Annotated in this window: 32 protein-coding genes; 14 read left to right on the plus strand and 18 right to left on the minus strand. The window is 73.4% G+C overall.

Annotated features, from left to right (window positions below):
• Window positions 1–395 precede the first annotated feature (395 nt).
• Window positions 396–1,403: a stage II sporulation protein M gene (locus ACIQUT_RS19780; RefSeq protein ID WP_403564213.1), complete on the minus strand. Its 1,008-nt coding sequence runs from the start codon at window positions 1,401–1,403 to the stop codon at window positions 396–398.
• A 125-nt stretch (window positions 1,404–1,528) separates the two neighbouring features.
• Here ACIQUT_RS19780 and ACIQUT_RS19785 point away from each other — a divergent pair, with 125 nt between their 5' ends.
• Window positions 1,529–2,512 carry an RDD family protein gene (locus ACIQUT_RS19785; RefSeq protein WP_403564214.1) on the plus strand — a complete coding sequence of 328 codons (984 nt, stop codon included), beginning with the start codon at window positions 1,529–1,531 and terminating at the stop codon, window positions 2,510–2,512.
• Between the two features lie 31 nt (window positions 2,513–2,543).
• Window positions 2,544–2,852 carry a hypothetical protein gene (locus tag ACIQUT_RS19790; protein WP_403564215.1) on the plus strand — a complete coding sequence of 103 codons (309 nt, stop codon included), beginning with the start codon at window positions 2,544–2,546 and terminating at the stop codon, window positions 2,850–2,852.
• Window positions 2,853–2,874: 22 nt separating this feature from the next.
• On the opposite strand, the gene ACIQUT_RS19795 is transcribed toward ACIQUT_RS19790, so the two are convergent.
• Together ACIQUT_RS19795 and ahcY are read right to left on the minus strand one after the other, a co-directional pair.
• Complete coding sequence (locus ACIQUT_RS19795) at window positions 2,875–3,498, minus strand: hypothetical protein (RefSeq protein WP_403564216.1); 624 nt, start codon at window positions 3,496–3,498, stop codon at window positions 2,875–2,877.
• An 88-nt stretch (window positions 3,499–3,586) separates the two neighbouring features.
• The gene (gene ahcY, locus ACIQUT_RS19800) at window positions 3,587–5,023 is read right to left on the minus strand and encodes an adenosylhomocysteinase (RefSeq protein WP_403564217.1); all 1,437 of its coding nucleotides are present in this window, start codon (window positions 5,021–5,023) and stop codon (window positions 3,587–3,589) included.
• A gap of 321 nt (window positions 5,024–5,344) precedes the next feature.
• On the opposite strand from ahcY, the gene lepB reads away from it, so the two are divergent.
• Window positions 5,345–6,052 carry a signal peptidase I gene (lepB, locus tag ACIQUT_RS19805; RefSeq protein ID WP_403564218.1) on the plus strand — a complete coding sequence of 236 codons (708 nt, stop codon included), beginning with the start codon at window positions 5,345–5,347 and terminating at the stop codon, window positions 6,050–6,052.
• Between the two features lie 168 nt (window positions 6,053–6,220).
• On the opposite strand, the gene ACIQUT_RS19810 is transcribed toward lepB, so the two are convergent.
• The 6 genes from ACIQUT_RS19810 to ACIQUT_RS19835 all read right to left on the minus strand — a co-directional run bounded on the left by ACIQUT_RS19810 (window position 6,221) and on the right by ACIQUT_RS19835 (window position 12,069).
• Window positions 6,221–7,189, minus strand: coding sequence for a cation diffusion facilitator family transporter (locus ACIQUT_RS19810; RefSeq protein ID WP_403564219.1), 969 nt, complete (start codon window positions 7,187–7,189; stop codon window positions 6,221–6,223).
• Between the two features lie 106 nt (window positions 7,190–7,295).
• Complete coding sequence (gene manA, locus ACIQUT_RS19815; protein ID WP_403564220.1) at window positions 7,296–8,453, minus strand: mannose-6-phosphate isomerase, class I; 1,158 nt, start codon at window positions 8,451–8,453, stop codon at window positions 7,296–7,298.
• 43 nt (window positions 8,454–8,496) lie between these two features.
• Window positions 8,497–9,633: an SIS domain-containing protein gene (locus ACIQUT_RS19820; RefSeq protein WP_403564221.1), complete on the minus strand. Its 1,137-nt coding sequence runs from the start codon at window positions 9,631–9,633 to the stop codon at window positions 8,497–8,499.
• Window positions 9,634–9,729: 96 nt separating this feature from the next.
• Window positions 9,730–9,915, minus strand: a complete 186-nt coding sequence (locus tag ACIQUT_RS19825) for a Trm112 family protein (RefSeq protein ID WP_054222355.1) — start codon at window positions 9,913–9,915, stop codon at window positions 9,730–9,732.
• A 256-nt stretch (window positions 9,916–10,171) separates the two neighbouring features.
• Entirely contained in the window at window positions 10,172–11,542 is a 1,371-nt protein-coding gene (locus tag ACIQUT_RS19830; RefSeq protein ID WP_403564222.1) for a phosphomannomutase/phosphoglucomutase, read from the minus strand.
• 146 nt (window positions 11,543–11,688) lie between these two features.
• Window positions 11,689–12,069, minus strand: coding sequence for a DUF3499 domain-containing protein (locus ACIQUT_RS19835; RefSeq protein WP_403564223.1), 381 nt, complete (start codon window positions 12,067–12,069; stop codon window positions 11,689–11,691).
• 138 nt (window positions 12,070–12,207) lie between these two features.
• Here ACIQUT_RS19835 and ACIQUT_RS19840 point away from each other — a divergent pair, with 138 nt between their 5' ends.
• Window positions 12,208–12,687: a metallopeptidase family protein gene (locus ACIQUT_RS19840; protein WP_403564224.1), complete on the plus strand. Its 480-nt coding sequence runs from the start codon at window positions 12,208–12,210 to the stop codon at window positions 12,685–12,687.
• A gap of 90 nt (window positions 12,688–12,777) precedes the next feature.
• Here the strand turns inward: ACIQUT_RS19840 and ACIQUT_RS19845 are convergent, their stop codons facing one another.
• From ACIQUT_RS19845 to ACIQUT_RS19855, 3 genes are all read right to left on the minus strand, one after another.
• Window positions 12,778–14,256: a DUF5719 family protein gene (locus ACIQUT_RS19845; RefSeq protein ID WP_403564225.1), complete on the minus strand. Its 1,479-nt coding sequence runs from the start codon at window positions 14,254–14,256 to the stop codon at window positions 12,778–12,780.
• The gene (locus ACIQUT_RS19850) at window positions 14,253–18,065 is read right to left on the minus strand and encodes a glycosyltransferase family 2 protein (protein ID WP_403564226.1); all 3,813 of its coding nucleotides are present in this window, start codon (window positions 18,063–18,065) and stop codon (window positions 14,253–14,255) included. The genes ACIQUT_RS19845 and ACIQUT_RS19850 overlap by 4 nt, the downstream gene beginning before the upstream one ends.
• 196 nt (window positions 18,066–18,261) lie before the next feature.
• A complete protein-coding gene (locus ACIQUT_RS19855) occupies window positions 18,262–18,525 on the minus strand; it encodes a WhiB family transcriptional regulator (RefSeq protein WP_003983763.1) in 264 nt (87 codons plus the stop codon).
• A gap of 728 nt (window positions 18,526–19,253) precedes the next feature.
• Between ACIQUT_RS19855 and ACIQUT_RS19860 the strand changes: the two genes are divergently transcribed.
• The 3 genes from ACIQUT_RS19860 (at window position 19,254) to ACIQUT_RS19870 (ending at window position 22,199) form a co-directional block, all read left to right on the plus strand.
• A complete protein-coding gene (locus ACIQUT_RS19860; protein ID WP_403564227.1) occupies window positions 19,254–19,802 on the plus strand; it encodes a cysteine dioxygenase in 549 nt (182 codons plus the stop codon).
• A gap of 130 nt (window positions 19,803–19,932) precedes the next feature.
• Window positions 19,933–20,892, plus strand: coding sequence for a 2-phospho-L-lactate transferase (cofD, locus tag ACIQUT_RS19865; RefSeq protein ID WP_403564228.1), 960 nt, complete (start codon window positions 19,933–19,935; stop codon window positions 20,890–20,892).
• Window positions 20,889–22,199 (plus strand): coenzyme F420-0:L-glutamate ligase, encoded by a 1,311-nt coding sequence (locus tag ACIQUT_RS19870; protein ID WP_403564229.1) that lies wholly within the window; start codon window positions 20,889–20,891, stop codon window positions 22,197–22,199. Before cofD ends, ACIQUT_RS19870 begins: the two co-directional genes overlap by 4 nt.
• A 365-nt stretch (window positions 22,200–22,564) precedes the next feature.
• Here ACIQUT_RS19870 and ACIQUT_RS19875 read toward each other — a convergent pair whose 3' ends face one another.
• Window positions 22,565–23,596, minus strand: a complete 1,032-nt coding sequence (locus ACIQUT_RS19875; protein WP_403564230.1) for a DNA-3-methyladenine glycosylase family protein — start codon at window positions 23,594–23,596, stop codon at window positions 22,565–22,567.
• Window positions 23,597–24,102: 506 nt separating this feature from the next.
• The gene (locus ACIQUT_RS19880; RefSeq protein WP_403564231.1) at window positions 24,103–25,542 is read right to left on the minus strand and encodes a peptidoglycan recognition protein; all 1,440 of its coding nucleotides are present in this window, start codon (window positions 25,540–25,542) and stop codon (window positions 24,103–24,105) included.
• Between the two features lie 139 nt (window positions 25,543–25,681).
• Here ACIQUT_RS19880 and ACIQUT_RS19885 point away from each other — a divergent pair, with 139 nt between their 5' ends.
• From ACIQUT_RS19885 to ACIQUT_RS19900, 4 genes are all read left to right on the plus strand, one after another.
• Window positions 25,682–26,434, plus strand: a complete 753-nt coding sequence (locus tag ACIQUT_RS19885) for a TIGR03089 family protein (protein ID WP_403564232.1) — start codon at window positions 25,682–25,684, stop codon at window positions 26,432–26,434.
• Between the two features lie 220 nt (window positions 26,435–26,654).
• Window positions 26,655–27,878 (plus strand): LCP family protein, encoded by a 1,224-nt coding sequence (locus ACIQUT_RS19890; RefSeq protein ID WP_403564233.1) that lies wholly within the window; start codon window positions 26,655–26,657, stop codon window positions 27,876–27,878.
• Window positions 27,879–28,102: 224 nt separating this feature from the next.
• On the plus strand, window positions 28,103–29,911 hold the full coding sequence (locus ACIQUT_RS19895; protein ID WP_403564234.1) for an LCP family protein: 1,809 nt from the start codon (window positions 28,103–28,105) through the stop codon (window positions 29,909–29,911).
• 102 nt (window positions 29,912–30,013) lie between these two features.
• Window positions 30,014–31,702, plus strand: a complete 1,689-nt coding sequence (locus ACIQUT_RS19900; RefSeq protein ID WP_403564433.1) for an LCP family protein — start codon at window positions 30,014–30,016, stop codon at window positions 31,700–31,702.
• Between the two features lie 112 nt (window positions 31,703–31,814).
• Here ACIQUT_RS19900 and ACIQUT_RS19905 read toward each other — a convergent pair whose 3' ends face one another.
• A complete protein-coding gene (locus ACIQUT_RS19905; RefSeq protein WP_403564235.1) occupies window positions 31,815–32,855 on the minus strand; it encodes a glycosyltransferase family 2 protein in 1,041 nt (346 codons plus the stop codon).
• Window positions 32,856–33,262: 407 nt separating this feature from the next.
• On the opposite strand from ACIQUT_RS19905, the gene ACIQUT_RS19910 reads away from it, so the two are divergent.
• Complete coding sequence (locus tag ACIQUT_RS19910) at window positions 33,263–34,597, plus strand: LCP family protein (RefSeq protein WP_403564435.1); 1,335 nt, start codon at window positions 33,263–33,265, stop codon at window positions 34,595–34,597.
• Window positions 34,598–34,696: 99 nt separating this feature from the next.
• Here ACIQUT_RS19910 and ACIQUT_RS19915 read toward each other — a convergent pair whose 3' ends face one another.
• On the minus strand, window positions 34,697–35,245 hold the full coding sequence (locus tag ACIQUT_RS19915) for an acyl-CoA thioesterase (protein WP_403564236.1): 549 nt from the start codon (window positions 35,243–35,245) through the stop codon (window positions 34,697–34,699).
• A gap of 106 nt (window positions 35,246–35,351) precedes the next feature.
• On the opposite strand from ACIQUT_RS19915, the gene ACIQUT_RS19920 reads away from it, so the two are divergent.
• Window positions 35,352–36,710 (plus strand): LCP family protein, encoded by a 1,359-nt coding sequence (locus ACIQUT_RS19920; RefSeq protein WP_403564237.1) that lies wholly within the window; start codon window positions 35,352–35,354, stop codon window positions 36,708–36,710.
• A gap of 119 nt (window positions 36,711–36,829) precedes the next feature.
• Here the strand turns inward: ACIQUT_RS19920 and ACIQUT_RS19925 are convergent, their stop codons facing one another.
• Together ACIQUT_RS19925 and ACIQUT_RS19930 are read right to left on the minus strand one after the other, a co-directional pair.
• Window positions 36,830–37,909 carry a sugar phosphate nucleotidyltransferase gene (locus tag ACIQUT_RS19925; RefSeq protein ID WP_403564238.1) on the minus strand — a complete coding sequence of 360 codons (1,080 nt, stop codon included), beginning with the start codon at window positions 37,907–37,909 and terminating at the stop codon, window positions 36,830–36,832.
• Window positions 37,910–38,663: 754 nt separating this feature from the next.
• A complete protein-coding gene (locus tag ACIQUT_RS19930; protein WP_403564239.1) occupies window positions 38,664–39,821 on the minus strand; it encodes an acyl-CoA dehydrogenase in 1,158 nt (385 codons plus the stop codon).
• 225 nt (window positions 39,822–40,046) lie between these two features.
• Here ACIQUT_RS19930 and ACIQUT_RS19935 point away from each other — a divergent pair, with 225 nt between their 5' ends.
• Window positions 40,047–41,390, plus strand: coding sequence for a UDP-glucose dehydrogenase family protein (locus ACIQUT_RS19935; protein WP_403564240.1), 1,344 nt, complete (start codon window positions 40,047–40,049; stop codon window positions 41,388–41,390).
• The last annotated feature ends 129 nt before the right edge of the window (window positions 41,391–41,519 follow it).

Below are 41,519 nucleotides of genomic sequence, written 5' to 3' on the forward strand. Positions count from 1 at the left end.
TGATTTTTGGCACGCTGTTGAGTTCTCAAGGAACGGACGCTTCCTTTGTACTCACCCTCTCGGGCTTTCCTCCGGGCTTTCGTTCTTGCGTTTCCCACTCTATCAGAGTGTTTCGCGCTTCGCTTTCCGGGTTCTTCGCTTTCGCGTTTTCCCTTTCCGGCGATTCCGACTCTATCAGAAGTTTTCCACCGGATTTCCCGGCTTCGGATTCCTGGATGAGGAGTCGGTGTGCCCCACTTGAATTGGATTCCCTGGGGGCGAAGTCGATTCTAAACCGTCGCTGCCGAACTGTCCAGTTCGAGGCAACCGTTCGAATCTACCTCCCCGGTCCGACCGTGTCAACGGTCTTTCCGGGACGACGAGGAGACTAGCAGCTCAGCCGGCGTGTACGCACATCAGGCGGCGGTGGGGAGGGTGGCCGTGCGGTCGGCGGCCTCCACGTCGCCCGCCTCGCCGGCCCGTGCGGCCCGGCCGCCCAGCACGTACACGTACGCCAGGAACGCGGCCTCGGCGGCGATGCCGATGCCGATCCGTGCCCAGGTGGGAAGGCCGGACGGGGTCACGAAGCCCTCGATCAGGCCCGAGACGAACAGGACGACCGCGAGGCCGATCGCCATGCCGAGGGCGGCCCGGCCCTGTTCGGCGAGGGCGGTGCGGCGGGTGCGGGGCCCCGGGTCGATGACGGTCCAGCCGAGCCGCAGGCCCGTCCCCGCGGCCACGAACACCGCGGTCAGCTCCAGCAGGCCGTGCGGCAGGATCAGGCCGAGGAACACGTCCAGCCGGTCGGCGGAGGTCATCAGGCCGATGCCGACGCCGAGGTTCACCATGTTCAGGAAGAGGATCCAGAGCACGGGGATCCCCAGGAACGCGCCCAGCACCAGGCACATCGCGGCCGCCTGGGCGTTGTTCGTCCACACCTTGGCGGCGAAGGAGGCCGCCGGGTGGCTGGAGTAGTACGTCTCGTAGCCGCCCCCGGGCTGCGTGAGCGCCTTCAGCTCCTCCGGCGCGGCGATCGCCGCCTGCACCTCCGGGTGCGTCGCGATCCACCAGCCGATCAGCGCCCCGAGCAGGGTGGAGAGCACCGCCGTCGGTATCCACCAGCGGCGGCTTCGGTAGACGGCGGCCGGGAAGCCCTCCGTGAAGAAGCGGGCCGCGTCGCGCCAGCTCGCGCGCCGCGCACCCGTCACGGTGGCCCGGGCCCGGGCCACGAGCTGGGTGAGCCGGCCCGTGAGCATGGGGTCGGGGGTGCTGGACTGGATGAGGGAGAGGTGCGTGGCGGTCCGCTGGTAGAGCGAGACGAGCTCATCGGCTTCGGCGCCGGTCAGCCGCCGGCCGCGGCCCAGCAGCTGTTCGAGGCGGTCCCATTCCGCCCGGTGGGCCGTGACGAAGACGTCGAGATCCATGCGGTTGCCGCTCCCCCTGCCCCTGGCCCCTGCCGCCGGGCGTCCTTCGGCGCTACTTCTTCCGTGGTCAGCTTGGCAGACTGAGTGGCCAAGGGGTGGGTCCGGGCGCGGGAAGGTGTGCAGCAGTGAGTGATCTGGTGACGGGGGACGCGGTCGTCCTGGGGCTGAGGCCCGCACGGCTGCCGAGTCGGGCCCTGGCCTTCTTCCTCGACCTGGTCGTGTACGTCACCGGCTACATGGTGATCACGGTCGGGCTGGCCTACGCGACCGCGTCCCTGGACGAGGCCGCGCAGGCCGCGGTCGCGGTCGCGGGCTTCCTGCTGGTGCTGGTCGGCGTACCGATCGCGGTGGAGACGCTCAGCCACGGGCGGTCGCTCGGCAAGCTGGCCTGCGGGCTGCGGGTGGTCCGGGACGACGGCGGTCCGGTGCGGTTCCGGCACGCGCTGGTGCGCGGGGCCATGGGGGTCGTGGAGCTGCTGCTCAGCTTCGGGTCCGTGGCCTGCATCGCCTCGCTCGTGTCGGCGCGGGGGAGGCGGCTGGGAGACGTGTTCGGGGGGACCCTGGTCATACGGGAGCGGGTGCCGGGGGCGCCGGTGATGCCGGTTCCGGCGCCCCCGCCGTGGCTGGCCGGGCGGTTCACGGGGCTGGACCTGTCGGCGGTGCCGGAGGGGCTGTGGCTGGCGATACGCCAGTACCTGACCCGGATGAACCAGCTGGACCCGCAGGTGGGTGCCGCGATGGCGGCGAAGCTGGCGGACGACCTGGTGGCCCGTACGGGGGCGCCCGCGCCGGCCGGGGTGCCGGCGGCGGCGTTCCTGATGGCCGTGCTGCACGAGCGGCAGTCGCGGGACGCAGCCCGGGCGTTCGCCGCGGGGGCCGGCATGCCGGGCGCCCTTCCGGGCGGGGCCGTGGGGGCGGCCGGTGCGTACGGGCCGCCCGTGGCGGTGCCCGCGGCGGCCGCGTGGCACACGCCCGCGCCGGCGCCGGCCTTCGCTCCCGCGCCCACGACCATGCCCGCGCCCGCCCCCGTGCCCGCGCCGACCGCCGCGGCCGCGCCGCCGTCGGGTGGCGAGCCGGTGCGGAAGACGGGGTTCGCGCCGCCCGCGTAGGGCTGTCGGTGGGGCCGCCTACCCTGCCGCCATGTCAGTCAACATCGATCTTGCATTCGACGTCACCGGTGTCGCCGACGAGGCGCAGGCCTGGGCGGTCGTCCGGGCCCTGACGCAGCTGATGTACGAGGAATGCGTCGAGAACCAGGTCACCCTGGGCGTGGCCGTGGACGACGGCGGCGCGTACTTCGTCTCCGGGGAGTCGGACTTCCCGCTGTGCGTGTCGCGCTTCTACCTCTGGCAGCCCGAGTTCGAGAAGTCCTTCGCGGCGACGGTCGCCGAGGTCGCGCCGGATGCGAGGCCGGCGGTCCGGTGGGGCTTTCCGGACGAGGAGTACTGACCGGATCGGGGACCGCGGCCGGTCAGGCCTGCGGCGGGAACGCCGACGGCGGGGTCTCCAGGTGTTCGAGCTCGATGCCCGGGGCCGACAGGACCACGTCCCCGGCCAGGTGGACCGTGTGGACCTCGCCGGTGTCCAGAGCGGTGACCCGGTACTCGTCGACGACGAGGGGCCCGCTGTCCGTCGCGTGCTCCGTGCGCCCGACGAGGGCCCAGGCCTGGTCGACCGTACGGGGGGCCAGCACCGGGTCGGTGAGGGCGACGAGCCGGACCCGGGTGGCGGGTGCCCCGAGGGCGGGCCGCAGCAGGCGGGCGGTGGCGACGAGGAAGGCCGGCGAGGTGCCGGTGAAGGCGGCCGCGCGGACGTTGCCCTCGGTGGCCTCGGTGCCGGTGGGGTCGGAGCGGACCCAGGTGACGCCGTCGATGGCGGCGCCCCGGACCTGCCAGCTCGCGGCGTTGACTTCGAGGCGGATGGGGCGGCCGAGTTCGTCGACGGCCAGGTCGACGGAGCCCCGGTGGTCGCCGTCGGGGCCGGTCAGCTGGGAGACGTAGCGCCAGCCGGAGGGGCCGGGGGCGCAGTTGAAGTGCTCCTCGCCGAGGGGGGTGCCGTCGTGGGGGTCGTGGAGCGAGTAGCGGCCGCGGGGCATGGGGCGGATTCCTCGGGTAAGGGGCAGGCCCCCGGCGACGCGCGCCGGGGGCCTGCCTGGGTGTGGTGCTGCTACCGCGGGGGTGTGATCAGTAGCGGTAGTGGTCCGGCTTGTACGGGCCGTCGACGTCGACGCCGATGTACGAGGCCTGCTCCGGGCGGAGGGTGGTCAGCTTGACGCCGAGGGCGTCGAGGTGGAGGCGGGCGACCTTCTCGTCCAGGTGCTTGGGCAGCGTGTAGACGCCGATCGGGTACTCCTCGGGCTTGGTGAAGAGCTCGATCTGGGCCAGGGTCTGGTCCGCGAAGGAGTTCGACATCACGAACGAGGGGTGGCCGGTCGCGTTGCCCAGGTTGAGCAGGCGGCCCTCGGACAGCACGATCAGGACCTTGCCGTCGGCGAAGGTCCAGGTGTGGACCTGCGGCTTGACCTCGTCCTTGACGATGCCCTCGACCTTGGCCAGGCCGGCCATGTCGATCTCGTTGTCGAAGTGGCCGATGTTGCCCACGATGGCCTGGTGCTTCATCTTGGCCATGTCGGCGGCCATGATGATGTCCTTGTTGCCGGTCGTGGTGATGAAGATGTCGGCGGTCTCGACGACCTCGTCCAGGGTGGTGACCTGGTAGCCGTCCATCGCGGCCTGCAGGGCGCAGATCGGGTCGATCTCGGTGATGATGACGCGGGCGCCCTGGCCGCGCAGGGACTCGGCGCAGCCCTTGCCGACGTCGCCGTAGCCGAAGACGACGGCGGTCTTGCCGCCGATGAGGACGTCGGTGGCGCGGTTGATGCCGTCGATCAGGGAGTGGCGGCAGCCGTACTTGTTGTCGAACTTCGACTTGGTGACGGCGTCGTTCACGTTGATCGCCGGGAAGAGCAGGGTGCCTTCCTGCATCATCTCGTACAGGCGGTGGACGCCGGTGGTGGTCTCCTCGGTGACACCGCGGATGTCGGACGCCAGCTGCGTCCACTTCTGCGGGCTCTCGGCGAGCGTGCGGTTGAGGAGGGTCAGGATGTGGCCGTACTCCTCGGAGTCCGCCGTCGACGGGTCCGGAGCCTCTCCGGCCTTCTCGAACTCGACGCCCTTGTGGACGAGGAGGGTGGCGTCACCACCGTCGTCGAGGATCATGTTCGGGCCGCCGGTGGGGGTGTTCGGCCAGGTCAGCGCCTGCTCCGTGCACCACCAGTACTCCTCCAGCGTCTCGCCCTTCCAGGCGAAGACCGGGAGGCCCTGCGGGTTCTCCGGGGTGCCGTTCGGGCCGACGGCGATGGCGGCGGCCGCGTGGTCCTGGGTGGAGAAGATGTTGCAGGAGGCCCAGCGCACCTCGGCGCCCAGGGCGACCAGGGTCTCGATCAGGACGGCCGTCTGCACGGTCATGTGCAGCGAGCCGGTGATGCGGGCGCCGGCCAGCGGCTGCGCCTCCGCGTACTCGCGGCGGATCGACATCAGACCCGGCATCTCGTGCTCGGCCAGGGTGATCTCCTTGCGGCCGAAGGCGGCAAGGGAAAGGTCTGCGACCTTGAAGTCCACGGGTGCTGCTCCTCATGGTTCGAGAGGTGGGTACGGCTGAGCCGCGCATCGCCTGGGGCGGTGCACCGAGCACTCAGTCCGTCGGGGGCCCTCTCTCCCCTCGGCCGGTCGTGAGGACCGCCCGACCGCCATCAGCAGCGACGCCTGACACTGGTGTCGAATCTACACCGATCACCGGGCGGACCCCAGTGGATCGGGGAAAGAGATCAAGAAAAAGAGACCGGTCGGTCCGGTATTCGTGCCTGGGGGCGGCTGCGATGCGCGGATCCGGTCCGGTTCCGTACGCTTCCGGCCACCACACATATGCGGAAGGGCGGATTCATGGGGCGCGGGCCGGGGCGGGGACTGGGGATCTGGGCGAGAGCGCTGCTGGCGCTGGGGACGGTGATGGTCGCCGTGCCGGCGGTATGGGCGCTCGCGGTGAACCAGCAGGCGGTCCGGGGGTACTCGGTGCCCTCGGAGAGCATGTATCCGGCGTACCGGCCCGGGGACATCGCCTATTTCGCGCTGGGCGACGCCGCAGAACTGGGCGTCCGGCGCGGGGACGTGGTGCTCTTCGACGCTCCCGGGTGGCGGCTGGGAGGCCCGGGGATCAAGCGGGTGGTGGCGCTCGGGGGCGACCGGATCGCGTACCGCGCGGGGGACGCTGCGCTCCGGCTCAACGGGCAGCCGCTGGAGGAGCCGTACCTGAAGGACCGGCGGCTGCCGGCGGCCGTCTCCTTCGAGGTCACGGTGCCGGAGGGCCGGATGTTCGTGATGGGGGACAACCGCGGGAACTCGCTGGACTCCGCGTTCCGCACCGGCGACCCGGGCCACGGCTCCCTCCCGCTGTCGGCGGTGACCGGCAAGGCCGTGGAGCGGCCGACGGCGCTGATCGTGGCCGGCGGCGTCATGTTCGCCGGCTTCGCCGTCCTTCTGGTCGGCGGCGGTCTCGGGACCGGCGCGTGGGTGGTCCGGCGGCGGGCCCTGCGGTGCGGGGCGGCAGCGCCGGAGGCGGAGTCGCGGGTTCCGACGGCTCCGACGCCCTGACCCGGGCCAGCAGCCGGGGCGCTCCGCGGGAGGTGTCGGCCGGCGGTTGGCTGCGGGTCCGTTGCGGCTGGTCGCGCAGTTCCCCGCGCCCCTTTGGGGCGCTGCCGAACCGGAGAAGCCCCCGCAGCGTGTGCTGCGGGGGCTTCTCCGTGAGCAGTGGGGCCCGGGTCAGTGGGTGGCGGGGCCGCCCGGGGTGGCGGCCGGGTCGTTGCCCGCGGCCGCCGCCTCCTCGCTGTAGATGTCCGGCTCCAGGTAGATCACGCGGGCGATCGGGACCGCCTCGCGGATGCGGGCCTCTGCCGCGTCGATCGCCGCGGCGACGGTCGCCGCCGAGTCCTCGTGCCGGACGGCGATCTTGGCGGCGACGAGGAGCTCCTCGGGCCCCAGGTGCAGGGTCCGCATGTGGATGAGGCCGGTCACGGTCTCGTCGTCGACGACCGCGGCCTTGATCTTCTCGATCTCCTCCAGGCCCGCGGCCTCGCCGAGCAGCAGGGACTTGGTCTCCACGGCCAGGACGATCGCGATCAGGATGAGCAGGGCGCCGATGGCGAGGGTGCCGATGCCGTCCCAGACGCCGTCGCCGGTCAGCAGGGCGAGGCCGACGCCGAACAGGGCGAGCACGAGGCCGACCAGCGCGCCGAGGTCCTCCAGGAGGACGACCGGCAGCTCGGGGGCCTTGGCCCGCTTGACGAACTGGCGCCAGGTGAGGCCGCCGCGGATCTCGTTCGACTCCTTGATCGCCGTGCGGAAGGAGAAGCTCTCCGCGATGATCGCGAAGGCCAGGACGCCGATCGGCCAGTACCAGTCCTCGACCGGGTGCGGGTGCTTGATCTTCTCGTAGCCCTCGTAGAGGGCGAACATGCCGCCGACCGAGAACAGGATGATGGAGACCAGGAACGCGTAGATGTAGCGCTCGCGCCCGTACCCGAAGGGGTGTTGCGGAGTCGCCTCGCGCTGGGCCTTCTTCCCGCCGAGCAGCAGCAGGCCCTGGTTTCCGGAGTCCGCCAGCGAGTGGACGCTCTCCGCGAGCATCGACGACGAGCCGCTGAAGACGAAGGCCACGAACTTGGCTGCCGCGATGGCGAGGTTGGCGGCAAGTGCCGCCACGATCGCCCTGGTACCGCCCGACGCACTCATGGGTGCCTGATGTCCCTTCCTCGGTACGGCGGCCCTGGCCGGGGCGCCGCGCTACGGCCGCACATTCTTGCAGCCGCCGGCGCGGGCTCCGGTCCGGGCGGCGGCGTCAGAGGACGACGGTGGCGCGGTAGACGGTGCCCGTCCCGGACAGTTCGGCCTCCTCGCCGGCCGGCACGAACACCGACTCGCCGGGGGCGAGGGCCAGTTCACCGGCCTTCGGGCGGCCCGCCGCGCACAACAGGATCTGCGGGGCGCCGGAGGGCAGGGTGCGGGGTGCGGCGCCGGGGGCGAGGGTGAAGCGGGAGAGCCGGAACTCGTCGATGGGGGTCTCGTAGACCTCCTCGCCGTTGCCCTCGGGGCGCAGCAGTGCCGGGTCGCCGGGCTCGAAGCGGACGATCCGCAGCAGTTCGGGCACGTCGACGTGCTTGGGGGTGAGTCCGGCGCGGAGCACGTTGTCGGAGTTGGCGAGCAGTTCGACGCCGAGGCCGTCGAGGTAGGCGTGGGGGACGCCCGCGCCGAGGAACATGGCCTCGCCGGGCTGGAGTCGGACGTGGTTGAGCAGCATGGCGGCGATCACGCCCGGGTCGCCGGGGTGGTGGTGCACGAGGGTGGCGTACGGGGTGTACGGGCCACCGAGCCGTTCTGCGGCGGCCGCGGCCTCGGCGACGGAGTGGGCCATCTCGGCGCGGTCGGCGGTGAGTACGGCGGTGAGCATCTCGCGCAGGGCCGCCTCCTCGGGGTGGGCCCGCAGCAGGTCCACGTACGGCTTGAGGGAGTCGACCTCCAGGCCGGCGAGGAGCCGGGCGGCCTCCAGGGGCGGGCGGAAGCCGCACAGCCCCTCGAAGGGGGTGAGCGCGCAGAGCACCTCGGGCTTGTGGTTGGGGTCCTTGTAGTTGCGGTGGGCGGCGTCCATGGGGATGCCGCGGCGCTCCTCCTCGGCGTAGCCGGCGCGGGCCTGTTCCCGGTCGGGGTGGACCTGGAGGGAGAGCGGGGCGCCGGCGGCGAGGATCTTGAAGAGGAAGGGCAGGCGGGGGCCGAACTTGGCGACGGCGGCGGCGCCGAGCTCGCGCTCGGGGTCGGCGGCGATGACGTCCGCGAGGGTGGTTTCGCCGGCGCCGCGGTCGAGGCGGGAGGGCGCGCCGGGGTGGGCGCCCATCCACAGTTCGGCCTGGGGCTCTCCGGTGGGCTCGACGCCGAGGAGCCCGGGGATCGCGGTGGTCGATCCCCAGGCGTAGGGGCGGATCGTGTTCGTCAGGCGGTCCATCGTCGTCCGTCTTCCTGGATGTAGGGCAGGCACGGGACCGTGCTCAGCCGTGTCCCCGGGTGGCCGCCAGCGCGAGGTAGGCCGTGGCGAAGTCCGTGACGGCGAGGAGTTCCGCGAGCTGTTCGAGCTCGCCGCCCTCCTCGGGTTCGAGCTCGCTGATGGCCGTGTCGTGGCTGAGGGCGAGTTCACGCGCGGCCGGGGCGGCGGAGAGTCCGCCCGTGGGCCGGTCGCGCAGCAGGACGACGCGGGCGTGCAGGGCTTGCGGCTCCTCGACCCGGTCACGGAAGAAGTCCTCGGGGTCGGCGCCGGCCGCGAAGGCTCCGGCGAGCAGCACACCGTGGGCGGGGAGGGCCTCGGGGAGGTCGGCGGCCAGGGCGGGGCGGCCGGCGAGCTCGGCGAGGGTGGCGGCGAAGCGGCGGCCGGCCGGGCCGGCGCCGGCGCCCTCGCTCCAGATGAGGGGGAGGGAGTCGGCGAGCTCGGCGGCGAGGGTCTTGGCGGGGTTGGAGTAGGTGGCGATGGCCGGGCCGCAGCGTTCGGCGGTGCGGTCGAGGCGGTCGGCGACGCGCTGGAGGGCCTCGGGGTCGGCGGTGATCAGGCCGACCTTGTCGAGGAGCAGCAGGAGCGGGGTGAGCAGGGCCCACAGCGCGCCGGGGCCGGCGGCGGCGGACTCGTCGTACTCCTGGTACGGGGCCTTGGCCATGGGGACGAGGAGTCCGTGGGCGGCGTCGACGGCCTCGGTGAGCGGGGAGCGCTCGGGGGCGACGGCGACGACGGTGCAGCCGCGCCGGTAGGCCTGCTCGGCGAGGACGGCGAGGCCGGGTTCGGCGCCGTCGGTGGTGGTGATGAGCAGCAGGTCGACGGGGCCGGCCCAGCCGGGCAGGGTCCAGCGCAGGGCGCCGGGGGCGTGGGCGACGCCGGTGGGGTGCAGCCGGGTGACGGGGGCGGAGGCTCCGGCGAGGGCGCCGAGCAGGTCGGCCACGCCGGTGGCGGCGGTGCCGGGGCCGGCGATGAGGACGGCGCGGGGCCGGCCGTCGGGGCGCAGGTCCGCCAGGCCTGCCTCGCCGGCGTGCCGGGCTGCGGTGCGGACTCTGGCCCCGGCCTCGGCGGCGCCGCGGAGCAGGCCGCGGCGGTCGGCGCGGGCGAGCTCCTCCGGTGCGTCGAGGAGCGACTCGTCGAGCATGGCGGCCTCCGGCTGGTTCAGAAGGGCGGGCGACTCGGTTGCTCGGGCGCCCGGCGCTGCGACGGGCGCCCTGTGCGTCGTGCGGCTGGTGCGTACTCAGGCGGGGCGGCGGGCCTCGTCCACGAGGAGGACCGGGATGCCGTCGCGGACCGGGTAGGCGAGGCCGCAGTCCCGGCCGGTGCAGATCAGCTCGGGAGCCGTCTCGTCGGCCGACTTGTCCTCCAGGGGAGAGTGGCAGGCGGGGCAGGCGAGGATCTCCAGAAGGCCGGCTTCGAGCGGCATGGGGCGCTTCCCTTCGAACATGCGGATTGGGCGAGGTCAGCGTACCGCCGGGTCGCGTCTCGCGCGGCCCGGCGGTGGCGCGGCCCGGTCGGGCGCGGGCCGGCCCTGGGGCGGGCCGGTCGGGCGCGGGCCGGCCCTGGCGCGGCCCGGTCGGGCGCGGGCCGGTCGGATGCGGGCCGGTCGGGCGCAGTCCGGCAGTGGCGCGCTCCGGCCGGGGCGGGCCGGCCTGGGGCGGGCCGGCCCTGGGGCGGGCCGGTCAGGCGCGGACCAGGGCGAGGACCTCGTCGCGGACCCGGGCGAGGGTCCCGGGGTCGCGGGCCTCGACGTTGAGGCGCAGCAGCGGCTCGGTGTTGGAGGGGCGCAGGTTGAACCACCAGTCGGCGGAGGTGGCGGTGAGGCCGTCCAGCTCGTCGAGGGTGACGCCGTCGGTGCTGCCGTACACGGCCTTGACGGCGGCGATGCGGGCGGCCTGGTCGGCGACGGTGGAGTTGATCTCGCCGGAGCCGGTGTAGCGGTCGTAGGAGGCGACGAGGCCGGAGAGCGGGCCTTCCTGGCCGCCGAGGGCGGCGAGGACGTGGAGCGCGGCGAGCATGCCGGTGTCGGCGTTCCAGAAGTCCTTGAAGTAGTAGTGCGCCGAGTGCTCGCCGCCGAAGATGGCGCCGGTGCGGGCCATCTCCTCCTTGATGAAGGAGTGGCCGACGCGGGTGCGGACGGGGGTGCCGCCGTTCTCGCGGACGACCTCGGGCACGGACCAGGAGGTGATCAGGTTGTGGATCACGGTGCCGGTGCCGCCGTTGCGGGCGAGCTCGCGGGCCGCAACGAGCGCGGTGATCGCGGACGGGGAGACGCCCTCGCCGCGCTCGTCGACGACGAAGCAGCGGTCGGCGTCGCCGTCGAAGGCGAGGCCGAGGTCGGCGCCCTCGGCGCGCACGCGGGCCTGGAGGTCGACGATGTTCTTCGGGTCGAGGGGGTTGGCCTCGTGGTTCGGGAAGGTGCCGTCGAGCTCGAAGTACATCGGCACGAGCTCCAGCGGCAGGCCGTCGAAGACGGTCGGGACGGTGTGGCCGCCCATGCCGTTGCCCGCGTCCACGACGACCTTCAGGGGGCGGATCCCGCCGACGTCGACGAGCGACTTGAGGTGTTCGGCGTAGCCGAGGAGGGTGTCCTGCTCGGTGACGGTGCCGGGGGTGGTGCCCTCGGGGACCGCGGGGAGGCCTTCGTCGGACCACTTCTCGACAAGCTCGCGGATCGTCGCCAGGCCGGTGTCCTGGCCGACGGGGGCGGCGCCGGCGCGGCAGAGCTTGATGCCGTTGTAGCGGGCCGGGTTGTGGGAGGCGGTGAACATCGCGCCGGGCAGGTCGAGCTTGCCGGAGGCGTAGTACAGCTGGTCGGTGGAGCACAGCCCGATCAGGGTGACGTCGGTGCCGCGGGCGGCGGCGCCGCGCGCGAAGGCGGCCGACAGGCCGGGCGAGGAGGGCCGCATGTCGTGGCCGACGACGATCGCAGTGGCGGCGGTGATCTCGACGAAGGCGGCACCGAACAGCTCGGCCAGCGATTCGTCCCACTCGTCGGGCACGACGCCGCGTACGTCGTACGCCTTGACGATGTTCGAGAAATCTGCGGCCACTGCCTGCCCCTCCTGAATGGTCCTGTGCGGTGGCCCAACCTACCGTGCAGGGAGATCGTCCGATCGGGCCGCGGTGTTCACGGAAGGGACGGCCGCCGGGAGTCGGCGGCTGTCGGGAGTAGGCGGCCGTCGGGAGTCGAGGGCCGTCAGGAGTCGGGGGAGCGCAGCACCCGCAGGTGCCCGCGGCGGGTCTCCCCGCCGGATGCCGGGCCGCCCTGGGCGGGTCCGCGGCCGGCCTCGGCGGCGCGGTCCTGCGGGCGGGCCGCCTCGCGGACGGCGTTGGCCAGCGCTTCGAGGTCGTCGCCGCTCGGGCGGGACGGGCCCGACCCGTCGGTCAGGCGCACGACGTCCCAGCCGCGGGGTGCGGTCAGACGCTCGGAGTGCTCGGCGCACAGGTCGTAACAGTGGGGTTCGGCGTACGTGGCGAGCGGGCCGAGAACTGCGGTCGAGTCGGCGTAGACGTACGTCAGGGTCGCGACGGCAGGGCGGCCGCACGCGGTGCGCGAACAGCGACGTACAAGGCTCACGACGTTGGACGGTACCGCACTCTTGACCGGGCCGCGACGACTCTCCCGCCGGTCACTCCCCCGTGTCGCCCCCGCGACGGGGCCCGGCGGCCCCCGAAACGCCCCGGTCGGGGCCCGTTTCGGGGCTACGCTGCGGGGGTGACCGACAGTCCCGTGCCACCCCGCGCACCGCATCCCGCAGAACCCCCGGCCGAGCCGCGCGTCCGCCGCCGCGACCGGCACGGGCGGGGGATGCGCGGCCCGGTGGCCCCGCCCCAGGTGCCGCTGTCCGCGAGCCGGGCCGAGCTCTTCGGAGACCTCGTACGGGATTCGGTGGAGCGGCTGGAGCGGCGCTGGCCGCAGCTGGCGGAGGTGGAGTTCCTGGTCGCGGACGTGCCGGGGCCGCCGGGCGGGCCGGACGCCGGCTGGAGCGACGAGGCGGTGCCGCTGGGTGCGCTGTCGGAGGCGTCGGGCCCGGGGCGGCCGGCGCGGATCATGGTGTTCCGGCGGCCGGTGGAGATCCGGTCGAAGACGCGGGACGACCGGGCGCTGCTCGTGCACGAGATCGTGGTGGAGCAGGTGGCGGAGCTGCTGGGGCTGTCCCCGGAGACGGTGGACCCGCGGTACGGGCAGGACTGACGCCGCGCACACGACGTCACGCGTGCGATGCCGCGCGCACGGCGTCACGCGTACGACGCCGTGCGCGGCGCGGGGGCGCGCCGCGGCCGGCTACCGGGTGAGCACCGAGAGGTCCTGGACGGCCCGGGGCACCGGGACCATGCCGCGGTCGTCGGACAGGGTCTGGACGGTGAACATCACGATGCCCTCGTGGGGCAGCGTCAGGGTGCGGGCCGCGTGGACCGGGCCGCCGGAGAGGGTCTCGACCGTCAGCGCGTAGGCGCCCTTCGCCCCGCCCGGGGCCAGGGAGACGGTCTGCGTGGTGCCCGCCTTGACGGTGGCCTCCTTCGCGGCCGGCTCGCCCGCCTCCGTCCCCGGCGAGGCCGTGACCTTGACCTTCGCGTCGGCGCCGACCGCGGTCAGCGACAGCACGCTCGCGTTCTCGTCGGCCCGGTTGTCGGCGACGGTGGCCCGCGCCCCCACCGGTCCGGCGGCCGGTACGAAGGCCAGCTCCTGCTTGGCGCCGCTGCCGCGGACCACGCGCAGCGCCGCCACGACCGGTACGGCCTTCTTCGGGTCGGCCGGGGCCAGCAGCAGCGAGCCCGCCTCGCCGCGGGTGACGTTCCCCAGGTCCACGCTCGCCGTCATGCCGGCCTTGAGGTGCAGCTGCTCGTTGCCGGCGGGGCTGATCGGGCCGTTCGGGCCGGCCAGCTTCACGGAGAGGTCGGCGTCCTCCTCGCCGGGCGCGAACGCGACCAGCTTCACGGAGGTGGCGTCCGCGGGGATCCCGGGCAGCACCTGTGCGGGGGCCGGGTCGGCGGAGGCCGGCAGCCAGTCCGCCCCGACGCCCTCCTCGCCGGCCTGGAGCGAGGCGCCGACGCGGCCGGCGCGGGTGGTCACGTGGGCGGTGACGTCGGCGAGCTCCTTGCCGGGCGCGAGGGAGGCCAGCGAGATCGCCTTGGTGGAGCGGGGGTCGATGCGGATGTTCTCGCTGACCCCGGTCTCGTCCTTGACCGCGCCGTCCGGGCCGAACATCTTGATGTCGATCACGGCCGCGGTGTCGTCCGGGTTGGTGAGGTGCACGTAGTCCTCGCGCCCCTTGGCAGTGCTCGCGCCGGGGAACCAGAAGTCGGTGCCTGGGGCGGTGCAGCCGACGCCGAGCAGGCCGCGGGCCCGGCCCACCGAGACCTTGGTCGTCTGCTGGGCCGTCCAGCCGGGGGCGAGGACGCCGTCGGCGATGCCGGCCAGGCCGGGGGCCTCGGCGCCGGAGGCGGTCGCCCCGGCCGGCCTGCCGCGCTCCTTGAGCTCCAGGACGGGCTTGGCCTCCTTGGCGGCGCCGAGCAGGCGGGCCGAGCCCTTGCCGCCGCCGGCCGCGCCGGGGGTGATCGCCGTGTACGTGGTCTCGGCGATGTCGGAGGAGCTGGGCGCCGGGCAGACCAGCTCGGACCGCTCGACCGGCATCCGGGCCGCGGCCGCCTTGGCGCCGTCGGCTGCGGCCGGGGCGGCGGGCGCGGTGAGGTGGGCGAGGCCGGCGAAGGCGGCGAGGGCCGCGGCGGCGGCCGCCAGCGTCAGGGGTGCGCGCTGCTTCACTGCTGGTGGCTCCCGTCGGGACGCTGGTCGTGCTGTCCGTAGGCGTCGTACGGCTGCTGCTCGTACGGGTGCGGGTCGTAGGGCTGCGGGGTGTACGGCTGGTGTGGCTGCTGCGGGTGCTGGGGCTGCTGGGGCTGCTGGGGGTAGGCCTGGTGGAGGTCGTGGCCCTGCGGGGCGTGGCCCTGCCGGTCGTACGGGTACTGCCCGTGGTCCGCTGCGGCCTGGGCGGGTACGTACGGCTGCTGCGCGGCCTGCTGCCCGTAGGCCTGGCCCTGGTCGGCGGAGCCCTGGCCGGCGTACGGCTGGTCGCCGTACACCTGGCTCCCGTAGCCCTGGTCGCCGTAGCCCTGGTCGCCGTACGACCGGTACGCGTAGGCCTCCTCCCCGTAGACGGGCTGCGCGGGGATCCCGGCGTACGGGTCGGCGACGGCTCCCGCGGGCTCGGCCGCGGCGCCGGCGGCGGGAGCGGCCGCCCCGTCGGTCTCGGCGCGCAGGCGGCGGGCCCGGCGGCCCTCGCCGGCCTCGCCGGGGGCGGGCCGGTCGGCGGCGGCGTCCTCGTCCGGCAGGTCGTCGTCGAGGCTCACCCGGCGGCCGGGCAGGGCCATCACGAGCAGCAGCAGGACGAGCGCGCCCTGCGCCCAGTGCCAGGCGGTCCGGGGGAGGGAGTCCTCGTGGACGAGGTCGAGGCGGCCGCCGGCGGCGGGCAGTTCGAAGCCCTGGGCCCAGCCGTCGAGGGTCTTGGCCTTGAGCGGCTCGCCGTCGAGGGTGGCCCGCCAGCCGGGGGCGGCGCTGTCGGCGATGCGCAGGACGCGGCCGGCCTCGCCCGCCGGGATCCTCGTGTGGGCCTCGACGGGGCCGGAGGCCACCGGGATCGGGGCCTCGCCCGGCTTGCCGGAGACGATGACGGCGCGGGCGACCTGGCGGTCCACGCGCCACAGGGCGGCGCCGTCGAGCTGGCTGAGCCGGCTGAGGCCGGGGGTGGTGTCGAGGACCTTGTGCATCTGCTGCGGGGCGCCTCCCCCGCTCTCGGCCCCGCCGGGGCGGGGGGACCCCGAGCGGACCAGGACGTAGCGGATGCCGTATCCGCTGAGCTGGTCGCTCTGGTCGGCGCCGGAGCCGGCGACGAGGCTGGAGACGACCTTGTCGAGGGCCGGGGTGCTGCCGGCCGCGGCGGCGATTTCGGCGTCGCCGAGGCTGCCGCCGGAGCCGTGTACGAGGGTGTAGGAGACGGCGGCGGGCGAGCTGCCGCCGAGGACGAGGGTGCGGGCCTGGTCGCGGGTGCCGCCCTCTTCGGCGACGAAGGCGGGAACCTGGACCGGGTTGCGCCGCTCCAGCGGGCCGGCGGCGCCGGAGAGCGCCCAGCCGGCCGCGGCGAGGAGCGGGCCGGCGGCGGCCGCGAGGGCGATCAGGGCGGCGGCGGGCTGGCGCCAGCCGAAGCTGCTGGCGGCGACGCGCTCCTTGGCCCCGTCCGCGCCGACGGCGGCAGCGGCGAGCAGGGCGAGCCCGTGGACGAGGACGGCGGGTCCGGCCCAGCCGGTGCGGCCCAGGACGACGGCGAGGGCCAGCGCGGCGAGGGCGGCGGTCCAGGCGGCACGGACGGCGAGCCGCCGCTCGGCGCGCAGCAGGGCGGCCAGGGCGGCGAGGACGATGCCGAGGAGGATCAGGCCGCCGGGGGTGCGGGGGCCGCCGGGGCTGAGGCCGATGAGGTCGAGGGCGCCGGCCTGGCCTGCGGCGCCGGGCAGGCCGGCCTCGTCCAGGAGGCGGCCCGGGTGCCGGAGCAGGCCCGTGGACCAGGGGGCGAGGACGAGGAGCGGGACGGTGAGGGAGGCGAGCAGCCGCAGCCCGTACGCCTTCCACTCGGCGCGGCGCCGCACCACCGCGGCGGTGCCGAGGACGGCGGCGAGCGGCCACACGACGGGGGTGAAGGCGGTGGCCAGGGTCAGCAGGAGGGTGTACGTCCACACCGTGCGCCGTCCGCCCCGCTGCTCGGGGGCGCCGGCCGCGGTGCCGGCGGCGCCGAGGCCGAGGGCGGAGACGGCGGAGCGGGCGAGGAGCGGGAGCAGGATCGCGAGGACGGCGGTGCCGAGGCGGCCGCCGGCGAGGGCTCCGGTGACGGCGGGCAGGAAGGCGTAGGCGACGGCGGCCCAGGCGCGCAGCAGCCGGGAGCCGACGAGGGGCCGGGAGGCGAAGTAGGCGGTGAGTCCGGCGAGCGGGACCGAGCAGACGAGCAGCAGGGTCAGGGCGGCGTCGGTGGAGCCGAGGAGCAGGGTGGAGAGGGCTCCGAGGACGGCGAGGTACGGGGGTGCGCCGGCGGTGGATCCGGTGCCGACGGGCTGCCAGTCGCGGGTGTAGCGGTGCCAGAGGTCGAGGCCGCTGTCGGGGGCGGGCAGCAGGGCTCCGCCCATGAGGGAGCCGCCGCCGATGAGGCCGCGGCAGGCGATGACGGAGACCAGCAGGAGGAGGGCGAAGAGGAGGGGCGCGGGGTTGCGGGCGATCCGCTTCAGGCGCGCGAACTGTTCGACGTGGAGGTAGTCGGCGTCCTCGCCGCCGGGGCCGGACTCGACGGCTCCGCCGTGCCGGCCGACGGCGGCGGCGCTGTCGGTGTCGCGGCCGCTGCCGAGGTATCCGGCGAGCTGTTCGGCGCCGGCCCGCACGGTGGCACCGGGGGGAGGGAAGAGGGGGCGCAGTTCCTTGGCGGGGACGGCGGGGCGGCCGCGCCGGCGGCGGGCGCCGAGGAGGCGGCCGGGGCGGAGCAGGGTGGCGAGGAGGCCGGTGAACTCGTCGACGGCCTGGCCGGGGGCCTTGCCGACGAGGTAGGCGAGGGTGCGCAGCACGGTGCCGGTGATCAGGCGCAGCAGGACGTACGGGAGGGCCCGGCCGGAGGTGTTGGCGAGCATCGTGTAGACGGCACCGGCCTTGTCGACGCGGTGCGGGCTGACGGCGCTGCGGCCGGCGCAGTCGACGGTGCGGCGCTCGCGGGCGGCGGCCTCGGCGTGCCGCAGGACGGCGTCGGGGGCGACGAGGACGGTGTGGCCGGCGCTCTGGGCGCGCCAGCACAGGTCGACGTCGTCACGCATGAGGGGGAGGCGGCGGTCGAAGCCGCCGAGGTCGTCGTAGACGTCGCGGCGTACGAGCATGCCGGCGGTGGAGACGGACAGGACGTGGCGGACCTGGTCGTGCTGGCCCTGGTCCTGTTCGCGGCGGTCGAGGCCGGTCCAGCGGCGGCCGCTGCGGGCGATGGTGACGCCGGCTTCGAGGAGCTGCTTGTCGTCGTACCAGCCGCGCAGTTTGGGGCCGATGACGGCGGCGTCGGGGTTCTCCTCGGCGACACGCAGCAGTTCGGTGAGGGCGTCGGGCTCGGGGGCGCTGTCGTCGTGGAGCAGCCACAGCCACTGGACGGGTTCGCCGTGGGGAAGGTCGGGGAGGTCGTAGGTGTCGTCGCGCCAGGTGCGGCTGACGGGGTCCCAGCCGCTGGGGCGCTTGAGGTAGGGGAGGTCCTCGGGGGTGAGGGTGCCTGCGGAGCGGGCGGCCTCGTCGACGGCGGCGCCGAATCCGGTGCGGCGGGCGAGGTGGAGGACGCGGTCGTCGCCGAGGGCCTCGGAGAGCAGCCGGGCCGAGTCGTCGGCGCTGCCGGTGTCGGCGGCGACGTGGTTCTGGGCGGGGCGTTCCTGGCCGAGGAGCCCGGCGAGCGTCCGGGGGAGCCAGCGTGCCCCGTCGTGGGAGACGAGGACCGCGGTGACGACGTGCCGGGGGAACTGGGGAGTGGCGTCAGCCTGGTAGGAGGCCGTCGACTGACTGTGCAGGGACATCGCTCTACTGGCCCTCCGGCCTGGGGGTCCCCCCGGGCGGCCGGAGGGAGGATCCGGGGGTGGTGTGCCCCTCGGAGGCTGCTGGACAGCGCCACACTAACGGCTGGGAACACGCCGGTCCGCCTCCTGCGGGGAAGGTGCAGGAGGCGGACCGTGTGGTGTGCTTGTGGAGTTGTCCGGCGGGTGGCGGGAGCGGTCAGACGGCGGCCTTTTTCAGCCTGCGGCGCTCGCGCTCGGACAGGCCGCCCCAGATGCCGAATCGCTCGTCGTTGGCGAGGGCGTACTCAAGGCATTCGGAGCGGACTTCGCAGGCGAGGCAGACCTTCTTGGCCTCGCGGGTGGAGCCGCCCTTCTCGGGAAAGAAGGACTCGGGGTCGGTCTGAGCGCACAGGGCGCGCTCCTGCCATCCGAGCTCTTCGTCCGCTTCCTCGACCAGCAGTTCCTGAAACAGCTCGGTCATGTGCGCCCCTCGCTCTGTCTGTGCATCCCCGTGGTGGCGTCGTTACTCATCGCTACGTAACGACACGAGTGAAATTACAAGTGGGGGGCTCCAGCGCAGTCAAGCTGGGATCTGCTATTGGGGCCCTTATTCACTCTGCGGAACCAAGGCTATGCAGAAAGTGATCAAATCGCCAAAAATCGTGACACAAGCCACTGACGTCCAACCGCGCCCACTTCACCCGCAATCGACGCGGCACCCTGCGGACCGGTTGCAATCCGGCCAAAGAAGCGGCACAGATCACATTCCGATCACGAGTTGGCATCGCACGTTTGAACGGGGCAACAGCGGTACCCGCAGCGCCATCTCCCCGGTCGAGGGGTGCACAAACCTTTCTCCGATCGTGTTAACCGGATCAGATGAACCTTTTCCGCCAAACCGGTCATTGAGTTGACAGTCCGGCCCCACACCCGCTCTCCTTATCTCCATGTCAGCGACCGCAGCCACCAAGAGGACCCCCGTTCGTGGGTTCCTGTGTGCTGCCCAGGTCCGCTGTTGCTGTTGCAGCTGTTGATGCCTCCGGAGCCCCCGGCTCCCCTGAGCTCCGGCCACCCCCACAGCAACCGCCAGCACCCCTGACATCCCCGAGGACCCCCGCGATGCGCACCCCCGCACCCACTGCTTCCGCTTCCGTTTCTGTTGCTTCCGTTTCTGCTTCGGCTTCCGCTTCCGCGACCGCGGCCGGCCCGGTGGCCGACCGCCCGGCGGTCACGGAGAGCGACCTCCAGATCGCCGGTGACATCCTCGCCGTCCAGCACCTCCTCCAGCCCGCCCGCGAACACCCGACCACCGTCGCCGAGTTCGTCGGCCTCGCCCGCTCCATCGCCGAGGACCGCGCGAGCTGGCAGCACCTCGTCCGCTACGACGCCACCACCCGCTGGTACCACCGCCTGCGCACAGTCCCCCAAGCTCTCGGCTCCGCTCGAGCAGGGGGTGCCCCCATCGGCTACGAGGTCTGGCTGCTCAGCTGGGTCCCCGGCCAGGGCAGCGGCCTGCACGACCACGGCGCCTCCTCCGGCGTCCTCACCGTCCTCGACGGCGCCCTCACCGAGCACAGCACCCGCGGCGCCCTCACCCTCCGGGCCGGCTCCCAGCGCGTCTTCGCCCCCGGGTACGCCCACGAGGTCGTCAACGACAGCCTCGACGGCGCGATCAGCCTGCACATCTACTTCCCCGGCCTCACCGAGATGCCCATGCACAACTGCTCCCCCGCCCGGCCCGAGGCCCTCTCCGTCTGACCGGGCGCGCCTGACAGTCCCGCCGGTCGCCCGACCACCGCCCCTCAAAGGACAGCCTGCGGCTGACAGTCCCACCCGTCGCCCGACCACCGCCCCTCAAAGGACAGCCTGCGGCTGACAGACTGTCTGCATGCGCATTGTTGTTCTGGCCGGCGGTATCGGCGGCGCCCGTTTCCTCCGCGGACTCAAGTCGGCAGTCCCCGACGCGGACATCACGGTCATCGGCAACACCGGTGACGACATCCACCTGTTCGGGCTCAAGGTGTGCCCCGACCTCGACACCGTCATGTACACCCTCGGCGGCGGCATCAACGAGGAACAGGGCTGGGGCCGCACCGACGAGTCCTTCACCGTCAAGGAGGAACTCGCCGCGTACGGGGTCGGACCCACCTGGTTCGGCCTCGGCGACCGCGACTTCGCCACCCACATCGTCCGAACCCAGATGATCGGCGCCGGCTACCCGCTGAGCGCCGTCACCGAAGCCCTCTGCGACCGCTGGCAGCCCGGCGTCCGGCTGCTGCCCATGTCCGACGACCGCGTCGAGACCCACGTCGCCGTCACCGACACCGGCACCGGCGAACGCCGCGTCATCCACTTCCAGGAGTACTGGGTCCGGCTGCGCGCCTCCGTCGACGCCGAGGCCGTCGTACCCGTCGGCGCCGAACAGGCCAAGCCCGCACCCGGCGTGCTCGAAGCCATCGCCACCGCCGACGTCATCCTCTTCCCGCCGTCCAACCCGGTCGTCTCCGTCGGCACCATCCTCGCCGTGCCCGGCATCCGCGCGGCCGTCGCCGCCGCCGCGGCGCCCGTCATCGGCCTCTCCCCCATCGTCGGCGGCGCCCCCGTACGCGGCATGGCCGACAAGGTGCTGGCCGCCGTCGGGGTCGAAGCCACCGCCGCCGCCGTCGCCCGCCACTACGGCGCCGACCTCATCGACGGCTGGCTCGTCGACACCGCGGACGCGGACGCCGTCGCCGAAGTGGAAGCCGCCGGGATCGCCTGCCGGGCCGTGCCGCTGATGATGACCGACCTCGACGCCACCGCCGAGATGGCCCGCGCCGCACTGGCCCTGGCGGAGGCCGCCCGGTGAGGGTGCCCCCGCCGCCGTCGCCCTCGTACGAGGTGTGGGCCGTCGCCGGGATCCCGGAAGTCCGACCCGGCGACGACCTGGCCCGACTCGTCGCCGACGCGGCGCCAGAACTTCGCGACGGCGACATCCTCCTCGTCACCTCGAAGATCGTCTCCAAGGCGGAGGGGCGCATCGTCCGGGCCGACTCCCGCGAAGAAGCCATAGACGCCGAGACCGTACGGGTCGTCGCACGCCGCGGCCCGCTGCGGATAGTCGAAAACCGGCAGGGCCTGGTCATGGCCGCCGCCGGCGTCGACGCCTCCAACACCGAACCCGGCACCGTCCTGCTGCTGCCCGAGAACCCCGACGCCTCCGCGGCCGCAATCCGCGCCGGACTGCGCGAACTGCTCTCCGTCGACGTCGGCGTCATCGTCACCGACACCTTCGGACGGCCCTGGCGGACCGGGCTGACCGACGTGGCCATCGGCGCCGCCGGCGTCCACGTCCTCGACGACCTGCGCGGCGGCACCGACGCACACGGCAACCCGCTCAGCGCAACCGTCGTCGCCACCGCCGACGAACTCGCCGCCGCCGGCGACCTCGTCAAGGGCAAGGCCGCCGGACTGCCCGTCGCCGTCGTACGCGGGCTCGGGCACATGCTCGGCGACGGCAGCACCGCCGCCCAACTGGTCCGGACCGCCACCGACGACATGTTCCGCCTCGGCACCTCCGAAGCGGTACGGGAAGCCGTCACACAGCGCCGCACCGTACGGGCCTTCACCGCCGAACCCGTGGACCCCGCCGCAGTCCGGCGGGCCGTCGAAGCCGCCGTCACCGCCCCGGCGCCCCACCACACGACACCGTGGCGGTTCGTCCTGCTCGAATCCGAGGCCGCGCGGCGCGAACTCCTCGACGCGATGCGGGACGCCTGGATAGAAGACCTGCGGCGCGACGGCAAAACCGAGGAATCCATCACCAAACGGATCCGGCGGGGGGACGTCCTGCGGAACGCGCCGTACCTGGCCGTGCCCTGCATGGTCATGGACGGTGCGCACACGTACGGGCACGCCCGGCGGGACGCCGCCGAACGGGAGATGTTCGTCGTCGCGACCGGCGCCGGCGTGCAGAACTTCCTGGTCGCGCTGGCCGGAGAACGGCTCGGGTCGGCGTGGGTGTCGTCGACGATGTTCTGCCGGGACGTCGTGCGCAAGGTGCTGGGGCTGCCGGAAGACTGGGAGCCGATGGGGGCGGTGGCCATCGGGCATCCCGCCGCGGCGCCGCGCGAGCGGGTTCCCCGCCCCGCGGACCCCTTCATCGCCGTCCGCTGACCCACCCCGACCGGGCACGTCCGCCGCGGCCGGGCCGGCTCCCGCCCGCCGCGGGCCGGCTCCCGCCCGCCGTGGCCGGTCGCGGGCTGCCCGGTGCCCGTCTGCGGGCCGTGGGGGCTGATCGCGCCGTTCCCCGCGCCCCTGAGGCATCGACCCGCCCGGCAGCGGCCTTGCGGGCGCGGGCATGTGCCTCCCGGTGCGGTGCTTGGCTGCGGGCCCGTGGGGCTGAGCGCGCCGTTCCCCGCGCCCCTGAGGCGGCGGCCCGTGTGGCAGCGGCTTGCGGGCGCGGGCATGTGCCTCCCGGTGCGGTGCTTGGCTGCGGGCCCGCGGGGGCTGGGGCGGCGGGCCGTGTGGGAGTGGTTTTGTCAGAGGTGGGCGATGTCGTTGCGGTACATGCGGGGGGCGCGGCGGGGTGGGGTGCGGCCGGCCAGGAGGATCAGGCGGGCCGCACGGTGGCGCTGGCCCGCGTACGGGGCGAGCAGTTCGAGCATGGCGGCGTCGTCGGCGTCCCGGTCGCCGGCCAGGGCGTAGCCGATGATGCCGGGCAGGTGCAGGTCGCCGGTGGTGACGGCGTCCGGGTCGCCGTTGCTGCGCTGGAGGGTTTCGGCCGAGGTCCACGGCCCGATGCCGGGAACGGCCTCCAACCGGGCCGCGGCCGCCCCCTGCGGCATGGCGGCGGCCTCCTCGATCCGGGCCGCCACCCGGACGGCCCGCACGATGGTTCCGGAGCGCTTCGCGTCGACCCCGGCCCGGTGCCAGTCCCAGGACGGGATCAGCGCCCAGGTGCGGGCGTCCGGCATCACGTACATGTCCGGGGTTCCGGGGTTTCCGTGGCCCGGCGCGGGCTCCCCGAACGCGCGGACCAGGCGGCGCCAGGAGCGGTACGCCTCGTCGCTGGTGACCTTCTGCTCCAGGACGGTCGGGATCAGCGACTCCAGGACCAGCCCGGTGCGGGTCAGGCGCAGGCCGGGGCGGTTGCGGTGGCTGGCGTGCACCAGGCGGTGGCGGGGGACGAAGACGGAAGGGTCGTCCTCCGCACCGAGGAGCGCGGGCAGGCCGTCGAGGATCCACTCCGCGCCGGGGCCCCAGGCCTCGGCATGGACCGTGCCGGTGGCGCGGTCTGCGGCGACCCGCAGCGTGGCGGGGCCCAAGGGGGTGCGGCTGGCGCGCCAGACGGAGCCGTCGGCGGTGACGCGGAAGGTGGGGTCGTGGGGGCCGCGGCGCAGCGGGCCCAGCGTGAGGCCCAGGTCCACGGGGCCCTCGGGGGTCCATACCCGGCGCCGGGATCCGGCCGCTGCCGGGGTACCGGTGCCTGTGCCGGTGCCGGTGGATGCGGGCACGGTGGTGCGGCCGCCGCGGACGGCGGTGCGGGTCAGGGGGTCGAAGCGGCCGGCCATGCCATGAGGGTATCGCCGGGCGTGTGGGGGCCTGCCGCGTGCCGGTGCGGCCCGGGGGCCGCGCCCGCGGGTCCGGGTCCGGCTGCGGGCCGCGGTGGCAGATCGCGCAGTTCCCCGCGCCCCTCAGGCACCGCCCCGCGCTGCACCGGCCTTGCAGGCGCAGGCATGCGCCTCCCGGTGCGGCCCTTGGCTGCAGGCCGTCGGAGGCCGATCGCGCAGTTCCCCGCGCCCCTGAGGCATCGCCCCGCGCTGCAGCGGCCTTGCAGGCGCGGGCATGTGCCTCGGGATGTCCCACGCTTCCAACGCCGTGCCGCACGGGACACCCCCCAGGGGCGCGGGGAACTGCGCGATCAGCCAACCACGGCCCGCGGACGAACACCGGACCCGGAGGCCCACCAGGGGCGCGGGGAACTGCGCGGTCGGCCGCCCGCGGGTCGCGGTCGGGCGCCGGGTCCGGAGGCCCGGGTAGGGGCGCGGGGAACTGCGCGGCCGGGCGGCGGCGAGGGTCAGCGGCCCTGGAGTCTGGCTGAGGCGGTGCGGGTCGGCGGGAGCTGGCCGTACAGGAGTTTGCCGGGGCATTCCGTGGCGAAGCCGTCCCGGTGTCCGGAGATCACGTTCATCTTCACGCTGCTGCCCTTGGCGTACAGGTTCCCGCCGCCCGACTTGAGCGTGGTCACGGCCCGCGGGTCCCGGTTGAACAGTCCCAGCTTCCAGGCCGTGAGCGCGGCCACCGAGTCCACGGCGGCGGCCGGCGGGGCGGTGCTCGCGAACGTGCCGATGACGGCGATGCCCATGCTGTCGGTGTTGAAGCCCATGGTGTGTGCGCCGAGCACCGGCCTGGTGACTCCGCCCGCCCGGCCTTCGTACACGGTGCCGCATTTGTCGACGGCGAAGTTGTAGCCGAAGTCCCGCCAGCCGGCGCTGACCACGTGGTAGCGGTACAGGCTGCGCAGCACGGCGGGGGCGTCCTTGCAGGCGTAGTTGTTGCCGGAGGCGGTGTGGTGGACGAAGGCCGCCTTGACGGTGCTGGTGTAGGCGAAGGCCTTCTCGCGCAGGGACTCGTCGGCGCCCCAGCCCAGCCGGGTGATGATGCGGGGGCGCGGGCCGATGTACGGGGTGCTGCTGATGGCGCCGTCGCCGGAGAGGGCGGCGTCGGCGATGGAGTCGTCCCGGTTGAGGGCGGTGATCTCCTTGGCGCCGAGGGGGGCGTGCGGCATGTTGGCGGAGGAGGCTTCCGCCGTGGCCGTCGACAGGCCGGGCAGGGCGACGGTGTCGCCTTTGTCGTCGTCGCCCGGCCCGCCGGCCGTACCGGCCGTACCGGTCGCGTCGTCCGTGCCGTTCTTGGCGTCTCCGGCCGCCGGCGGGTCGGCGGTGCCCGGGTCGACGAGTTCGATGCGCAGGCCGGAGGGGAGGTGGGAGGCCGTGGGGGTGGCACGGGTGGCCGTGGCCGGGGTCGGGGTGCCGGGTTCCGCCTGGACGCGGACTTCGATGCCGTCGGATTCGCCGACCCACAGCGGGGCGGTGCTGCCGCGGATGCGGCCGGTGCCGCGTTCGAGCGCTTCGGGGTCGGGGGCGTGCTCGCTGTTGTGGGTTTCGACGTCCTGCCAGCCGGACCAGGTCCCGGTGCTCGTGGAGCGGGTACGGACCTGGACGCGGCCGAAGAGCTGGGTGCCGGCGTCGTCCCAGACGACGCCGACCATGGAGAACCTTTCGACCTCGCGGGCGGCGAGGCCCCGCGCTTCGGGCAGGCGCGGTGAAGTGCTCATGCCGGGGATGCCGGGTGGGCGGTCGGCCGCGGGCCCGAGGGGGGCGAGCGGCAGGGACCGGGTGGAGCCGGCGGGGGCCGTGGGGGAGGACTCGGCCAGGGCCGGGGTGGACAGGGCGAGCGGCAGGGCGAGGGCGGCGGCGGTCGCGACGCCGACCGCGGAGGCAAGTGATCCACGCATGCAAGCGATGCTGGGCACACGCACAACGAACCGCCATCGGAGAGCTGACGGCCCGTCTGCTCGCCGCGGGGTGCGGCTCCCCCGGTCGGGTGAGCCGCGGGCCGCCGTACGGGCGAGGGGCCCGCGTACGCTGGGGCGGGTGAACGCTTCTGACCGCACCCCTGCCGACCTGCTGCGATCCGCGCTCGCCGCCGATCCGGGCCGCCCGCTCGTCACGTTCTACGACGACGCCACGGGCGAACGCGTGGAATTGTCCGTCGCCACCTTCGCCAATTGGGTGGCCAAGACCGCCAATCTGCTCCAGGGCGATCTCGGCGCCGAGCCCGGTGACCGGCTCGCGCTGCTGCTGCCCGCGCACTGGCAGAGCGCCGTGTGGCTGCTGGCGTGCGCGTCGGTCGGGGTGGTCGCCGAGGTGGGCGGGGATCCGGCGGACGCCGATCTGGTGGTGAGCGGCCCCGACACGCTGGAGGAGGCGGCTGCCTGTTCGGGCGAGCGGGTGGCGCTGGCGCTGCGGCCGCTGGGCGGGCGGTTCCCGCAGCCGCCGGCCGGGTTCGCGGACTACGCGGTGGAGGTGCCGGGGCAGGGCGACCGGTTCGCGCCGTTCGTCCCCGTCGACGCGGAGGGGCCGGGGCTGGTGGTCGGCGGCGAGGAGCTGTCGTACGCCGGGATCGTCGGCCGGGCCCGCGAGGACGCGGCGGGGCTGGGCCTGGGCCCGGGGGCGCGGGTGCTGTCCGGGCTCGGCTACGGCACGTGGGACGGGCTGTCGGCGGGGCTGTTCGCGGCCTTGGCGGCGGGCGGGTCCGTGGTGCTGTGCCGGCATCTGGACCGGCTGCCGGCGGAGGGCCTGGCGCAGCGCACGGAGGCGGAACGGGTCACCCACACGGTGCGGTGAGTCCGGTGCGGTGAGCCCGGCGCGGCAGCCCGGCGCCGTGACCGCCGTGCCGTGACCGCCGTGCCGTGAGTGCCGTGTCGTGAGTGCGCCGATCTTTCACCCGTTCGGGTCTGGACAAGGGGCCGCCCCCGGGCCGCGTCCCTGCCGCGGAGGCAGGATGCTTACGGCCGTGCGTACACCCGTACGGCCTCCTGCCCACGCGGCGAGGGACGGTACGCACGTGACGGACAGCGCAGGCATACCCGACGCCACCGAGGCGGCCGGCGGCTCCCCGGAGCCTCCGCGCGGCCGTCGGCGCCGGCTGCTGCTGCGCTGGGCCGGGGCCGGGGTCTCGCTGCTGGTGCTGGCCGGGGCGGGGACGGGCTGGTGGCTGTACCGGAAGCTGGACGGGAACATCACCGAGGACACCTCGGCGGCGTCCGAGCTGGAGCGCTTCGAGGAGGAGCGCCCGACGCCCGTCGGGGGCGGCTCCCGGAACATCCTGCTGATCGGCTCGGACTCGCGCTCCGGCTCGGACAACTCCCGCTACGGGCGGGACGGGGGCACCGAGCGCTCGGACACGGTGATCCTGCTGCACCTGCCCGCGGACCGGCGGAGTGCAACGGCGGTGTCGATCCCCCGGGACCTGATGACGGACGTCCCGAGCTGCCTGATGCCGGACGGGAGCCGCACCGTGGAGCAGTTCGCGCAGTTCAACTGGGCGTTCCAGTGGGGCGGAGCCGCCTGCACGATCCGTACGGTGGAGAAGCTGACGGGGATCCGGATCGACCACCACATGGTGGTGGATTTCGGCGGGTTCAAGAAGATGGTGAACGCGGTCGGCGGCGTGGAGGTGTGCCTCAAGCAGCCGATGAACGACCCGGAGGCCCGGCTGCGGCTCCCGGCGGGCCGGCAGACCCTGCGGGGCGAGCAGGCGCTCGGGTTCGTGCGCGCCCGCTACGGCATGGGCGACGGCAGCGACACCGAACGGATGGACCGCCAGCAGCAGTTCCTCGGTGCGATGGTGAAGAAGGTGCAGAGCAACGGGGTGTTGCTGAACCCGGGCCGGCTGTACCCGCTGCTGGACGCGGCGACCCGCTCGGTGACCACCGACCCGGGGCTGGCCTCGCTGCGCGGGCTGTACGAACTGGTGCGGGGCATCCGGGACATACCGACCGACCAGGTGAAGTTCCTGACGGTGCCGCGCCGTCCGTACGCGGCCGACCCGAACCGGGACGAACTTTCGCAGCCGGACGCGGCCCGGCTGTTCCAGCAGCTGCGCGCGGACGAGCCGCTGACGGTGGCCCCGCCGGCGGAGGCGGAGGGCCGGGAGCGGGGCGCCGCACGGGCGGAGGCCGGGAGCGCCGAGCCGTCGCCGGCCGGGACGGGCGCGGCGGCCACGTCTGCGCCCGCGGACGTCCCGACCTTCACGGGTACCACCGCGGGGATGACCGACTGCCGGTAAAGCAATGCCAAAAGGCGGTGTGCGAAGCGGGAGGCTTGGGGGGTTTGCCCTGTTATAAGGGGAGTGGAATTTGTCACCACCATGGTTTGGCGCTGACCGGGGCGGATAGGGTGAGCGGTCCGGTGCCCTGGCCAGCAAAGAGGCCGTGCACCAGCAGCCGGATCGTTGACCGGGCGTCTTGGGGGAGGCGCGTCGCGAGGCACCGACGGAGGATTCGAGCAACCGTGGATGCGCAGAGCCGTGGGCGTGCGGAGGAGATCGACCCCGCAGACCAGTGGGTGCTCAACCCCCGCACCGGCAATTACGAACTGCAACTGGATCGCAGCGCTCCGCAAGGACAGCGCTCCGCGACCTCCCCCCGCCGCCGCAGGTCGGCCGGCGCCGGCTCCGGAGCGGCGGCATCGCCCCAGAGCCCCAAGAGCCCCAAAAGTTCCAAGAGCCCCAAGGGCCCCAAGAGCCCCCATACCCCCGCGCCCGCGGACTCCCCCTCCCCGGCGGTCCCCAAGCCGCGCCGCGGCGAGACCCCGCCGGGCCGGCGCACCGGACGGAACCGCAAGGGCGGCTCGGGCAGCAGCCGCCGCAGGCGGCTCCTGGTCACCACCGGCGGCACCCTCGCCTTCCTGCTGGTCGGCGGCTCCCTCGGGGCGTACCTGTACTACAACCATCTGAACGGCAACCTGAGGGTCACCGACGTCGGCGACGCGGGCACGGGCGGTTTCAAGAAGGACCAGCCCATCAACATCCTCGTCATCGGCACCGACAAGCGTTCCGGCGCCGGCAACGAGGGCTACGGCGACTCCGGCAGCCCCGGCCACGCCGACACCACGATCCTCTTCCACGTCTCCAAGGACCGCTCCAACGCCACGGCGCTGTCCATCCCCCGCGACCTGATCACGAACATCCCGGCCTGCCCCACCAAGCAGCCCGACGGGACGATGAAGACGATCCCGGCCCAGAAGGGCACCCGCTTCAACACCAGCCTCGGCCAGGAGGGCCGCGACCCGGGCTGCACGATGCGCACGGTCAAGGAGCTCACCGGGATCACCGTCGACCACTTCATGATGGTCGACTTCAACGCGGTGAAGGTGCTGAGCAGCGCGGTCGGCGGGGTGCCCGTCTGCCTGGAGAAGGGCGTCGACGACCGGGACTCCAAGCTGAAGCTGGGCCCCGGCGAGCACCGGCTGCAGGGCGAGCAGGCCCTGGCCTTCGTACGGACGCGGCACGCCTTCGGCAACGAGAGCGACCTCGACCGCATCAAGACGCAGCAGCAGTTCCTGAGTTCGATGCTGCGCGAGATGAAGTCGAAGGAGACCCTGACCAGCCCGAAGAAGTTCTTCTCCCTCGCCGAGGCGGCCACCAAGTCGCTGACCGTGGACTCGGGCATAGGGTCCATCGAGAAACTCACCAACCTGGCGGGTGAGTTGAAGGACATGAACCTCAAGAACGTCACCTTCACCACCCTGCCGGTGCTCGACAACCCGGCCGAGAAGGTGAAGGCCACCGTCGTCGTCGACAACGCGCTGGCGGACCCCCTGCTCCAGATGATCCGCGGGGACGTCTCGCTCACCGAGGTCGAGAAGAAGGAACAGGCCGCCAAGGACGCGGCCGACGCCGAGACCAGGGCCAAGCAGGAAGCGCTCATGCAGGGCCCGCGCGCCGCGGCGAGGGACGTACGGGTGGACGTCTACAACGGCGGCGGACCCGCGGGTTCGGCCTCCACCACCCTCACCTGGCTGCAGACCGGCAAGGGCGTCTCCAAGGCGAGCAACCTCGGCAACGCGCCCGCCAAGCTGGAGGCCACGCAGCTGGAGTTCGCCCCGAACCAGGCGGACCAGGCGCGGGCGCTGGCGGACATCATGGGGCTGCCGGCCTCGGCGCTGAAGGTGGGCACGGCGGACGCCGGGCCCCGGACCGCGATGAAGCTGACGCTCGGCGCGGACTTCAAGGGGGCGGGGATCCCGATGACGGCGCCTCAGAAGGCGCCCGATCAGATCCAGCGCGTCGAGGCGGACAAGGCGGTCTGCGCCAAGTAGCCGACCGGCCGGCCCGGGGCCGGCCATCCGATGTGCGCCGGCCCGGCCGGCGCACCACAGTCATGAAGTGATTTCGAGGGGGGACCCGTGAGGAACGACAGCATGCGAGGGGAGGGGGCGCCCGCCCGGCCGGACGACGACATATCCGGCGGCCCCTCCGACGGACCAGCCACGCCGGGTACCGGTGCGCCCGGCGCCGGAGTACCGGCGCCCCGGCGGGGCAAGCGGCGCATACTGCGCTGGACGGCTTCCGTCCTGGCCTTCCTCATACTCGCGACGGCGGCGGCGGGCTACCTCTACTACCGGCACCTCAACGGCAGCATCCAGACCGACGCACTCAACCTCGGCGACAGCAAGCTGGGCGGTTCCAGGCCCAACGCCTTCGGGCAGACCCCGCTGAACATCCTCCTCATCGGCTCCGACGCCCGCGACGGCGCGGAGAACCAGGCCCTCGGCGGCGCCAAGGACACCTTCGACGGGCCGCCCCTGGCGGACGTGCAGATGCTGCTGCACCTGTCCGCGGACCGCTCCAACATGTCCGTGGTGTCCATGCCGCGCGACACGCTGCTGAAGATGCCCAAGTGCACGGAGCCGAACGGCAAGGTGCACGCCGCCAGCCGGGGCCTCGTCCAGACGAACGAGTCCCTCAGCCGCGGCGGCCCGGGCTGCACGGTCGCCGCCTGGCAGGACCTGACCAAGATCCCGATCGACCACTTCATGATGATCGACTTCAAGGGCGTGGTGACGATGGCGGACGCCATCGGCGGCGTCCCGGTGTGCGTCCAGGAGAACGTGCACTCCCGCACCAGGGACGGCAAGGGCTCCGGCCTGAAGCTGCCCAAGGGCGAGAACGTCATCCAGGGCGAGGTGGCCCTGCAGTGGCTGCGCACCCGCTACGGCTTCGAGGACGGCACCGACATCGGCCGCGCCCACGCCCAGCACATGTACATGAACTCGATGGCCCGCGAGTTCCGCAAGAACGCCAAGCTGAGCAACCCGATGAAGCTCAACAGCCTGGCGCAGGCGGCCATCAAGGCCATGATCGTCGACCCCGGCCTGAACAAGATCGACAAGCTGTACGACCTGAGTATGGAGCTCAAGAAGGTCGACCCCGGCCGGATCACCATGACGACCATGCCGTGGATCTACAGCCCGTCGGACTCCGCCCGGGTCGAGCCGAAGCCGGGCGAGGCCGAGGACCTGTTCCGGATGGTCCGCGAGGACATCCCGCTCGACGGCAAGGGCTCCGAGCAGCCCGGCGTCGCGGCCTCCCCGGCCCCGCCATCGGCCCCGTCCTCGTCGGCGGCGGCGCCCGGCGGCGCCGCGTCCGCCGCCCCGGCGGCCCCCTCCCGGCCCGCCGCGGACCAGGCCGCCCCGCCGGCGCGGATCCCGGTCACGGTGCGCAACGCCACCGGCGGCAGGGACGGCGCCCAGGGCAAGGTGAAGGGCCGGGCCTCCGAGGTCGTCTCGGTGCTGGCCGGCAAGGGCTTCACCAAGGCCGTCGCCGACGACCTGACCGGGGCCGAGGACACCACCGTGGTCCGCTTCTCCAGCCCGGACCTGGCGGGTGACGCGGCGGCCGTGGCCACCGCGCTGGGCCTGCCGGCCTCGGCGGTGCAGAAGGTCGACGACACCACCGGGGTCCTCCTGCTCGTGGGCAAGGACTGGCGGACCGGCAGCGCGCCGACCCCGCCGCCGCCCGCCCCGACCAAGGCCCCCGACTCGGCCCGCCCGCTCAACGGCGACAACGACAAGGAGTGCATGGCGATCCAGCCGGGCTTCACCTGGTAGCGCGGCCGCCCGCACGGAAAACGGGAAGGGGCCCGGTGCCGCGGTCGTGCAGACCGCGGCACCGGGCCCCTTCCCTGTCCCGTGGGGGCTTCCGCCGGTCCCGGCGGGAGCCTCAGACCGCCGTGGGGTCCGGGCTCGGCGACGGGCGGCGGCTCGCGATGACCTTGTCCGCGAGCGAGCGCGGGCTGGTGAGGAAGCCGAAGCCCCACGACATGTGCATCGTGGCGATGGCCACCGGGATCTGCGCCCGCGCCTTGAGCGAGAGACCCTTGCCCGCCGGGATCGAGCCGAGCGCGATCCCCGCGAGGTAGCCGGCCGGGACCGCGAAGGCCCACGGGGTCACGGCCGCGCCCGCCACCACACCGGCCGCGATCGCGCAGACGGCGGTCGGCGGGGCCAGGTAGCGCAGGTTGATCGAGCCCGCGTGGTAGCGGGCCACGACGTGCCGCCAGCGGCCGTAGTCCTTGTACTGCTTGGCCAGCGCCCGCACCGTGGGCCGCGGCCGGTACTGCACCTTCAGCTCCGGCGAGAACCAGATCAGCCCGCCGGCCTCGCGGATGCGGAAGTTCAGCTCCCAGTCCTGGGCCCGGATGAACTCCTCGTTGTAGCCGTCGGCCCGCTCCAGCGCCTCGCGCCGGAACACGCCCAGGTAGACCGTGTCCGCCGGGCCGGCCTTGCCGCCGGTGTGGAAGGCCGCGTTGCCGACGCCGAGCTTCGAGGTCATCGCCGCGGCGACGGCCTCCTCCCAGGCGTTCTCGCCCTCGGCGTGCATGATGCCGCCGACGTTCTGCGCGCCGGTCTCCTCCAGGAGGCGGACGGCGGTGGCGATGTAGTTCGGCGAGAGCATGCCGTGGCCGTCGACGCGCACCACGATCGGGTGGCGCGACGCCTTGATGGCGGCGTTGAGGGCGGCCGGGGTGCGGCCGGAGGGGTTCGGAACGGTGACGACGCGGACGCGGTTGCTGGATGCGGTCTCGCGTACGAGCTCGGCGGCGATCTCGTCGGTCCGGTCCGTGGACGGACCCAGCGCGATCACCACCTCCATCTCGCCGGCGTACTCCTGTCCGAGGATGTGGCGGACGGAGTTGCGCAGGTGGCGCTCCTCGTTGAGCACCGGCATGATCACCGAGACTGCGGGCTGCTGGGCGGGCATGTGGTCCTTCAAGGTCGGGTATCGGTGTCACGTTACCGCGTACGGGGGAAACGGGTGCGCGCCGCCCGATCGGTGGGGGCCGAGGCCGATCGTATGGGCCTACTGTTCTGACGATCTGACCATTATGTCCGGTTCGTCTTTCTCGGTCCGCCCTGTAGGCCCCGGCTGCCCCCGCGGAGGTGTCCCCCGTGCCCCAGCCACCCCGTCCTCCCCGACCCGCCCGGCCCGCGCACCTGCCACCGCACCCGCACCGGCACCCGCGGCCGCAGCGCACCCGGCGCGGCGGCCGGGCCCCGGACCGCCGTCGGGCCGACCGGCCCCGCGGCGGCCGGCCACGGTGGGGGGTACGGCTCGCGGGCGGGCTGGCGGCGGCCGTGCTGGGCTCCGGGGCCGTCGGGCACGCGGTCATGACCGGCCTGGACATCGGCATCGAGCGGGTGGACCCGTTCAAGGACATGAAGAACCGCCCCCAGGCCGGGCACGGCCTGAACTTCCTCCTCGTCGGCACCGACGGCCGCGACCGGATCAGCCGCGAGGACCGGCGCGAGTACCGCCTCGGCGGCGCCCCCTGCCACTGCACCGACACCGTCATGCTGGTGCACCTCTCGGCCGACCGGAAGCGCGCCAGCGTCGTCAGCCTGCCCCGCGACAGCTACGCCGAGCTGCCCGCGCACCGCGACGAGTCCAGCGGCAGGCAGCACGGCCCGCACCCGGTGAAACTGAACGCCGCCTACGCCGAGGGCGGCCCCCGGCTGACCGTCCGCACCGTCGAGCACATGACCCGCGTCAAGATCGACCACTACCTGGAGGTCGACTTCACCAGCTTCATGAAGACGGTCGACGCGATGGGCGGTGTGGAGATCTGCACCGCCAAGGCCCTCGACGACCGCAACACCGGCCTGCACCTGCTGCCCGGCACCCACCGGCTGAGCGGCGGCCAGGCCCTGCAGTACGTACGCTCCCGCCACGTCGACGGCGCCGCCGACCTCGGCCGGATGCAGCGCCAGCAGCGGTTCATGGCCGCCATCGTCAAACAGGCCACCACCGGCGGGGTCCTGCTGAACCCGGTGAAGTTCAAACAGGTCAGCTCCACCCTGCTCGGCTCGGTGCGGGCCGACCCCGGCTTCGGCTCGGAGCAGATGCTGGCCCTCGGCCAGGCCATGCGCGACTTCGCCCCGTCCTCGTCGGAGTTCGCCTCCGTGCCGGTCGGGAACCCGTCCTTCCCGGTGAAGGGCATCGGCTCCACCGTGAAATGGGACGAGCGGAAGGCCGCCGAGCTCTTCGAGGCCGTCCGCCAGGACCGCCCGCTGGCCCCCGTCCCCGGGCCCGTCCGGCCCGGACAGCCCGCGCGCCCGCAGCAGCCGCCCGCCGTGCCCGTCGACGTACCGCCGGAGCGGATCCGGGTCCGGGTCGAGAACGGGACCCGGATCGACGGCCTGGGCGGCCGGCTGGACGCCGCGCTGCGCGCCACCGGCTTCGACACCACCGGCACCCCGGGCAACGGCGCCGGCCGCAACGTCAGGCGCACGGTGATCGCGTACGACCCGCGCTGGGACCGCTCCGCCCGCACGGTGTCCGCCGCGCTGCCGGGCAGCGAGCTGCGGGCCGTGCCGGGACAGGGCCGGACGGTGCTGGTGATCGCCGGAACGGACTACCGGAAGGTCGTGCCGGTCCGGCCGGAGGACCCGCACCAGGGCCGGTTCGGGGTGCTCACCGGCGACGAGGCGACCTGCGGCAATTAGCCGCGCCCCGTAGGGGCGCGGGGAACTGCGCGACCAGCCCCCACCGGCCCGCGGTGTCACGACCGGACCGCACTCCCAGCGGAGCGCCAAGGCGGCGCGTCAGTCGTCGAGGCCCTGGGCGGCCCGCTCCTCGCGCAGCGCCATGATCGCCCGGCGCCGGGCGAGCCGGTGCGTACGGCGGATCTGGGCCTCCTGGTAGCGCCGCTTGTCCCGGTCGGACTCGGGGACCACGGGCGGGACGGTGCGCGGCTTGCCCTCGGCGTCCACGGCCGTGAAGACGAGGTAGGCGCTGCCGACCTGGGTGGCGGGGGTGGACTCGTTCCACCGCTCGGCCAGGACCCGTACGCCGATCTCCATCGAGGACCGACCGGTCCAGTTGACCTGCGCCTTGACGTGAACCAGGTCACCCACGCGGACCGGGGCGAGGAACGCCATCTCGTCCATCGAGGCGGTCACGGCCGCGCCGCCCGAGTGGCGGCCGGCGACGGCGCCCGCCGCGTCGTCGACGAGTTTCATGATCACGCCGCCGTGCACCGTGCCCAGGAGATTGGTGTCGTTGGCGGTCATGATGTGGCTGAGAGTGGTCCGCGAGGCCGAGGTGGGCTTTCCCTGCAGGTCGCCCGCCGTCACGCCCGGTATCTGTGTCATACCGCCACCTTAAAGCCGACCTGGATGCATCAGCTGTGCAACAGCACCGGCACGAAGCACGGACCGGACTGTCGCCCACCTCCCGCGACCGGGCATCCTATGCGGCATGAACGAGTGGCCGGATGGGCGCGGTGACAGCCGCGAGGACGGGTATGGGCGCGGCAGCGCGCACGCACAGCCGGAGGGAGCCCGGCGGATGCCGCACGTCCAGCGCCGCGGGCCGGGACTGCCCCAGCAGCCCCAGCGGCCCCCGCAGCCTCCGGCCGCCCGGCCTGGCCGGCCGGGTGCGCCCGCGTACGGGGTGCCGCAGCAGCAGCCCCACGGCCAGGACCCGTACGGCTACGACAGCGGCTACAACACCGGCCAGGTCTACGGCTCGCCGCAGCGCAGCCCGCAGGGCCCGGGCGGCCCCGGCGGCCCCGGCGGTCCCGGCGGGCCGGGGCAGCCGCCGACGGCCCGGCCGGGCGGCCGCGGCCCCGGCGCCGCCCCGGACTGGCGCCGGCGCATCAAGATCGGCTCGATCGTCCTGGGCACGACCCTGCTGGTGACCACCGTCGGCACCTACTTCTGGGCCGACTCCCAGGTGCGCCGCGAGGTCGACCTCGCCAAGGTCATCGAGCGCCCGAAGGACGACGACTGCACGACGTACCTGATCGTCGGCTCCGACAGCCGCGAGGGCATGTCCGACGAGGAGAAGAAGAAGCTCCACACCGGCTCCGCCGAGGGCAAGCGCACCGACTCGATGATGATCCTGGCGGCCTGCTCCGGCGGGAACACCATGATCTCGCTGCCCCGCGACTCGGACGTGGAGATCCCGTCCTTCGTCGGCTCCCAGTCCGGCAAGAAGTACGCGGGAGCGGGCAAGCACACCAAGCTCAACGCGGCGTACGCCGACGACGGCCCCGAGCTGCTCGTCCGCACCGTCGAGCACAACACCGGCCTGCGCATCGACCACTACGCCGAAATCGGCTTCGCGGGCTTCGCGAACATCGTCGACGCGCTCGGCGGCGTCGACATGAACATCGAGAAGGGCTTCAAGGACGAGAAGTCCGGCGCCGACTTCAAGGCCGGCGAGCAGACCCTCAACGGCGAGCAGGCCCTGGCCTTCGTCCGCACCCGGTACGCGTTCGCCGAGTCGGACCTGGCCCGGACGAAGAACCAGCAGAAGTTCCTGGCGGCCCTGGCCAGCCAGGCGGCCACCCCGGGGACCGTCCTCAACCCGTTCAAGCTGTACCCGGTGCTGGGCGCGGGCCTGGACACGCTGATCGTGGACAAGGACATGTCCCTGTGGGACATGGGCGACATGTTCTTCGCGATGAAGGGCATCAGCGGCGGCAACGGCACGTCGATGAACATGCCGATCGCGGGCGAGCGCGGCGGGAACCTGCTCTGGGACAAGCCGAAGGTCAAGCAGATCGTCCAGCAGATCCAGAACGACGAGAAGGTCACGGTCACCGGCAACTGACCGCGCCGACCGCGCCGACCGCGCCCCGGACGCCGTACCGGGCAACGCCGACGGCCCCCCTCCACGACTGCGGAGCGGGGGCCGTCGGCGTTGTCCGGCTGTGCGGCGGAAGGGGGCGGTCAGCTGTCCGGGGAGAAGCGGAGCGCCTTGGGGGGCAGTTCGGCGCGGCACCAGACGCGGGCGCCGGCCCGCAGTTCGTTGTCCGCGCCGACGACGGCCCCGTCGCCGACGACGGCGGCGTCGACCACGGTGCGCGGGCCTAGGGTGGCGCCGACACCGATCAGGCTGGCGCTGACCTGCGTGTCCGGCCCGATGACGGCGTCGTCGAGGACGATGGACCCGGTCACGACCGCGCCGGCCTCGACAGTGGCCCCGGCGCCGACGACGGTGCCGCCCGACAGCGTGGCGCCGGGCGCGACGCGGGCGCCGGGCAGGACGAGGGACTCGCCGCGCGGCCCCGGCACGGCCGGCGAGGCCACGACGCCGCGGACGAGGTCGGCGGAGGCCTGGACGAAGGACTCGGGTTTGCCGAGGTCCAGCCAGTACGTGTTCTCGGTGACGCCGTGGAGCAGGGCGCCGTCGGCGAGGAGGCCGGGGAAGGTCTCGCGCTCGACGGAGACGGGCCGGTCCGCCGGGATGGAGTCGATCACGCTGCGCCGGAAGACGTAGCAGCCGGCGTTGACCTGGTCGGTGATGATCTCCTCGGGGGTCTGCGGCTTCTCGGTGAAGGCCAGCACCCGCCCGTCGGAGTCGGTGGGTACCAGGCCGAACGCGCGCGGGTCCTCGACCTGCACCAGGTGCAGGGTGACGTCGGCGGAGGCGGCCCGGTGGGCGTCGACGAGGCCGGCGATGTCGAGGCCGGTGAGGATGTCGCCGTTGAAGACGAGGACCGGGTCGTCGGGTCCGCCGGTCAGCCGGCGGGCGGCGTTGCGGATGGCTCCGCCGGTGCCGAGGGGCTCGTCCTCGACGACGTACTCAAGCCGCACGCCGAAGTCGGAGCCGTCGCCGAAGTACGGCTCGAAGACCTCGGCGAGGTAGCAGGTGGCCATCACGATGTGCGTGACACCGGCGGCCCGCGCCCGGGCTATCTGGTGTGCGAGGAACGGCACCCCGGCCGCCCGCACCATGGGCTTCGGGGTGTTCACCGTCACGGGGCGCAGCCGCGTCCCCTGCCCCCCGACCAGCAGGATCGCTTCCAAATTCCTTCTCCCCACCCGGTCCGGGCCTATGAAGCTCCAAAGCTAACCCATCCCCGCCCGCCACCCGCCGCACGGCACACGAATCGTGATCCGGCCCCGCACGGCGCCCGCCACGTGCTCTTTCCCGCCGGTCGCGGGCGGGTGCGGGCCACGTTCACCGGCAGCGCCGCAGGCAGCCGGGACCCGGCACAGCTTGGCACACGCACTCCCGCCCCCGGGGAGCCCCTGGCGCCTGCCGGGGGCTCTCTCCGCACCTGCCCCTCACAGACCTGTAGCGGCGCCGAGCAGCGTTCTTGGGGCCCCTCGGCCCCAACGTAGATCGTCTACCCGACAACGCGAATATTGGCGATGCCGCATAGACGCCCGTGAGCATCCCGAATCCCCCGCGCCCTTCTCGGGTACGGGGGATTTCACTTGCAGCTGGCCCAGGAGGCGGCAGCCTTCACGATCTGGACGGAGGCAGGCTCGGCGAGGGAAACGCCTGCCATGCGCATGGTGAGCTTGAAGCCGACCTGATCCGAGGTGAAGCGGGCGAGCGAGACGAAGTCGCCTGATCCAACCCATACGAAAGGCCCCCGGCGTGATGCCGGGGGCCTTGTCGTTTATGCAGGTCAGCACCTGTTCCGCGACCGGTGTCCGCCCAGGATTTCCCCAGCATGACGCCCAGGAAAGGCCCGGAACGGACCCGAACGGACCGGAAGCCGATCATGGCTCCCGGAGCGCCACAGACAGCCTCTGACCTGCGAAAACCTTGTTACGGCAGGTTCCTCGCCATGACGATCCGCTGGACCTGGTTCGTACCTTCATAAATCTGCGTGATCTTCGCGTCGCGCATCATGCGCTCGACCGGGTAGTCGCGGGTGTAGCCGTAGCCGCCGAGGAGCTGGACCGCGTCCGTGGTGACCTCCATGGCCACGTCGGAGGCGAAGCACTTGGCCGCGGCGCCGAAGAACGTGAGGTCGGAGTCGACCCGCTCGGACTTGGCGGCGGCCGCGTAGGTCAGCTGGCGGGCGGCCTCGATCTTCATGGCCATGTCCGCGAGCATGAACTGGACGCCCTGGAAGTCGGCGATCGGCTTGCCGAACTGCTTGCGCTCCTGGACGTAGCCCTTGGCGTAGTCGAGGGCGCCCTGCGCGATGCCGAGGGCCTGCGCCGCGATGGTGATGCGGGTGTGGTCCAGGGTCTTCATGGCGGTGGCGAAGCCGGTGCCCTCCGCGCCGATCATGCGGTCGGCGGGGATGCGGACGTTGTCGAGGTAGACCTCGCGGGTCGGCGAGCCCTTGATACCGAGCTTCTTCTCCGGGGCGCCGAAGGAGACGCCTTCGTCCGACTTTTCGACGACGAAGGCCGAGATTCCCTTCGAGCGCTTCTCCGGGTCGGTCACGGCCATGACCGTGTAGTAGTCGGAGACACCCGCGTTGGTGATCCAGCGCTTGACGCCGTTGAGGACCCAGAAGTCGCCGTCGCGGACCGCGCGGGTCTTCATGCCGGCCGCGTCCGAACCGGCGTCCGGCTCGGAGAGGCAGTACGAGAACATCGCGTCGCCCTTGGCGAGCGGCGTCAGGTACTTGGCCTTGAGCTCCTCGGAGCCGGAGAGGATCACCGGGAGGGAGCCGAGCTTGTTCACGGCCGGGATCAGGGAGGAGGACGCGCAGACGCGGGCCACCTCCTCGATCACGATGACGGTGGCGAGGGCGTCGGCGCCCGCACCGCCGTAGTTCTCGGGGACGTGCACGGCGTGCAGGTCGTTGGCGACGAGCGCGTCCAGGGCCTCCTGCGGGAAGCGGGCTTCCTCGTCGACCGCCGCGGCGAACGGGAGGATCTTGGCCTCGCAGAGCGAGCGGACGGACTCGCGGAGCATGTCGTGCTCCTCGGCCGGGCGGTACAGGTCGAAGTCGGCAGAACCCGCCAAGATCACTCACTCCCCAAGCTGAAGCATGCGCTCAGTCATTGCTAACTACCGTTAAGTAACCCAAATCTTAGTGTCCGGCGTCCCCGTAGCGGTACGTACGCGGCACGTGAGCTGCATGACAGCCGGAGGCACCCGCGGGCTCCACGGTGCTCCCGGGAAGCGTCCCCGCGGATCAGCCCGACTATGCTCGGTTGGCGCAATCGGCCCCGCACCTCTGGAGCACCCATGGCCCCCCTCAGGATCACAGTGATCGGCACCGGCTACCTCGGCGCCACGCACGCCGCAGCGATGGCCGAGCTGGGCTTCGAGGTGCTCGGCCTGGACGTGGTCCCGGAGAAGATCGAAATGCTGGCGGCCGGGCGGGTGCCGATGTACGAGCCCGGGCTGGAGGAACTGCTCTCCACGCACGTCGCGGGGCTTCCCGGGTCCACCGGGCGGCTGCGGTTCACGCAGTCCTGGGAGGAGGTCGGCGCGTTCGGCGACGTCCACTTCATCTGCGTGAACACCCCGCAGAAGCACGGCGAGTACGCCTGCGACATGAGCTACGTCGACTCCGCCGTCGAATCGCTGGCCCCGCACCTGACCCGGGCGGCGCTCGTCGTCGGCAAATCCACCGTGCCCGTCGGGTCGGCGGAGCGGCTCGCCGCCAGGCTGGCGGAACTGGCCCCGGCCGGCGACGAGGTCGAACTCGCCTGGAACCCGGAGTTCCTGCGCGAGGGCTTCGCCGTCCAGGACACCCTGCACCCGGACCGGATCGTCGTCGGCGTCCACGGCGACCGCGGCGAGAAGCTGCTGCGCGAGGTGTACGCGACGCCGATGGCGGAGGGGTCGCCGCTCGTGGTGACCGACTTCCCGACGGCCGAGCTCGTCAAAACCGCCGCGAACTCCTTCCTCGCCACGAAGATCTCCTTCATCAACGCGATGGCGGAGGTCTGCGAGGCCGCCGGCGGCGACGTCGTCAAGCTCGCCGAGGCCATCGGCCACGACGAGCGCATCGGCGCCAAGTTCCTGCGCGCCGGCATCGGCTTCGGCGGCGGCTGCCTGCCCAAGGACATCCGGGCGTTCATGGCGCGCGCCGGCGAGCTCGGCGCCGACCAGGCGCTGACCTTCCTGCGCGAAGTCGACTCCATCAACATGCGCCGCCGCGGCCACATGGTGGAGCTGGCTCGGGAGGCGGTCGGCGGGGCGTTCCTCGGCAAGCGGGTCGCCGTGCTCGGCGCCACGTTCAAGCCGGACTCCGACGACGTGCGCGACTCGCCCGCGCTGAACGTGGCCGGGCAGATCCACCTCCAGGGCGGGCAGGTCACCGTCTACGACCCCAAGGGCATGGACAACGCCCGCCGCGTCTTCCCGACCCTCGCCTACGCGGACTCGGCAGTGGAGGCGGCCCGCGGGGCGGACGTCGTCCTGCACCTCACCGAATGGCGCGAGTTCCGCGACCTGGACCCGGCGGAACTGGGCGCGGTCGTCTCCGACCGGCTCGTCCTCGACGGGCGCAACGCGCTGGACGGGGCACGCTGGCGGGCAGCCGGCTGGACCTACCGGGCCATGGGCCGACCGCGCGCCTGACGCTCCGCGGGTGGTGCCGGGCGCTCCGCGGGTGGTGCCAGGCGCTCCGCGGGTGGTGCCGCGATGGTCCGGCGGTCGCCTGCGGGGCGGTGGGGGCTGGTCGCGCAGTTCCCCGCGCCCCTGACCGCG

Source organism: Streptomyces sp. NPDC090445, assembly GCF_044769385.1.
Classification (GTDB): Bacteria; Actinomycetota; Actinomycetes; order Streptomycetales; family Streptomycetaceae; genus Streptomyces.

Excerpts from the sequence above, each read along its gene's own strand:
- ACIQUT_RS19780 (WP_403564213.1), bottom strand. The coding sequence starts at position 1,403 with ATGGATCTCGACGTCTTCGTCACGGCCCACCGGGCGGAATGGGACCGC.
- ACIQUT_RS19850 (WP_403564226.1), bottom strand. The coding sequence starts at position 18,065 with ATGTCCCTGCACAGTCAGTCGACGGCCTCCTACCAGGCTGACGCCACT.
- ACIQUT_RS19935 (WP_403564240.1), top strand. The coding sequence starts at position 40,047 with ATGGCCCCCCTCAGGATCACAGTGATCGGCACCGGCTACCTCGGCGCC.
- ACIQUT_RS19810 (WP_403564219.1), bottom strand. The coding sequence starts at position 7,189 with ATGAGTGCGTCGGGCGGTACCAGGGCGATCGTGGCGGCACTTGCCGCC.
- lepB (WP_403564218.1), top strand. The coding sequence starts at position 5,345 with ATGGGGCGCGGGCCGGGGCGGGGACTGGGGATCTGGGCGAGAGCGCTG.
- ACIQUT_RS19855 (WP_003983763.1), bottom strand. The coding sequence starts at position 18,525 with ATGACCGAGCTGTTTCAGGAACTGCTGGTCGAGGAAGCGGACGAAGAG.
- ACIQUT_RS19825 (WP_054222355.1), bottom strand. The coding sequence starts at position 9,915 with ATGCCGCTCGAAGCCGGCCTTCTGGAGATCCTCGCCTGCCCCGCCTGC.
- ACIQUT_RS19905 (WP_403564235.1), bottom strand. The coding sequence starts at position 32,855 with ATGCCCGCCCAGCAGCCCGCAGTCTCGGTGATCATGCCGGTGCTCAAC.
- ACIQUT_RS19820 (WP_403564221.1), bottom strand. The coding sequence starts at position 9,633 with ATGCTCGACGAGTCGCTCCTCGACGCACCGGAGGAGCTCGCCCGCGCC.
- cofD (WP_403564228.1), top strand. The coding sequence starts at position 19,933 with ATGCGCATTGTTGTTCTGGCCGGCGGTATCGGCGGCGCCCGTTTCCTC.
- ACIQUT_RS19875 (WP_403564230.1), bottom strand. The coding sequence starts at position 23,596 with ATGGCCGGCCGCTTCGACCCCCTGACCCGCACCGCCGTCCGCGGCGGC.
- ACIQUT_RS19915 (WP_403564236.1), bottom strand. The coding sequence starts at position 35,245 with ATGACACAGATACCGGGCGTGACGGCGGGCGACCTGCAGGGAAAGCCC.
- ACIQUT_RS19790 (WP_403564215.1), top strand. The coding sequence starts at position 2,544 with ATGTCAGTCAACATCGATCTTGCATTCGACGTCACCGGTGTCGCCGAC.
- ACIQUT_RS19910 (WP_403564435.1), top strand. The coding sequence starts at position 33,263 with ATGACCGGCCTGGACATCGGCATCGAGCGGGTGGACCCGTTCAAGGAC.
- ACIQUT_RS19900 (WP_403564433.1), top strand. The coding sequence starts at position 30,014 with ATGCGAGGGGAGGGGGCGCCCGCCCGGCCGGACGACGACATATCCGGC.
- ACIQUT_RS19795 (WP_403564216.1), bottom strand. The coding sequence starts at position 3,498 with ATGCCCCGCGGCCGCTACTCGCTCCACGACCCCCACGACGGCACCCCC.
- manA (WP_403564220.1), bottom strand. The coding sequence starts at position 8,453 with ATGGACCGCCTGACGAACACGATCCGCCCCTACGCCTGGGGATCGACC.
- ACIQUT_RS19920 (WP_403564237.1), top strand. The coding sequence starts at position 35,352 with ATGAACGAGTGGCCGGATGGGCGCGGTGACAGCCGCGAGGACGGGTAT.
- ACIQUT_RS19880 (WP_403564231.1), bottom strand. The coding sequence starts at position 25,542 with ATGCGTGGATCACTTGCCTCCGCGGTCGGCGTCGCGACCGCCGCCGCC.